Source organism: Sphingobacterium sp. MYb382 (genome assembly GCF_037572665.1).
Lineage (GTDB): Bacteria > Bacteroidota > Bacteroidia > Sphingobacteriales > Sphingobacteriaceae > Sphingobacterium.
Genome location: NZ_JBBGZT010000026.1, coordinates 115,344 through 163,172, shown reverse-complemented (window position 1 = coordinate 163,172; position 47,829 = coordinate 115,344). Strand labels below are relative to the sequence as shown.

Sequence of the window (47,829 nt, the reverse complement as noted above, 5' to 3'; positions counted from 1 at the left end):
CAGCTACATTTAATAGCAATTCACAGCCATTATATGTCATTGTAAATCCAAATGGCGACGTGTTACTACCTCCTAGTGGAGCGAACTACAATATCAGTAGCTATGCCGCCTATCTGCAAAAAGGAATTGACACATTCAAAGCTCAAAAACAAAACTAGACGCTAAACCAAAGAAATAAATGAAGACAATTAAAAATATTGCGGTATTAACTTCTGGAGGCGATGCTCCAGGAATGAATGCTGGTATACGGGCCGTTGTCCGTGCAGGAATCTACAACAACCTAAACGTTTTTGGTGTTAAAAGAGGCTACGACGGCCTTGTAAATGGCGAATTGATTCCTATGGATGCTAAATCTGTAGCAAACATCATCCAACGTGGAGGAACAATACTTAAGACGGCCAGAAGTGATGAATTCCGTACGGTAGAAGGAAGACAGAAAGCATACGACAATATTAAAAAATTAGGTATCGATGGCTTAGTAGTAATCGGTGGTGATGGAACTTTTACAGGTGCCTCAAAATTTATTGAAGAATTTGATATTCCAATTATTGGTATTCCAGGTACAATTGACAATGACTTGGCAGGAACAGACTTCACGATCGGCTACGATACAGCTATCAACACGGTAGTAGATGCTGTCGACAAAATTAGAGATACGGCAGAATCGCATGACCGTCTGTTTGTTGTTGAAGTGATGGGACGTGATTCAGGCTTAATCGCACTACGTTCAGGTATTAGTACAGGTGCTGAAGCCGTGTTAATTCCAGAAATCAATGTGGATTACGATGCTATCATGAAACGCCTAGACAAGACCCGTAAAAACAAAGCTTCTCGTATCGTTATTGTTGCCGAAGGTGACAAAGAAGGAGGACTTGTTGTTGCAGAAAAAATCCAAGAAAACTTCCCTCACTACGATGTCCGCCTTTCTATATTAGGCCATATCCAACGTGGAGGAAAGCCGACATGTATGGACCGTGTTCTTGCGAGCCGTTTAGGTGTTGCTTCCGTAGAAGCCCTAATTGAAGGTCGTAAAGGCGAGATGGCTGGTTTAATATGCGGTGAGGTTCATTTCACACCATTCAACAAAGCAATCAAGCATCTAGATGATATCAACGAAAACCTAACACGTATCGTTGAGATTTTATCGCTATAAAAAACTTTACAAATAAAAAAATCCCCTCCACACATAATATGGAGGGGATTTTTTTTCTGAAAACTTTAAGGAAAGCTTATATCCTTCAATTTTAAACCCTATTCAACGCCGAAGAAAACCAATTTATATGGATCGAGTAAAAAAGCAAGCCGTTTAGGTGTTGCTTCCGTAGAAGCCCTAATTGAAGGTCGTAAAGGCGAGATGGCTGGTTTAATATGTGGTGAGGTTCATTTCACCCCATTCAACAAAGCAATCAAGCATCTAGATGATATCAACGAAAACCTAACACGTATCGTTGAGATTTTATCGCTATAAAAGATATTGCAATAAAAAAATCCCCTCCACATATAAGATGGAGGGGATTTTTCATTAAGCTACTGAATAATTATTTCAATACTTCAGCTAGTTTTTTCTCTAATGCTTCACCACGTAGGTTAGATGCAACGATTTTACCTTCTGGGTCTAACAAGTAGTTTTGCGGAATACCTTTAATCGAGTAAAGCGCTACTACAGGAGAGCTCCAAAACTTCAAGTCAGAAACATGTTGCCATTGCTCCAATTTATCAGCATGAATAGCTTTCACCCAATCATCATGTTTACCTGGTCTGTCTAAAGAAACACCAAGAATAGTAAAGTTCTTTGATTTAAATTTATTGTAAGCAGCTACCACATGTGGGTTCTCTTGACGACAAGGGCCACACCAGCTAGCCCAAAAATCTACTAATACATATTTGCCACGTAAAGAAGAAAGACTCAATTCATTGCCTGCTGTATCTGGCAGGGTAAAATCTGGCGCCACAGCACCTTTAGCCACAACTTCTAAACCTGTAATTTTTGTCGCTAATGCTTTACCTAAAGCCGTACTTTTCAAAGCTGCTGGAAATGCATTAAACGCTGGTTTAGCAAAGTCAGTCAAATTTTCTGCTGAAACAAGCTCATTCAACACGGATAAAGCAACATAACTCGTTGAATTTTTCTTCACAAAATCCTCATTTAGTTTTTGTTGCTGCTCGTAAATTCCAGATGCTTTAGCACGTAGACCTCCTATAAACTCTTGATCTTGTTTTTTATCATCTGGTGCCGCTTGGTACTCTGCATCAATCGCTGCAAAACCATCGGTAATAGACTTCAAAGATCCTTTATATTTAGCAAAATCATTATTAATGACATTACCACTCACCACAGCTTTTGAAAAAGGTGTACCTTCTAATTTAATAACACCTTTAGATAAAAAGATATAATTCATTTCAGGGCGAGCACCACCACGCAACTCAGCCATTGACTTTCCTTCTTCAGAAAGCGTTAAAGTAGCTTGTACAGGCTCTGATACCGTACCTTGGTATTTAAATGCTCCACCAGTTATTGCTGCTGAATCCAGCACAGACTTTCCGTTATCTTGGTATTGAATAAAAACTTTTGCTTTCGGGTTTGTAACGCCCACTTTTGCGTTTAGGGTAAATGCTTCTTGTGCGAATAGCAAAGATGGCAGTACTCCTAAACCTAATAAGATTACCTTTTTCATTTGGATTAGATTTTTTCTAAATATATACGAGTATACGAATTAATTAACAAATTATTGTTGAACCTCAGCGAGATACAGGTGAAAATAAAAACAATAAAATGCATTAAACAGCTGTCAACAAACCACTTAGATAAAACATTTTCAACCTTCTATTTTGAAAATATTACACGATTTATAAACATCATTGCAGACTACCATCGACCACTAGCACCGCCGCCACCGAAACCACCGCCACCGAAACCGCCGAAGCCTCCTCCGCCACTACTTCCGCCGCCGAAGCCACCGCCAAAACCGCCACCTCCACCGTTGCCACCTCTACCCATATTATTGAGTAAGGTCCACCAGAAGATGTCGGAAGCTCCTTTTCCAGTCATGACACGACCTCCGCCATTACCATTGCCACCACCTTTATTTTTGGAAATAATAGATATAATGATAATAATTATAATGATACCGAAGATAATAGAACCAGCGCCGCCACCTTCTTCACGCTCCTTAGGATCGGCTTTATACTCTCCTTTGGTATACGAAATAATCGCATCTGTCGCTTTATCAAGACCTTTGTAGTAAGCCTTTTGACCAAAATAAGGCTTAATTTCATTTTGAATAATACGATAAGCGATAACATCAGGAAGAGCGCCTTCCATACCGTAACCGGTCTGAATTGTTACTGCACGATCATCTATGGCGGCCAGCAGAACAATACCATTATTATACTTCTTACCGCCGACGCCCCATTTTTTAGCTAAGCGTACCGCATAATCGCCCACCTCATAACCATCCGTTGTACGCACAAGGACTACAGCTATTTGGTTTGACGTACTATCTTCGAAAGCTAAAAGCTTAGCTTCTAAAGCTGAAATTTCGCCCTGACTTAAGGTGCCTGTATAATCCGAAACTAATCGATTTGGTGCCTCAGGAATAGACTGCGCACGGAGTCCAGAAAAAGCAACAAAAAAGGTCAGTAAAACAAATGTTACCTTCCAACTTTTCAATACGTTATTTTTCAATTTCTTTAAAATCATTAGTTCTCCCCAAAATAAATATCATCAGGCAACTCATTTACATCATCGGCCTTTCTTGGAAAATAATACTGCAAAGCATCTCCAATATGTTGAATACCGGAAATTAGCCCTTCCACCAAATCATCCTTTCTAAAACCTCCGAGCATTGCCTCTTTTGCTCTATCCCAAAAATCAGCCTCCACACGCTTATTAAGCTGACAATCGCCAATAATTGCTAAATGATGATCATCAACGGATATATAGATTAATACCCCATTTTGGAGAGCCGTTTTATGCATATCGAGCTTGTGAAAATACTTTACTGCAGCATCCAAAGGGCTAGGCTCCTTTAAACGGCGCTCAACAACCAGTCTAATTTCGCCAGAAGTCTTACCCTCAGCTACACTAATCGCTTGTACAATTTTATCTTGCTCTTCTGTAGAGAAAATTTCCATATGGTGAAAACAAAAAAGATGAACTCCAAGTGATTAAGCTGGAAGATTAGTCCTAATAGACTTCTCCATTTTAACCAGCCAAGACTCCATCTAAGCCAGAGATAAAGGCTACATATCCCGGCATGGCCGGGATATAAAACCTAAGAATTACTAAAATGCAACAGTCGGTGCCTTATCGGAACCTTCAGCTGCTTTGAAAGTACCTTTAGCTTTAAAGCCAAAAATACCGGCTACAATATTCTTTGGAAAACTTCTTACCGTTGTGTTATAATCCTGTACAGCTACGTTATATTCTCTACGTTCTGTCGAGATTCTATTCTCTGTACCTTCTAACTGTGCTTGCAATTCCTGAAAATTAGAATTTGCCTTCAAATCAGGGTAAGCCTCAACGCTCACCAATAAACGACCGATAGATTGTGATAATGCATCTTGCGTTTGTTGATAATTTGCAATAGACTCTTCCGTTAAGTTTGAAGGATCAACCGTTACAGAAGTTGCTTTAGCTCTTGCTTCCACTACGGCGGTTAAGGTCGACTCTTCATGCTTCGCAGCACCTTTAACCGTTGACACTAAATTCGGGATTAAATCGGCACGACGCTGATAAGCGTTTTCAACCTGAGCCCATTTACCTTTCACATTTTCATCTTTAGAAACCATGGTATTATAACCACATGAACTGAAAGATAAAGCAGTAAACAATCCGATAGCAGCAATTAATAATCTTTTCATATATTTTCTATTTATTTTTTAACGACTCTTCAATGCCCCCTATTCAACCTTTATAATACCTAACGATGGTTTAAATTGGTCTACTAGGCACTAACAATAACTTGTTATTCTATAAAAATAACAAAAATGTTTAATAATAAAAGAAGGCCGTCAAATGCTATGCCATATAGAAGGTCTTGCACACATTTGTTCAAATTATGTACCTTTGCCCTGTTTTGGGATAAAAACCCAGCCAGACGATATGCAAAAAGAAATTGAACTGGCTGTATCACCTGATTACATTCACGATACAGCATACATCAGCGCCCTTGGCGCCAAACAACTAAAAGTAGCAGAAAACCGTATTCAAGGGATACACATTCGCAAGCGGTCTATTGATGCCCGCAGTCGACAAGTCGTATACCGTATACGCGTTATTTTCTACATCGACGAGCCCTATTTCGCACCAAGCTATCAAGCTGCCATAGGCAATGTTAAAGAAGCTAAACCTGTCATCATTATTGGTGCTGGCCCTGCCGGCTTATTTGCTGCCTACCGATGCCTAGAACGTGGCCTTAAGCCTATCGTTCTCGAAAGAGGAAAGGCCGTACGTGACCGTCGTCGTGACTTGGCACGTATCAACAAAGAAGGATTTGTAAATCCAGAATCCAACTATTGCTTTGGTGAAGGTGGTGCAGGAACCTATTCCGATGGTAAGCTATATACACGCTCCGACAAAAGAGGCGATGTACAAAAAGTATTACAAATATTCGTACAACATGGCGCTACTGAAGATATTTTAGTCGATGCGCGCCCACATATCGGAACCAATAAATTGCCCCATATCATTGAAGATATGCGCAACACGATAATAGAATGTGGTGGAGAAATCCATTTTGACTGTCGTGTTGATGATATTATCGTACAATTTGATAAAGTTACCGGTGTAAAAACTGCCGATGGTCATACCCATAATGCAGACCAAGTCATTGTAGCGACAGGCCACTCTGCACGCGATATATTTTACTTATTCCGCAAGAAAGGATGGCTCACGGAAGCAAAACCTTTTGCATTGGGCGTACGTATTGAGCACCCACAAGAGATTATCGACCAAGCGCAGTATCACTGCAGCACAAGACATGAAAACCTCCCTCCAGCCTACTATAGCCTCGTTGAGCAGGTAGATGGCCGTGGCGTATTCTCTTTCTGTATGTGTCCGGGAGGTATTATTGCTCCCTGTGCAACAGACCATGACGAAATTGTCGTAAATGGCTGGTCACCTTCCAAGCGCAACAATCCGCATGCAAACTCAGGAACTGTCATTCAAATAAATCTTGAAGATGTACCACAAGCGTTGAATGACCCTTTTGCTTTATTAGACTTCCAGCAGCAGGTCGAGCAAGCGGCCTTCAGATATGGTGGTGGAAACCTCGTGGCGCCAGCACAGCGCATGGTAGACTTTGTACAAAGAAAAGTATCCAATAGCTTGCCTGAGAACTCCTACAAACCGGGAACAAGCAGCGTAAGCTTAGATGAGGTTTTACCAAACTTTGTGGCGAGTGCACTGCGTGGTGCATTGCCTGTGTTTGGAAAGAAAATGAAGGGTTACTATACGAATGAAGCCATTCTAGTAGGCGTTGAATCGAGAACTTCATCGCCAATTCGTATTCCACGCGACAAAGTAAGCTTGCAGCATCCGCAGATTGCCGGCCTTTACCCTTGTGGTGAAGGAGCTGGTTATGCTGGCGGAATTGTATCCGCAGCAATTGATGGAATGAATTGCGTAGACGCCATTCCTCAGTAGCCTATTTTTGTTGACTGAAAGCCAATGGGCTATACTTTTTTTGTGACAAAAACGATGTTGAATTTGCCAAAATGAATATTTAATATTAATTTTGTGTCAACAAAAGCGAAAGTAGCTCAGTTGGTAGAGCACAACCTTGCCAAGGTTGGGGTCGCGAGTTCGAATCTCGTCTTTCGCTCAAAAGGTCTTTGGAATTTCCAAAGACCTTTTTTTATGCACCTTAACCGTGTCCATCATCAATCACTAAATTACCAATATATACCCAACTTGTGGTATTCGACACGAATCACAACCGAGCCGTTTATAGGTTAGCTACCACAGAAAATACGAGCATAAAAAAAACGTTTGAGCATGACACCCAAACGCTTTTTACTATATTAAAATGGAAAACTATAAATTACACGGCTAAACCTTTTTCAACAAGGTCTTCTACATAGTTACGCACTACCTCGTTAGAGAAACGAGTCGTTACGTCGAAAGCAAAAGCATGCACCAATAATACGCGTGCAGACTCCTCACCAATACCACGAGCACGTAGATAGAAAAGTGCTTCGTCATCAAACTGCCCCATAGTACAACCATGTGAACATTTAACGTCATCAGCAAAGATTTCCAACTGTGGCTTCGCATAAACAGTAGACTTATCACCAATCAGCATATTGTTGTTTTGCTGGAAAGCATTTGTTTTTTGCGCATCTTCACGCACAAAAATCTTTCCGTTAAACACAGCTGTTGATTCTCCTTGTGGAATGTTTTTGTACCATTCGTAAGACTCACAGTGCGGCTTCATATGATCAACAACTGTATGATTATCCACAAACTGTTTGCCAGCTGTTAGGTTAATTCCATAAAGGTGTGACTCCACCTGCTCTGCATCTAAGCGAACGTTGATATTATTACGTACAAAAGATGCTCCTGGTAGGTTACAGTTGTAGTTATTATACAAACTGTGTTCCTCTTGGTATACTTCTGTATGCTGCGTATAGCTACTTGCTGCTTCCGCTACTTGCAAGAAGTAGTGTTGCATTTTCGCTCCTTTTTGCACAACAATCTCCGTTACTTTATTATTCCAGTTTTGGGCTGCGCCATCACTCGTAATAAAGGACTCGATAATTTCTACTTCAGCATTTGGCTCTAGAACGATTAAGTTTCTAGTTTGCACAAAAAATGGCTGATCGCCAGTAGCAACATGAATAAGGTGAATAGGCTTTGACAACACTTTATTTGGAGCCAAAGAGATATAAACCCCTGCTGTTTGCAAAGCAGTATTCAACTGCACCAAAACGTTATCCGATTTGTCTGCATGTTGTGCATAATGCGCTTTAAAATTAGCTTCTTGTGAAGCTTCTTCAATAGGCTTCACCGTCAGTCCTGCTTCATCTTCCAAAGAAGAGAAAGCCAATACATATTGTCCATTAACCAATACAATGCGGTGAGCATCTAGGCCTTGAATATCGGCTTTATTAAGCTCTACATCATCAATCGCTACATCACTGTTTAACACGTAGTCCTTGTTTAACAAGGGATGTAGGTTGGTATATTTCCATTCTTCATTTTTTACCGTTGGAAAACCTTCTTGTTGAAAACGTGCAAATGCCTGCTGACGCAAAGCGATTACATCCGAGGACCCGGAAACGTTCTCTAACTCTTGAAAAGTAGAAACCAATTGTTGGTATAATGAATCTGCAACTATTGTACTCATAATGTTTGTTATCAATCTGTTATTAAATTTATCGTTGGATAAATCCATTAAACAGTTTGCGTATCATATTCTTTTAACCAATCGTAACCTTTTTCTTCTAACTCTAATGCGAGCTCTTTCGTACCTGTTTTAACGATACGACCGTTGTACAACACGTGTACAAAATCAGGAACGATATAGTCTAATAAACGTTGGTAGTGTGTGATGACAACAAAAGCATTGTCTTTAGAACGCAATTGGTTTACACCATTCGCCACAACGCGTAAAGCATCAATATCTAAACCTGAATCTGTCTCATCCAAAATCGATAATTTCGGGTTTAACATCGCCAATTGGAAGATCTCATTGCGTTTTTTCTCACCACCAGAGAAACCTTCATTCAACGAACGGTTTGCAAGGTTAGCAGAGAACTCTACTAATTGTTGTTTTTCTTTTACAGTCTTCAAGAATTCTTTAGCTTCCATTGGTGGTAAGCCTTTGTACTCGCGGATATCATTAACCGCAGTTTTCAAGAAGTTGATATTTGATACACCTGGAATTTCTACAGGGTACTGGAAAGCTAAGAACAAACCTTCGCGGGCACGATCTTCAGGAGAAAGATCCAATAGATCAACACCGTCTAAAATCGCCTCTCCATCTGTAACTTCGTAAGATTCACGACCTGCTAAAACGTTACCTAGCGTGCTTTTACCAGCTCCATTAGGTCCCATAATTGCGTGAACTTCTCCCGCTTTAATTTCAAGATTTAATCCTTTTAATATTTGTTTGTCTTCAACAGACGCATGTAAATTCTTAATACTTAACATCTTTATCTTTATTGGGCAGTAGGAAGCATACTTAATATCCTACGCTGTTATTATTGATTATCCTACAGATCCTTCTAAGGAAATGGCTAACAATTTCTGTGCTTCTACGGCAAACTCCATCGGCAACTGGTTTAGCACTTCTTTTGCATAACCGTTAACAATTAATCCGACAGCTTTCTCCGAATCAATACCGCGTTGGTTTAAATAGAAAACTTGGTCTTCACCAATTTTTGAAGTCGTCGCCTCATGCTCCAACATCGCACTTCTATTTTTACTCTCGATATATGGGAAAGTGTGCGCTCCACAACGATCTCCGATTAAAAGAGAATCACATTGTGTGAAGTTTCTAGCACGATCAGCATTAGGGCCGATACGCACCAAACCGCGGTAACTATTGTGACTTAAGCCAGCAGAAATACCTTTAGACACAATCTTAGAACGCGTGTGCTTACCTAAGTGAACCATTTTCGTTCCTGTATCTGCAATTTGCTTATTTCTTGTCAACGCAACGGAGTAGAACTCACCTACAGAATAGTCTCCTTTTAAGATAACACCTGGATATTTCCATGTGATAGCAGAACCAGTCTCTACTTGTGTCCAAGAAATCTTAGCACGATCGCCTTTACAGATACCACGTTTAGTAACGAAGTTGTAAATACCACCTATACCATCTTTATCTCCAGGATACCAGTTTTGTACCGTAGAATATTTGATTTCAGCATCTGTCTCTGCGATTAGTTCTACAACTGCAGCATGCAATTGGTTTTCATCACGCATCGGTGCTGTACATCCCTCTAGGTAGGAAACATAAGAACCTTCATCGGCAACAATAAGCGTACGCTCAAACTGCCCTGTATTCTGTGCATTGATACGGAAATACGTTGACAACTCCATTGGACATCTTACGCCTTTTGGAATGTAGACGAATGATCCATCGGAGAACACAGCAGAGTTTAATGCTGCATAGATGTTATCCGTTTGCGGAACAACCGTTCCTAAATATTTCTTTATTAAATCTGGATATTCTTGAACCGCTTCACCAAATGAACAGAAGATAACACCTTGCTCTTTTAATTTCTCACGGAAAGTGGTTTTCACAGAAACGGAGTCAAATACAGCATCAACAGCAACAACTCCAGCTAAAATTTTCTGCTCATCCAATGGAATTCCCAGCTTAGCGAAAGTCGCTAATAATTCTGGATCCACTTCGTCCATGCTTTCCAACTGCTTCTTAGCCTTCGGTGCAGCATAGTAAGATATCCCTTGAAAATCTACTTCTGGTGTTTTAAAATTTTGCCAAGCGGGCATTTTCATACTTAGAAAATGACGAAACGCTTTTAAACGCCATTCTAACAACCATTCTGGTTCGTTCTTTTTTGCGGAAATTAAACGAACAGTATCCTCGTTAAGGCCGATAGGGGCCACATCCATCTCAATATCAGTCGTAAAACCGTATTTATATTCTTCGAGCTCTAGCTCTTTTAGTAATTCGTCGTCTTTGGTACTCATTTCTCTTCCCCTTTAATTTTTCGGCGATTCCTACTCTATTTCGGACAACAAAGGTACGACATAATAGGCAATAAAACCCCATGTTTCACTACATTTCGCTCTGCTTTTGCGAAAAAATATGACAGTAGTCACTTATTTGGCGTTAAAAGCATTTGCCGTTTTTTTTATGACAATGTTATGATTCCTATATAAACAATTTATAAGTTTCTGCGTTTTATATAAAAAAAAGCTATAACCTCAGCTGTTGAGTGATGCGTTCCCTATGTTGGCCAAATAAAATTTTGTAGATTTACCATTTGTGAAATAAAAAACTTATTATCGATGCCATATCAACCTGACAAAACGGATTTAAAAATTTTAAAAATCTTACAAGAGAACGGTCGGGTGACTAATTTACAATTAGCATCCAGTATTGGGCTATCTCCTGCACCAACATTAGAACGCGTCCGCAAGCTAGAGAACTCTGGTTTCATCAAAAGCTACCATGCTTTTGTAGACGAAGAAAAATTGGGCTTGGGTATTAAGTCGTTTATCCAGATATCGTTGGATTTTCACACGCACAATGCTATTCCTGCATTTGTGGAGGCGGTGAAGGCCATTCCTGAAGTTACCGAGTGTCATCACGTTACGGGCAACTGTGATTTCATGCTTAAAGTATATGTTAAAGACATCAAAGCTTATGAGGGTGTAATCATGGAAAAAATTGCTAAAATCCCTTTTGTGAAGACATTCCAGACGATGATGATCATGTCTACGAGTAAAAAAGAGCCTATTGTACCACTAGAATATTAAGCATAATGAAGTAGCATGAGAGAAAATCAAGGACTGTATGAAGACTTTGCTATCATCCTTACCTGGCCTGACGCCACCATACGCGGCGATGAGAAGTGGATGATGTTTTTCAAAAAAATAGGACTCGTTAAAAATCTGAACTTTAAAGTCGGACATACGGGGGTTGTGATCGTGAAAAGAAAAACAGGCGAAATGCTGTTCTACGATTTTGGCCGCTATATCACGCCAAGAGGCTACGGAAGGGCTCGTTCTAAATTTTCGGACCCTCGCCTGAATATCAGCATGAAGGCAAAGATTGAGCATGATGAAATAGCTAATCTTTCTGATATTATTCATCACTTTGAGCAACTCAAAGACGCCATGTATGGCGATGGCATCCTCTATTTCTCCATTGCTACATCTATAAATTTTGAACAAGCCAAGCTTTACGGTGATGATTGTGTAGCACAAGGCACCTATCCTTATGGTGCTTTTGCCCGCAATAATAACAATTGCTCGCGCTTCATTACGCGGATGCTAATTCGTGCTTCGGAAAAATATACACGGCTTCACCGTATAAACTTTCCAGAGACGATCAAGGCAAGCCCCATCAGCAATGTGGTCAACGTAAACGAAGATCGCATGATATTTTCCTTTTGCCCTAAAATAGGACTTCAACGCTTTCGGATGAACCGCTGGCAATCATTTTTCTTTTTATTAAAAAAGCTAGGTGACAATATGTGGTCTTCAAAAGCAAGCTTGCTTCCGGAAGACGAGAGTATCGGTTGTATGGAATATGCCTCCAAGCCGATAAGCGTGCCCAAAGGAGCGCACTACCTTGGTGGTGTCGGTGATGGCGCTTGGTTTTATGTATCTGCTGGAATGGACGAGCTTCTTGTTATTAAACGATTCACCTCTAAAGGCGATTTAGAATACACAACCTTAGGCTCTCCAATAGAACCTATAGACTTAACGTCGCCATTCAAAGTGGACTACGATAGCCACCTCCTATTTACGCACATCCGACAAAACGGTCGTAAAATACGAGTCAACCATGTTCGTCAATTACCGAATCAGGAAAAACAGTATCCTAACTTAGAAGAGCGATACGCTTAAATTTTCCAATCTATTGTTTTTTTGCCTGCCGATTTCAAATAAATATTGGCTTGCGAGAAATGCTTACATCCATAAAATCCACGGTAAACGGATAAGGGGGATGGGTGCACAGATTTTAGCACAAGATGCTTGCTCTCATCAATGAGAGCGGTTTTCTTATGCGCATAACTCCCCCAAAGGATAAAAACCACCTGATCTAGCTTTTGAGAAACGGAACTTATAACCTCGTCGGTAAAGTTTTCCCATCCTTTTTTTTGATGGGAACCGGCCTCATGTGCGCGCACAGTTAACGTAGCATTTAATAGTAAAACACCTTGCATAGCCCAATTCGTCAAATCGCCCGATGAGGGATAAACAAAACCAGGAATATCAGTTAACAGCTCTGTATATATATTTTTTAACGAAGGCGGCAAGGCAATTCCCTCGGGCACAGAGAATGACAAACCATGTGCTTGTCCTACATTATGATAAGGATCTTGTCCAAGTATAACGACTTTCACATCATCAAAAGGCGTTAACCTAAACGCATTAAACACCAATTCTTCGGGTGGAAATACGGTATACTGCTCTCTTTCAGCACGCACAAATGTAGACAAGCGCTCCATATATTCTTTTGAAAATAAAGGCTGAAGTATAGGTTCCCAACTCGAATGATATTGATTTGTCATGTTACAAAATTACTATTTAATAAGTCATCTTTTCAAACCAACCTTTGTTGACTAACCGTAGGTAGTACTCGTTTAAGCTCTAATTGAGGGCTAAAATGAAACAACAAAGGTGCTTAACAAGCCATAGACTCTACCATCAAGTATTGCCAATGCAGCTAAATTTCGCTAACTTTGCGGAATAAATTGCTAGCATTAGAAAAAATTATGTCAAATATTGTTCGTATTATCCTGAGTAGCGTATTATTAGTAGGAACTGTTCTACTTTTTTGGTTTGGCCTTTGGGGCTGGGGTATTTTAGGTATCTTCATCAGTATTTTAGCTTGGGTTACTGTATTTTTTAATGAGAACATGCTTCTAGCACAATGGTTCTTACGTAAAGAGAATATGACTAAAGCAGCATATTGGTTAAACAACATTAAAAACTATGAAACGCAACTTATCAGTGCGCAACATGGTTATTACCACATGCTATTAGGGATTATAGAATCTCAAAAGGCGCCACTACAAGCAGAGAAATTCTTTAAGAAAGCATTGAGCTTGGGTTTACACATGGATCATAACGTAGCAATGGCTAAATTGAGCTTAGCAGGTGTAGCTATGGCGAAGCGTAATAAACGTGAGGCAGAAAAACTTCTTGCTGAAGCGAAAAAAGCAGATAAAAATAAATTACTTGCTGACCAGATTAAAATGATGAAAGATCAGATGGCCATGATGGACAAGCAACAATTTAGATATTCTAGATAATAAATAAAAAGAGGTTAATTTATAAATTAACCTCTTTTTGTATAAAATGACCTTCCTCTTCACTATCCTCAAAAACGAGTAAAAGCTTTGTCGCTTTTCGTTTCCCCCAGTTAGCAACCTTAAACGTTAAGGATACCGGTACTTCTTCTTCCAGCAAATAGTGTAAATAGTTCTGTCTTTCCTCTAATCGGATTTGTACCCTTCCCATTTTAATAAGAGCATAAAAGCTGCCTTTCCCTGCTGCATCAAACACCTGACTTGCGTAAGTGTTAAGCTTAAACTCGCGTGGCTTACGGCTATAAGAAATAAGAAACAAATCTACCGTCAAGCTATCGGTTTTCGGGTCGTGACGCACCGACTTTAGATCTACTTGGATATTATCGGTGAGTTGTTCGGTCGGCAAATCCTGCGCCTTAAGGCTACCCGTGCTGCCCAACAATAAGAACAGCACGCATACATACATCAGTTTATTCATTGTTCTAGCGTAGTCTATCGGCAGATTTAATTAGCTTCTCATCACTTTTAATGCCATTAAGCGCCATCACCAACAAGATAATTGCTACAGGTAAAAGGAAGAAACCAACACCAATGTTACTAGGCTTCAAGCTTAAAGAAATAGCCGATAAGCTGCTATTTGCCGAAGCATACAACCAAACAGCAAGTAACACCACAGAAACGATAGATGCCAATACACAAAGCTGCTGTAGCTTTCTATTTTTAAACAAAAAGATAATAAATAGCGGAAAAATAGCGACAAAAGCAGAGCCAATAGTTAACAGAACATTACTACTTTCCTGTACAGACTCGTTATTTACAGAAGAAAAAACTCCCGTTACAAAAATGCGTTTTCCCAGTCCCACTAAATCTATATAGTTCACAAATGGAAAAATAAAAAGACCAAGCAACACGAGCGCTGCGGCCAATAACCAAATCGATTGAATCCGTTGAATCATAAGCGTATTTTATAAAGATTATATGAACACAAATATACTATAAACAATATTAATCTCAATTTGATTGCAAGAAATCAACCATTTTATGTAAGCCTGCAAATACTTACCTTTGCTTGGTGGAAGACAAACTACAACGTTATTTTTTAGCATTAAGTTATGATGGGACAGCCTATCACGGGTGGCAGGTACAGCAAAATGCAGTATCCGTTCAGGAAAAGCTTAATATAGCCCTACAGAAGATTTTACGCACAGATATCGAGACTATTGGCGCAGGCAGAACCGATACAGGTGTACATGCAAAGTTGCTTTACGCACATTTTGATTGTGCCGTAGATGCAATACCTTCGTCAGATCGTTTTATGCATTCCTTGAATTCGCTACTACCCACAGATATCAGCGCATTAGCTTTATTTCCAGTAGCACCAGAGGCACATGCCCGATTTGATGCGACGGAACGGTCATACGAATACCATATTCACTTTCAGAAGGATCCTTTTTTGCAAAATAAATCGTGGCAAATCCGAGATTTGCCAGATGTGGAGCGCATGAACAAAGCGAGTCAATATTTGTTAGGCAAACAGGACTTTGGTTGTTTCTCCAAGTCACACACTCAAGTATTTACCAATATTTGCACTATCAAAAGAGCCGAATGGGTTCTGAATGAGGGTAAACTGGTATTTCACATCACCGCGGATCGTTTTTTACGAAACATGGTACGCGCCATTGTGGGTACTTTACTTGAAATAGGGCTCAAAGAAAAAGCTCCAGAAACAATCTTGGCTGTTATCCAAAGTCAAGACCGCGCACAGGCAGGCACCTCGGTTCCTGCACATGGATTATATTTAACAAAAGTTCTATATCCTTATATTTAAAGACGTTGAAAGATCAAAAAATAGCAGGCAAAACCTACGACAGCACCTTACTAAAACGCATGGCTCTTTATATGCAGCCTTATCGTTTGGTATTTTGGGCAGCCGTTGTATTAACGATTCTTTTAGCTGCTGTAGCTCCGGCATTGCCCCTATTAATTGAATATACCCTCGACAAGTATATCCTTAAATCAGACCCTACCGGATTGACGTGGATGCTTGTCGCAATGATAGCACTCCTATTTGGGCAAACGATTATCCGCTATTACCATACCTTGACGACCAACGTGCTCGGTCAAAATGTAATACGTGATATCCGTATACAGGTGTTCAACCACATCATCAATTTACGCCTTAAGTATTTCGACAATACCGCACTTGGAAAACTAATAACACGTACGATATCGGATTTAGAAACCATATCTAATATTTTTTCGCAAGGTTTAATTCAGATTATTGGCGATTTACTGCAACTGGTGGTAATCCTTGGCGTCATGTTCTATACCGACTGGAAGTTGACGCTCATTGTGTTGGTTCCGATGCCTTTAATGCTATGGGCTACTTTTATCTTTAAGGAAGCTATGAAATCGGCCTTTGTAGAAGTGCGTACTTGGGTATCCAATCTGAACACCTTCTTGCAGGAACATATCAGTGGGATGGCGATTATTCAATATTTTTCGCGCGAAGCGCAAGAAATGAAAAAATTTGACCATATCAATGCGAAGCATCGTGATGCCAACATCCGTGCGAACTGGTATTTTTCTATTTTCTTTCCTGTTTTGGAAGTCATTATGGCTATCTCCACGGGTTTACTCGTATGGTATGGGTCCAAACAAATACTTGCGAATTCCATCTCGCCAGGGGTTGTTGTAGCATTCTTACTCTACATCAATATGATCTTTCGCCCTATCCGAGAGCTTATCGATAAGTTCAACACCTTACAGATGGGAATGGTATCGGCTGAACGGATATTCGAGGTATTAGATACCGATGCTTTTACACCTAATTTGGGCGAGCATAAGCCGAAGACTGTAGCAGGAAAAATAGACTTTCAAGATGTATGGTTTGCTTATAATGACGAGAAATGGGTACTGAAGGATGTTAACTTCAGTGTGAAACCAGGAGAAACATTAGCACTCGTTGGTGCTACAGGGGCAGGAAAGTCATCAACCATCAACATCCTAAGTCGTTTTTATGAAATACAAAAGGGAAAAATTCTCCTAGATGGTATTGATATTCGTGATTATGAACTAAGCGCTCTACGCAACCATATCGGCGTCGTGCTGCAAGATGTATTCCTTTTCGCAGATAGCATAACAAACAATATCACACTACACGATCCTTCTATTAGTAAAGAACAAGTGGTAGAAGCAGCAAAAAAAGTGGGTGCTTACGACTTTATTATGCAGCTTCCTGGTGATTTCGACTTCCACGTACAAGAACGCGGAGCAACTTTATCTTCCGGACAAGCACAGCTTATTTCGTTTATTCGCGCTTTAGTACATAACCCAAGTATCTTAATCTTGGATGAGGCGACTTCTTCTATCGATACAGAGACAGAGTTGTTGATTCAACATGCTATTGATAATATCATGAGCGACCGCACGTCTATTGTTATTGCTCACCGTTTGTCAACCATTCAAAAGGCTGATAAGATTATTGTATTTGACAAAGGAGAGATTAAAGAGATGGGCACCCATTCTGAACTTCTAGCAACGGATGGTTACTACAAAAAACTTTACGACCTACAGTTCAACTCTTCGGGTATATAAAGAAGAAGACCATCCTGCAGCTGCGAGACGGTCTTCACGTGTAAAAAGGGAATTTGTGCCTAGCGAAACCATTATTCGTGCTCTCGAAAATATTCGCTAGGACTTAAGCTCTATCCTGACAGCTACCCCAGTAGCTGGTATACTTCATGCATATATGCTGCTTCATGCAGCGAGTTATAAAAGTTCTCCCACTCTTCTTGGGTGAATGTAAAAATCAATTCTTCTAAGGGCGTCTGCATCAGCGTACGCCACTCGCCATCGGGGAAAACAAAATATTCCTCGCGACCAATACGTTCTTCAACACGCGACATGAAACGCTGGTACTGTGCATCATTGAACGTCAATAAGTAGGAATTTTGCCATATATAATGCGTGCGACACTGCTTACAATAAGTAATCGTGGTAGCACCTTTAGCACTTAAAACTGTCGCTTTGCACATCTTATTTTTATTTAGAACAAATCTAAATAATAGAATTGGATATAAAAAATAAAAGGCAAACTTTTCAGCTTGCCTTTTATTATATTCTTTAGGAATGTTAGTTCAATCCTCTTTTTTTCATCAAATAAATCGGATCAGGATCTTTACCGCGGAATGTTCTGTACAATTCTGCTGGATTACCTGTACGTCCTTTTTCTAAGATATTCTTACGGAAAGAAGCCGCTGTACCTTCATCATACAATGACTTTTCTTTAAAGGCAGCAAAAGCATCTGAATCCAATACCTCTGCCCAGATGTAGCTGTAATAACCAGCTGAATATCCCCCAGAGAAGATATGTTGGAAATAGGTTGTTCTGTAACGCGGAATAATAGCATCAATCAAACCAATTTTCTTCATCTCATCAGCCTCAACAGCTTCAACGCCGTTAGCAATAGGGCTTGTGCGTGCATGGTAGGCCATATCTAAGAAGGAAGCTGCAACATACTCTACCGTTGCAAAGCCTTGACCGAAAGTTCCTGCTTTTTGCATTTTAGCAATTAATGAATCAGGGATAGCTTCTTTCGTTTGGTAATGTTTAGCATAGCTTTTCAATACTTCAGGATCAGCAGCCCAATTTTCCATTACTTGTGAAGGTAACTCAACAAAATCACGAGATACAGCTGTTCCCGCTAAGCTTCTGTAACGAACGTTAGACAACAAACCATGTAAAGCATGACCAAACTCATGGAAAAGCGTACTCGCCTCATCAAAAGTTAATAAAGCAGGTTGGTCGCCAATAGGTTTAGTGAAGTTACATACAATTGAAATAACAGGAGCTACACGTTTGCCATCTTTCATGCCTTGCGCACGGAATGAAGTCATCCACGCACCACTTCTTTTGGAATCACGTGGGAAGAAATCAGCATACAATAATCCTAAATGCGAACCATCTTTATCTTTCACTTCGTATACTTCAACTTCTGGATGGTAAGTAGGCACGTTGTTCAACGCGATAAACGTCAAACCGTATAATTTATTCGCGGTAGCGAAAGCGCCTTCACGAACAGCAGATAAGCTAAAATAAGGCTTAATCTCATCCTCATTCAACGCAAATTTTGCTTTACGGATTTTCTCTTGATAGTATCTCCAGTCGTAAGGAGCTAATTTAAAATCTCCTTTATCTGCTGCGATTTCTTTATCAATCTCTGCTGCTTCAACTTTCGCTTTCGCTAAAGCTGGCGTCCATATTTTATTTAATAAAGCATAAACATTGTTAGGATTTTCTGCCATAGACTCTTCTAAAACATAAGCAGCATGCGATGGATAGCCCAACAGTTTAGCTTTTTCTAAGCGTAAATTAACAATCTTCTTAACAACCTCTTTGTTGTCGAAGTCATTACCGTTATTACCACGCATTTGGTAAGCATTCCAAATTTTTTCGCGCAACTCACGGTTGCTAGCGTACTGTAAGAAAGGCATTACAGAAGGGTTTTTCAAGGTGAATACCCATTTTCCTTCTTGTCCTTTTTGCTTAGCTTCGTCAGCAGCAGCTTGCTTAACACCTTCTGGTAAACCCGCTAAATCAGCTTCTTTATCAACAACCAATGAATAAGCATTAGTTTCTGCCAAGTTATTTTGACCAAATTGCTTACCCAATACAGACAACTCTGCATTTATTTTTTTCAACTTCTCTTTGTTCGTATCCGAAAGATTAGCACCGGCGCGAACGAAACCTTTATAGCTTTCATTCAACAATATAGCGTCTTGCGCATCAAGGCTTAAAGAAGTACGTTTTTCATATACACTTTTTACGCGTGCAAAAAGCTTATCATTCAAGAATATATCATCGTTATGTGCTGATAACATCGGTGCCAACTCTTTATCTAGCGCCTGCATAGAGTCCGTTGTATTTGCACCATTAACAGCACTAAAAACACTACCTATTTGAGACAATAAACCTCCGGCATTCTCTAAAGCAACAATCGTATTCGCAAAAGTTGGTTCTTCTGGATTGTTGATGATAGAATCGATTTCGCTATTATGCTGTTTTAAAGCTTCTTCAAAAGCTGGACGATAATGACTTACTTTGATTTTATCAAATGGAGGAACCTGAAAAGGTGTCTCATAAGCCAAAAGTAGCGGATTGTCTGTTGTTTGTGTTTTGTTTTGGCTCTGGCAACCGACCACGACTGCTGCAATTACCAAACAAAATGGTAAGAATTTCTTTTTATTCATTACTGCTTCAAGATATGTTTTCACTACAAATATAGGGATTACTGCCCGAAAAGTAGGATTGACCATTGGAAATCCCCCACAGGAGCTTTAAGTGTAGATTCTCAGCCTATAAATTATTGTAAAGCGATAAAAAAACAGATTAATGTCGACAATACCGACAAACCATAATCAACATATGCTCGAAATGTATTCCATTTTTACTTTTCAGCTTTTTCCAAACAAAAGAAGTAATCATCCCACTAAAATAACGTCCTGCATAAAAGCCGTTCAGGATATACCCAAAAAGCTTAATCCCCTTTAGACGAACCGAAGGGATTGATTAATTGTTGGCTTTATTTTTGAATGATATATAGAGCTCCTGTGCCTACGCTTGGCCCCATGGAGCGTTAAACTAAACTATGAAATCATGATTGGAATTATTGGTGGTGTCGGTCCACTAGCAGGCCTAGACATCATGGCTAAAATAATAGAAGAAACAAAAGCATCTAGAGATCAAGAGCATCTTCCCCTTTTACTTTCTTCACAGCCACATCTTATTGCAGATAGAACAGACTACCTATTAGGTCAGGTTGCTGAAAACCCTGCATATGCTATAATTGACCTTATCTTAGCCTTAGAAAAAGCGGGAGCAACAGTTGTTGCCATCCCTAGCAACACGGTACATGCCCCACGCATATTCGATGTGATTAAGAAAGGACTTGCTGATGCTAAAAGCCAAGTAAAACTATTACATATGATTGAAGAAACGGCAGCCTGCGTCAAAGAAACATACGGAAGCAACATACCTGTAGCCGTGTTGAGTAGCACCGTGACTAAAAATACGGGCATCTATCGTCATGCCTTAGCACAAAACGAAATTGAAAGCCTAGAACCTGATGAGCAACTACAAGCGAAAGTTCAAGATTGTATTTACGATGAGACCTACGGTATCAAAGTTACCTCTTACCCCGTAAGCAACCGTGCCCGACAAGAATTGATTCAGGCCATCACAGAGCTTAAGAAAGAAGGTGCTAAGGCTGTAGTTTTAGGATGTAGAGCACTTCACTTGGCCATTCCTGAGAAAGAGAATGACGGCTTACCTATTATTGATCCCAGCCGTATACTTGCAAAGGCCCTAATAAGAGCTATTGACCCAAGTAAACTGCGCTAGGTTAAACCATCGGCCCAGAAAGCACTCTATACTATATAGCCTTACGGCGAAGTATAAGAATTTATCAAATTAGTATTTATGAAAAAGAACATTTTTAAGTTTATCGGACTATTTATTGCATTGCTAGGTTTTAACTCCTTACTTATGGCGCAAAACACTATTTTAAAACAAGATGTTTCTATCTTTCCAAAACCAAAAGAGGGATATAAACAGATGGTTATTGAAGTTCCGCATTCCAATCAGGATGTAAACAAGAAAATTGAGCTTTCCATCGGTAAGATGATGGAGGTAGATAAATGCAACCTGCATATATTGGGAGGCCAGCTAGAGAAAAAGCCATTGCAAGGTTGGGGATATGACTATTATGAGTTTAGCTCCAAAGGGCAAGCGGCAAGTACGTTAATGGGCTGCCCAGACAATGAGAAAGTTTGGAAATTCGTTTCTGCGGCTCCTAAGTTGGTTGATTACAATGGTCGTTTACCAATTGTTGTTTACGTACCTGAGGGCTATGATGTTCAATTCAGAATATTCAAAGCGGAGGATGATGTTTATCGTGCGAGCGAAGTCAAACAAAAGAAATAACAAAAAGAACATAAAAAAAATAGGCTTCACAAAATGTGAAGCCTATTTTTTTATCTATAAATCAATGCTTATTGGAATTTTTTCGCATTTACTTTACGCTCATTCTCTGTTAAGTAGATTTTACGTAAACGCATTGATTGTGGAGTTACCTCGATATACTCGTCAGCTTGGATATACTCCATACATTCCTCTAAAGAGAATTTGATAGCTGGCGCAATACGTGTGTTATCATCTGAACCAGATGCACGCATGTTTGTTAATTGTTTACCTTTCGTAACGTTGATTGTTAAATCGTTATCACGGATGTGCTCACCAAGGATTTGTCCTTCATAAACATCAACACCTGGATCAACGAAGAAACGACCACGGTCTTGTAACTTATCGATAGAGTAAGCTGTTGTAGAACCTGTATCTAAAGAGATCAATACACCTGCTAAACGACCAGGGATTGTACCTTTCCAAGGCTCGTAACCTTTCAAACGGTGTGCCATTACAGCTTCACCAGCTGTTGCTGTCAACACGTTGTTACGTAAACCAATGATACCACGAGAAGGGATAGAGAACTCTAAGTGTTGCATGTCGCCTTTAGCTTCCATGATCAACAACTCACCTTTACGTTGCGTTACTAACTCGATTACTTTACCAGAAACTTCACCCGGTACATCAACTACTAACTCTTCGATAGGCTCACATTTAACACCGTCAATTTCTTTAACGATTACTTGTGGCTGACCTACTTGAAGCTCGTAACCTTCACGACGCATTGTTTCAATTAAAACAGATAAGTGAAGAATACCACGACCATATACTAACCAAGCATCAGGAGATTCTGTAGGAACAACACGTAATGCTAAGTTTTTCTCTAATTCTTTCTGTAAACGGTCATAGATGTTACGTGAAGTAACCAATTTACCTTCTTTACCGAAGAATGGAGAGTTGTTGATGGTGAACAACATGTTCATTGTAGGCTCATCAATGCTGATAACCTCTAATTGCTCAGGGTTTTCGAAATCAGCAATTGTATCACCAATATCAAAACCTTCAATACCAACTACAGCACAGATATCACCTGCATGAACTTCAGGAACTTTCACACGACCTAAGCCTTCGAAAATCTGTAATTCTTTAACACGAGATTTAACAACTTTACCATCACGTTTCATTAAAGAAACAGGTTGGTTTTCTTTGATAGTTCCACGTGCGATACGACCGATAGCGATACGACCTACGAAAGTAGAATAATCTAAAGATGTTACTTGTAACTGTAGAGTACCTTCAGATACTGCTGGAGCAGGAATGTGCTCAATAATTGCGTCTAACAAATCAGTGAAGTCTGTTGTTGGATTTTTCCAATCTGTAGACATCCATCCTTGTTTAGAAGAACCGTAAAGAACTGGGAAGTCCAATTGCTCTTCAGTAGCGCCTAAGTTGAAGAATAAGTCGAATACACTCTCGTACACCTCATCAGGACGACAGTTTTCTTTATCTACTTTATTAACAACAACAATTGGTTTAATACCTAAGGCTAAAGCTTTACCTGTTACGAAGCGCGTTTGCGGCATCGGTCCTTCGAAGGCATCTACCAATAATACAACACCATCAGCCATTTTCAATACACGCTCTACCTCACCACCGAAATCGGCGTGACCAGGCGTATCAATGATATTGATTTTAACGTCTTTATACTTAACGGAAACGTTCTTTGATACAATAGTGATACCACGCTCTCTTTCAAGATCATTATTATCCAAAATTAGCTCACCCGCACTTTCGTTTTCTCTAAACTGATTCGTGAAGTATAAGATTTTGTCAACTAGGGTTGTTTTACCGTGGTCAACGTGTGCGATAATCGCGATGTTTCTAATATTTTGCATTGAGCGCTAATGTATTATAAAAAATAAGAGGTGCAAAGATAATAATTTCGCCCCTCTTATTTTTAATTTTATATTATTATTTTATTACGTTTAATTCTTTACCTACTTTCGTAAAGGCCTGAATAGCTTTATCAAGGTGTGCTATATCATGCCCTGCGGATATTTGAACACGGATTCTGGCTTTCCCCTGAGGCACAACTGGATAGTAAAATCCAATCACATAAATTCCTTCTTCCAACATTTTTGATGCAAATTCTTGTGCTAATTTAGCATCATATAGCATAACTGGAACGATTGGATGGAACCCTGGCTTGATATCAAAGCCTGCTTCCGTCATCTTTTCACGGAAATAAAGCGTGTTATTTTCGAGTTTATCACGTAGTTCCGTGGTCTCACTCAACATATCCAATACCGCAACTGAAGCACCAGCAATACTAGGCGCTAAGGTGTTAGAAAATAAATAAGGACGCGAGCGCTGACGCAACATATCGATGATTTCTTTACGTCCAGCCGTAAAGCCTCCTGATGCACCACCAAGAGCTTTTCCTAAGGTACCTGTAATGATATCTACACGATCTATCACATTGAACAACTCATGCGTTCCACGACCTGTCTTACCAATAAATCCAGAACAGTGCGACTCATCAATCATCACCAAAGCCTCATACTTATCCGCGAGGTCACAAATTTTATCTAAAGGAGCAACCGAACCATCCATCGAAAAAGCACCGTCTGTAACAATAATTTTATGACGAGCACCGGATGCAGCTTGCAATTGCGCCTCCAAATCAGCCATATCACAATTCTTATAACGGAAACGCTGCGCTTTACACAAACGAACACCATCGATGATAGAAGCATGATTTAGCTCATCAGAGATAATAGCATCTTCAGCACCAAACAAAGGCTCAAACACACCGCCGTTAGCATCAAAAGCTGCTGCATAAAGAATAGTATCTTCTGTTCCTAGGAAAGTAGACAACTTACGCTCTAATGTTTTATGAATATCTTGTGTACCACAGATGAAGCGTACCGAAGACATCCCATAGCCATGCGTATCTATTGCATTTTTTGCAGCTTCAATAACTTTAGGGTTTGATGATAGTCCGAGGTAGTTGTTTGCACAGAAGTTAATCACTTCTTGGCCTGTGCTTACTTTGATATCTGCACCTTGTGGGGTCACAATAATGCGTTCTTGTTTGTATAAACCAGCTTCTTTAATAGCTGCTAGTTCTTTTTCTAATGCAGGTTTTAATGTCTTATACATAGCTTAAAAAAATCGCTTTTTAATATAAAAGCGCAAAATATTAAATTGTAAAATCGTAATCTCAGACAATCTTCGCCACAAAGATACAACTTACGAACCTCATTCCCCATTAGCACCTTCAAGAAAGTACGTTGACTTCTCTATTCGTAGCGTAACGATTCTACAGGATCTAACTTAGAGGCTTTAGAGGCAGGATAATACCCAGAGAGCATGCCCACACCTATACATACAGAGATACCTAAAAACATCCATCGCCATGGTATGATAAAGTCGGCTCCTAGCGCTAAGGCTAGCAGATTGCCTATGGTGATACCTAATAGTACACCCGCAATTCCACCTAAGAGACAGATAACAATTGCCTCAATCAGAAACTGCTTACGAATAACACTAGGCGTGGCTCCTATTGCTTTGCGTATACCGATTTCTCGCGTACGCTCTGTAACAGACACCAACATAATGTTCATTAAACCTATAGAAGCGCCAACAAGGGTGATAAAAGCGATAACAATAGCGCCCAGCGTCACATAGGTTAAATTTTGCATTAACATCTGAGCGACGGCATCGGATTTCAAAATCTCGAAATCATTGCTTTGCTTCGCATTTAAGCTTCTTACTTTACGCAAGGTAGCTATAGCCTCCCCTTCAGCAGCATCCATTTTATAAGGATCATTCGTCATCACAGTGATTACGAATGATGGATTTGCACCGCCCATCAACATACGACCGCGGGAAATAGGAATTATACACGTTTTATCAGACCCAAAACCGGCGCTAGAACCTTTACTTTCTAAAACACCAACAATGGTAAATCGCACGCCACCAATTGTGATATATTCACCTACCGGTTTTTTATTATTCTTAAAAAGCTTTGTCTTAACCTCCTGGCCAATAATAACTACTGGGTTAGCATTATCAATATCCTGACTGGTAAAATTACGACCATCACTCAACTTATAGCCAGTCGTTTGCAGATAATTCTCGTCAGCCCCTAATACACCAATATTTGGATTGGTTTTGTTCTCCATGTATTTCACGGTAGCTCCCCATGTCACATTAACGTTTAAGGACACCGTGGCACCGAAGTCATAATTTTCTTTGAAAGCTTGTGCGTTTGCATAGGTAATAGCAGGAAAAGCTTTAGGTCGATTTCCGGATCCACCAATCTGCACATTAATACCTCGATTTCGAATCGTAAAAGAATTGGAGCCCATAGACGAGAAGGAGTTCGTCAATGAACTTTGTATCGCATCAATAGAGGTTAACACGCCGATTAAAGCCATTATACCTATTGCAATAATTAAAGCAGTCAAGAAAGTGCGTAATTTATTGCTCACAATAGATTGCAGAGCAAGACGCACATTCTCGCTGTAGGACATGTTTACAGACATCGATAAATTCTTGTCACCAAATTAATCGAAAAATAACGAAAAACAAAATAGCTACGTTACTTTACTGCTGTCCACGTTTGGGTACGACCGATCAGTGAAAATCCAACATAGCCCCTTACACTCAGTTTATCACCGGAACGTGTCACGGAACATTTATACGTTTTACCACTCTTAGGGTCTGTAATGACACCTCCAGAAAATTCGTTATCATTTTTTGTTAGTCCACGAATAATCTCTAAACCAATTAACGGTTTATCTTTAAGGTCATCTTTACATTTAACACATTTATCATTTTCAGGCTTTTGAAGAAGTTCTAAAATCTTACCGTAATACTTACCATCAGACTTTTTATATACTTCAACAATAGATTTGGCTTGACCAGTTTCATCGTCTACAGTCTTCCATTTACCTACAATAACATCATTACCTTGCGCAAACACACCAAGCATCGCGAATAGGCCGACAACAGTTAACAAGATCTTTTTCATAACTTTAGCGTTTATATCTACTTAAAGATAGCAATATTTTTCTATGCCTGCATACTATTTATGCAATTCCTCTTAAAGATATAACCCATTGATAGCTACCAATTTTATTTATCCACAGAAAACTAATCGCATAAACTTTGGCATTTTTTTTGAATCCATAAAAGGGAGGATGAACGATTTACACTGGTACGGTAAACATCCTCAGGATACAATTGGACTTATTTATTTTATCGTTACACAAAAATAATCTGCTATGAGATTTATCATCAACTTATTTGTAACCGGAATTGTTATTGCATTAGCAACATACATTGTGCCTGGGGCACATGTTGCAGGTTTCGGATGGGCCATTATTACTGGCTTAGTAATTGGCTTCGTCAATGGTGTTTTTGGGAGTATTCTACGTCTATTCACCTTCCCATTAAACTGGTTAACATTTGGCTTAATCTCCTTTATCATTACCGTATTAATGATTCTATTAAGCGATAAAATTATGGGTAATAAGTTTGAAGTAGATGGTTTCTGGACAGCTTCACTATTTGCGATTGTGGTCGCTATCATTGACATGATTATCAATGAAATAATGACTTCTAAAAAATAAAAAAAAAGCATTCGAGCAATTACACTTGCTCGAATGCTTCAATAAAATCAACTAACTCTTTATAGCGAGGGTCTCCGAGCTTCTTACGTAACCGCTGTTTAGTCTTCTTCACCGCATCAGCACTAACACCAAGCAACTGGCCTATTTCACGTGAATTAAGTTTTAACTTCCACAATAGCACAACACGCATATTCCCCTCTGATAGTTCCGGAAAATCACGCTGAAGCGCTATATAAAAAGCTGAATATTCTAGCACAAAACGATGCTTAAAACGATCCCAGCTTTCTTCTGTAGACAAGTATGCGATAGGTTGTCTCCCGTCCCCCTTATGCTCGTCACGCATCATCGTTCCCGATAGAATCTTGCTTAGATAGACCCTAATGCCTACTTCGGTTTCTTTAGGCTCTTTCTCGACATCTTTAACAGCGGGTATATCTACCGTGCTAGCAATTGTTACTGAGGAAATATTCTTTTGATCATCGTCAGAATTGAACGCTGAAAGCCGTGCTGCTTCTTTGCGGTTACGAAAGGAGCGCCATACGAAAGCCAAGCTAACCAACACCAAAAAACTTATCACGAGAAGACCATAAAGCACTTGATTACGCACGTTGCTGTAACTAACTGTAGCCTTTCTTAAATCTTCATTTATAATTTCTTTTTCCGCACGCCATCGCGTTTGCTCATTTACGAGATCACCATCAAAAAGATTCACGGTATCCTTCATCGCAGCCAATAACCGACGTAACCTGACTTCCGATTTCTCATCGCCAGTTTTCATCGCTATTTTTAGTAGATGCTCATTCAACTCATTTCTATGTCCGACCAAACTTGCATGCCTATCAGCGAAAGGCTTAACAGCCATTAAATATCGACGAGCTTCCTCAAGCTGACCTTGATGAATGAGTAAATCAGCAAGTAGATTACTCGCAAAAAGCGTATTCAATTCCGCATTATTTTTCCGCGAAATCTCTACATCTTCTTTTAATAGCTCAATTGATCGTGCATAATCGCCTCTTTGCTTTTCCAATAAAGCAAAACTCCCTAGAATCTTAGCCTTACGCACCTGGTCATTGGCCTTCAACACATATTCCCAGGCTTTATCAAGATAGCCTTGGGACTCTTGATTATTACCCACGTTTAGGGCATACATACCTAAATTATCATAAATAGTAGCGAGCTCGAGGTCATCAACAGTGTAAGTTAGCGATTTAAGCAAAAACTTAATACCATTTTTATACTCATCAATACCTCCAAAAAAATAACCCAACTGTTTGTACACCTCCTCAGGAAAAACAGGAACCAATTTAGGGTTTCGATCTAAGATCAGCATCGCCTCCATCAAGTCGGGCATCGCTTCTGCGACCTTACGCATCCGGTAGTAATAATAGCCTCGTTGTGCTAGCGCAAAAACAATAATCTCCTCATCACCAAATGCTTTAGCCTCAACAATTGCTCGGCTAAACAAGTTGTCACTGGTTAGATTAACAGCATCTTGGATTTGGGCATAGTGCTTGGCTTCATTAATTTTGTGCGCAATAGAAGCTAAAGGACCTCCTGCGCTAATCTGAGCAGCCGATAGTTTTCCAACATGATCTTTTTTAAATGAATCAGCACTCTTCCGAAATTGTTCGGCAAAGACATCACGTGTAGATTGCGCATATAATTTTCCACGACCAATAGCCAATACATTCAGGATGGCATAGAAAACCATACACAAAATATAACGTCTTAATGATCGCTTTTGGTAAAACATGTAATTAGGATAATTTGATTCGCTTGTGACTTCGGGACAAAGGTAAAAAAAACGCCGCAAAAAAAGATGAAGTTTTATACCTCTATAAATATTGATGTTTAAACTAATAAATCACATCTATTTGATTTATAGATTGCTCTACACGACACAAATCGCTACTATCAAACAACTCGGTCTCTTGATAGCGACCAGCGATTGATAATTTTAACTGGCAACAGGCATCAACAAATGTTTGCATAACGATTTCTTCGGTATTATTTTGACCGGAGAGGTGGCCTAGAATAATATGCTTTAGTCTTTCTGTTTTATTCTCCTCAAGCAAACTTAGCGCCGCCGTATTGGAAAGATGCCCCCAACCGTCACTAATTCTATTTTTAAGGTAATAAGAATAGCGCCCCGTACGTAGCATCTCTATATCGTAATTACTTTCCAGAAGTAAAACATCAGCATGCTGAATGGCCTGTTTCACGTGATCGCATTCACGTCCAATATCCGTCAAGATGGCAATATTCAACATTCGGTCCGTTACGACGAAGCTACAAGGCTCTTTGGCGTCATGAAATTTAGGTACAGCATACACATCCAATTCTCCTACCGTTATCTTAGCATCGGCAGCAATAATATGTACGAGATGGTCGGGAAGATGTAAACGAGAACCTTTGTATGAGCCTGCAGTTAGGTAAACTGGTATTTGAAAACGCTTGCAAAAGACAGACAAACCACGAATATGGTCGGTATGTTCATGTGTAATGAAAATAGCATTAATGTTTTCTGGATTCAAGCCAAGTTTCTCCATACGCAGGAGCATATGCTTGGTATTGATGCCAACATCAATTAAAACAGCATCATCTCCCGATGACACATAGTAGCTATTCCCGTTACTTCCTGATGCAATGGCGCAATATTTCATTTTTATAAACTATTTTTATAGCTTAACATTCCGGCAAACTTAAAGGAACTTTAATAGCTAAACCGCCATCTGCCGTTTCTTTATACTTCACATTCATATCTTGAGCAGTCTCCCACATGGTGCTTACTACGGCATCAAGACTAACCTTAGCTTTATCTGGATTTGACGTCAATGCCAACTGTGCTGCCGTAATCGCTTTAATAGCTCCCATGGTATTACGCTCGATGCATGGAATTTGTACCAATCCACCGATCGGGTCACAAGTAAGCCCCAAATGATGCTCCATAGCAATCTCTGCGGCCATTAACACTTGCCTTTGCGAGCCGCCTAAGCACTCCGTCAAGGCTCCTGCCGCCATTGCTGAAGAGACACCGATTTCTGCTTGACATCCCCCCATAGCGGCTGATATGGTAGCTCCTTTTTTGAAAATAGAGCCAATTTCAGAAGCTGTCGCTATAAACTGAATAATCTTATCCGCTTTGTAAGCGTCATGAAAAGTTATATAATACTGTAAAACTGCCGGGATAACACCCGACGCTCCATTTGTGGGCGCTGTAACGACCCGACCAAAGGAAGCATTTTCCTCATTAACGGATAGCGCAAAACAACTCACCCAGTCCAGAATATAGCCAAAATCTTTCCCTCCTTCACGAATAGCCTGTACCCAGCTATCGTAATCGGTATATGAACGATCCTTCAAGAGGCGTTTATTCATTTTGGCGGCACGACGTTCTACATTCAACCCTCCGGGTAAAATACCAGGCGTATGACAACCTTTATAAATACAATCTTTTAGGGTATGAAAAATTTGCATCACCCCTTCTCTCGTTTGCTCTTCAGGTCGCCATGCGAGTTCATTTTCCATCACCAACTCAGAGATTTTCAATCCTGTACGCATACACCAAACCATAAGTTCCTGTGCTGTATCTACAGGGAAAGACAAATCGACCTCACTGAGGTGGCTTTCATTTTCATTTTCCTGCACGACAAAACCACCACCAATAGAGTAGTAGGTTTCGCTGACCGCTGTTCCGTCATTTAAAAAAGCTTGAAAGGTAACAGCATTAGGGTGAAATGGTAGGCTCTCGGTAAAAAGAAACAATAAATCATCGCTATAGCTGAAAGGGATTTTTTTGTCACCACCGAGAACGATTTCCTTGGTTGCTTTAATTGCATTGACCTTTGGCATCACTTGGTAGACATCAAAAGTAACAGGATCGTCACCACTTAAGCCCAACAAAACAGCGATATCTGTTCCGTGGCCCACACCTGTCTTTGCTAAAGATCCGTACAGCAAAATCTTAACCTCTTGAACATGGTCAAGCAAAGCCTTTTTTTGCAGCGACTCAACGAAACGTTGAGCGGCACGCCAAGGGCCTAAGGTATGCGAACTGGAAGGGCCGATACCGATCTTAAACATATCAAAAATAGAGATTTGTTCTTTTGCCATGAGGTGTAGTTTGAGTCCAACAAAAGTATTGTTTAAAGTCCAATTTGCTTCATTTTTACTCTTAATTTTTATGCACTAAACTTAGCAATTTCTTAAGAGTGACCATCTTTACTTAGCAATTTTATATTTCCGGCATTTTATACGGAAAACAGCAGGTTCCTAAGCACAAAAAAGGCCCCTAAAAAAGAGGCCTTTTAAATCGTGTGGTTTCTTTTACAAACCAGCGCCAGTTTTAAATTTTTTATTTATCGTTACCGACAATTTACCCGCCGCTTTTACCTGACCTAATAAAACTTTCAATGCAGCTTTCTGCATAAAAGCATCATTCTGGTAGGCAATAACTAATGACCCACTATCATTCACAGGCAAACTTGCTACCGCGTAAGGGTTGGTAAACATGAACGTAATCGTATGCTTATTTACCAATTTATCAATAAATTCTTTCGTAAGATCAGTCAAATCGGATTCACTACGTGGACGTGCTCTGTTATCATGAATAGCAAGTACAATCTGACGGTTTTTACGAATTTCTTTAACTAACTCTTTTAACTCATCTTCTGTTTCTTGTCCTGTGATGAAATAATCCGTCTTGTTTTGCAACTGAACGGCTAATCCTTTTTCAAAATCTTGCGGCGCAGTGATGCCGATTGATACAACAGCGGTAGGCTCCTGTTTATTGAATGTTTTAATCGCTTTATCAGATTTCAACACCGTTACCGAAGCATCAGCTAAACGCTGTACCAAAGATTGCGCAGAAGGACTATTTAAGTCTTGCACCAAGTTATTCAGATTAACAGGTCTGTAATAGTTTAATCCCAGCCAGTACTTAGCGGCCAACACACGCTTAACACGCTGATCCAATTCGGCTTGTTTAATACGTCCCGACTTGATAGCTTTCTCGACCAAATCAATGGCACGTGCACTATTTTCAGAGATTTCCAACAAATCGTGTCCCGCTTCGATCGCCATTACATCAGCCTCACCATTAGGAAAATGTTTCTTAACACCTTTCATATCCATAGCATCCGTCACGGTAAGTCCACGAAAGCCCAATTCGTTGCGTAAAAGATCAGTAACGACTTTACGCGAAATAGAAGATGGGATATTAGGTGTAGGATCTAAAGAAGGGATATTCATATGCGCAACCATTATCGCAGGAGCTCCAGCCTTGATAAGCTCACGGAAAGGAAAAATCTCTAAATCATCTAAACGTTTTTTCGAAAAATTTAATTGCGGTAAATCATGGTGCGAATCTACATCGGTGTCGCCATGTCCTGGAAAATGTTTCAAGGAAGCAATGATGCCACCGTCAACCATTCCATCCATATATGCTTTAGCTTTTGTTGCTACATTAAATTTGTCATCACCAAAAGATCGGTAATTAATAACCGGGTTTTTAGGGTTGTTATTGATATCAACAACAGGAGCAAAGTTAAAGTGCATACCGATACGTTCGAAGTCTTTAGCAACTTGACGCCCCATATCATAGATTAACTCATTATTCTGAATAGCTCCTAAAGTCATTTGATACGGAAACGAAGTCGTTGAATCAGGCAAACGCATACCTAATCCCCATTCACCATCAAAAGTAATCAATAGAGGAACTTTTGATACCTGCTGATATTTATTGAACATATCTGCATGACGTACTGGACCACCCTGAAAAACAACTAATCCGCCGAGTTGCTCCTTCTGAATTACCTGACCTACCGAATCAATATAAGCCTGACCCAGGTTGGTATGTGCACGCACCAAAAAAAGCTGAGCAATGCGTTCCTTAGGCGTTAAAGCATTAAACACAGAATCAACCCAAGTATTTTTACTATTTATAAAGTTAACGAAATCAGGCTTTTTCTGCGCATGAGCGCTAGCAAGTGTAGCAGAAAGTGCAAGAAGGGAGAACAGTTTTTTTATCATTTTAGTGTATTATAAGTCTTCTAAATAAGGGAAAAATAATTTACAATCCAAATTTTAGCGTTTTTTAAAATAAAACACGCATAAAATCGCATTACACTAAATTATACTTTTGCTCCAGCATCATGGCTAAATCGACTCCATTATTAATATCTCCGCTAGCCTCTCTTTTCCACAACATGTCGATAATCAGCAAAAGATACTCTGTTTCTAGTTCAGGGTTTTTATACCCTAATTCCGTAAAAGCTTTCAACAGAATAGGCTGCACGGGCTTCATAAACTGCTCATGCTGTTGCTTTGAAAAACTATTATGCCATAATCGTTCTTGAAGTTTCCAAAACAAAGGCTCTTCGGCTACAAGCTGGCTAGGCAAAAAAATCATGTTGCGCAACAAGCCTTTTGCATCCTTATAGGTCATCATACCACGGTGATGCATCAATACTCTGCGGTATCCAGCTTTAATAATATGCGCTAATAGGGCGTCCTTATTTCCGAAATGTTTAAAAATTAAAGCCTCCGAAACGCCTGCAGCTACCGATATCTCTTTCGTCGACGTATCTACGTAGCCGTTTTCAGCAAATAAAGAAAGTGCTACGCGCATTATCTTTTCTTTTCGACTTATCGTTCCTTCTCTCATTCGGTATTCATTTTCACAAAGATATTTATTTTTTCCGAAGCCTTAATTTCTAGCTGTTCTTTTACCATTTGGTAATAAATTCGTTATAAAACACTTTTATTTAAACAATTAAGTAACAACTCCTGTATATTAGGCCAGCCTAACCACCTAAAATGCAAAAAAACCAATTCCTCACAGTCTTTGCTGTGTTCATTCATTTTTGTTGTTTTTCTACATTCGCCCAAAGTCGGGTTGAAGGGAAGATATTAGATAAATTTTCTAACAACCCTATCGCCGGTGTGACGGTAAAATTTACGACTGAAAAAGATAGTCTACTACAGACAACAGCAACGGACACCTTGGGTCTTTTTTCATTTCAAGCTCCGCTAGGCAAATATCTGTTAAAATTAACAAATCTTGGTCATCAACCTGTAAGCAGACCGCTACATATCAACACGAAACAAACCCGTGTTTTGCAGTTTATGGAATCAAGTGACTTAGTACTGGAAGAAATTGAAATAAAGGCTTCTCCTGCCGTAGCCATAAAAGGAGATACCACTGAATTTGATGCTAAGCGATTTTCAACACGAGAGTACGCTGCCGCAGATGAGCTTGTCGCTCAAATTCCAGGCGTAGAGATTGACGAAGAAGGCAATGTGAAAGCCCACGGAGAGAATGTCACTCGAATTATCATTGACGGCAAGCCTTTCTTCAGCACGGACCCACGCATAGCCTTAAAAACACTGCCTGCAGAAATGATAGACAAAATACAGCTCATTGATGAGAAATCGGAACAAGCGAACTTCTCAGGCTTTGACGATGGACAGCGCCGTAAAGTGATTAACATTGTCACCAAACCAGACCGCAAAAGGGGACTGTTTGGTAAAGCATCCGCAGGCTACGGGGATGACAATAAGTTTCAGCTCAACAGCTCCATGAACCGCTTTGACCAGGATGCTAAAATTGCAATAAACCTCATGGCCAACAATGTCAATGAAACAAACTTCGCCGAACAGGGACGTGGAGGCTACCGCCGAGGGAATAGCAACACCGAAAGAGGCCTCTCTGACACCTATGCTGGCGCAATAAATTACAACAACCTATTTCTTAATAAAAAGCTCGATGTGAGTGGCGATTACAATTTTCGATCTACAAATACGGCCGTAAATACCTTCTCGGAGATGGAATACCTCTTAGGAAACCGCGCAAACCAACAGCAAATCAGTGACCAAAACAGCCTCAATAAAGAGGTAGAGCATAAAGCAAATAGCCGTATACGCTGGAATATAGACTCGATTCAACGTGTTGATTTCAGCCCTAGCTTCACCTACAACTACTCCAACAGGGCGGGATTCAATACTAGCGAAACATCAAAAAATGAAAACGAATTGATAAACAAGTCATCCCGGGAGAATGAAAATAGGAATCAAAACTTACGCGTCGCTGCTGACTTTGGTTACTTCTACCGTTTTAAAAAAGTAGGCCGAACAGCTTCTATAAGTTTCTCGGGGAGCAAGAACTCCGATGATGCTACAGGTAAAAATCTAGCGTTGATAAATTATTATAAAGATGGGCTGTTAAGCCGTATCGACACCAATAATAATAAAAGTTTAACAAACGGATATGGATCGGGCTACAATACGCGCCTTTCCTTAACGGAGAACTTGACCGCCAATAGCCGCATACAATTCAATTACAGCTTCCGGAATACGATGAATTATTCGGACAGACAAACCTTTGAATTTCTAGCGGAAACAGGCCAACTGGGAGAACTTAATGAACGCTTGTCAAATGAATTTCGCAACGATTTCAAATTCCACCGTGGAGGGCTTTCGTTCACCTACAGCAAAAAAGATTCTTTACGTATTCAATTAGGGCTAAACTATCAGCATGGTTTACGCACCAACGACCGCACCTTTCCGATAAACCTATTAACCAAAGCTAACTTTGGCAGTCTGCATCCTGAGCTTACAATTGTCTATACTGTTGATCCCGAAAAACGCTGGGAGCTCAACTATAATGCAACAACGAATACGCCAAATATTTATCAGCTTCAAGATTATATAAACAACCAGAATGAGCTACGCATCAGTAATGGGAACCCAAATCTTAACCAAGAATACAGCCATAACGTCAAAATCCAATATAAGGATATCAAACGCTCAAATGGTCAAAATTTAAACGTCAATCTAGACTTTAGCTACACCAATGACAAAATTGTAAACTCTGTATTAACGACAGATACCGCCATGGTGCTCTTCGACGACGTGGTGCTGGGCGCAGGAGGTCAATATACAGTCCCAGTAAATGTTAATGGGGCATACAACGCTAGAATGTCTACCAGTTTTGGACTACCGATAAAACCATGGAAATTAAACTTGAATTTTAACAACAGCTTATATTACAACAGTAATTTCGCTATCCTTAATGAAGAATTTTTAAATGGGTATAGTTATGGGGTACAACAACGTGTAGGCATCAACACCAATATCAGTAAATTTTTGGTATCTGGCATCAACTATCGTATCAACTTAACCTTCACAAATAATCCCATTGCAAATAGTGAAACTTATAAGGTATACACGCATACGATAAATCACACCTTAAACTATGAGTTTTTAAATGGATTCGTCTTCAATTCTAGTTTATTATACAATTACAACAGTGGAATCCTAAATGCTTCCAGCATAAAAACAGTGCTGTGGAATGCTTCTTTTGGAAAAAGAATATTAAAGCGCAAAAATGCCGAATTAGCCATCAAAGCTTTTGACATATTCAATCAAGCACAGAATATAAACCGCCGAGTGACAGAGATCGCTATTACAAACACGATCTCTAACACCCTAGCACGTTACTTCATGCTATCTTTCAATTATGACTTACGCAATTTTGCGGACGCAAACAACAAGAGAAACCGCAACCAAAACCCTTAGCTTTCTTCGGACTCTTCCGCAACGGCATTTCTATAAAACAATGTGTACGGATCGGATGGATAAACGGTCGTATCTGGATTATGCTTGAACGGAATGGCTCGGTTAAATATTTCTTCGAGTGTTTCACGTAGAAAATTAACGAAAACTGTTTTTGTTGCTGCAAGGTACTCTCCTGCGAGATCTTGCCCTTTACTGTTGAATAAAGTCCCTTCTTCACGCATCTTGCGGGCTACATATAAATGAGGCTCCAAACCTTTGCGCTTTGTTATTTCCTCAAAAACATAAGCATAAAATAAGGTCTGTACCATCGCTTTATTCTCTGTATTGGCAGCAAAAACCTTATCAAGGTCTCTAAAGACAACAGAATCTCCCCCGGTTTTGTAATCTACAATTCGAGTTAAAACCTCTCCTTCCTCGGTCAATACTTCATCAACGCGGTCAATAATCCCATACAATTTTACTTGCTCTACTTTTCCGTCAACCTCAATAGGAAAATCCAAGACATAATCTTCATCGTTCTCCAATTCGATAATCCGAAAAGCTTTATATTTATGCATATCATACTCCAAATACATACGCACATACTCGCTAGCAATCTTCAGCATGATACGCTGCATACTATTTAAAGATGCTAAAGCAGCAGGCTCTATACGCTCCTCCTTTGCAATTTCCTGCAATACCAAGTCGTCGACTACCTTCACCTTATCCGCAAGCTTCTTTGTAGCGGTCCATTCTGTAACTCCTTTATAAGGCTTGAATACCGTTTCCATCACATTGTGAATGACCGTCCCGAGCTTATTCATCTCAAACTCCTGCGATATCGTCGGTGGTTCTTTAATCTCGGCTACATGTTTTAAGAAAAACTGCAATGGCGATTGTAAATAAGTCGTCAATGCTGTCGCTGATATTTTTTTGCGCTGCTGAATAAAAGTATTCCAGAGCTTATCCCATACGGCACCTTCTTTGGGAATTATTAATTCATCCGCCGGAGGCGAAAACCGAATCGCTTGCTGCTGCCGATGTACATGAAACTTGAGGTTACTCTCAAACATCAACTGCTTGACAAATCGACTTTCTTCACCGCTACTACTCTCGTCTACCAAGCTGTTATAGAAAACATGGACATCACCGCTATACTGCATATGTCTATAAAAAAGATAAGCCGAAAGAGCATCTTGATTTTCTAGCACCGGCAAATCATAGGCCTTACGAATGTTGCTCGGTAAGAACGTTGGTGAGTTGGAGGTCTTCGGCAATACGCCTTCATTGGCGCCTAAAATATAAACTTGATCAAAATTCAAACAGCGACTTTCCAACAAACCCATGATTTGTACCCCTCGTAATGGATCTCCTTCAATTGCGGAGTTTATCGGTGCTATAGCTTTTCGAATTAGACCTATCTGGAAGGTTATTGATGTTTCATTAATGCTGGTTAGCCCGAGATGCAGCTGATTCAACACCTTTTTTGTTTCCACCAACAGATTGTTTTCAATCTGCCCCATACGGTCTTGCGTAGCCATAGCCAGCAGCAAGGTATCCAGCACATGGATTAACGTAGGCACAAGCGACTCTTTGCTCACTAGCGGATTAAAAAAGTGCGGCAAAGCGGAGTTTTTAAACTGAATATCCAATAGCGGAATTTCAAACTGTTGCTTTTCTGCCATCGCTTTAAAAAACTTCGTCCGATCCTCAGCACTTACCGCTGTCGCGGGATGATTAACAAACGTTTCCACATATTGGAAAGGCAATTTTGCACGCTTCAAGTGGGAGATATCTTCCTGCACATTAAGCCATAAATCGATTAATCCGAAAAGTGGAGACTGCGTCAAAGGATAGCCTGTTGTAATATTGGCTGTAACTTCGGGAAGGCTTTGCAATAGTGAAACGAGTAGCCCTTCATCCGCCAATAAGATAGCGGCAGTTTTCTCGCTGTCTACCTGCGCGGCAAGCACATCGTGCAGCAATTTTGTTTGGCTTATCTTTCCGGAAGCAGCATACAAATCGATTGTTAAATCTCGACTTCCTATAAGGTTTGGTGCTTCGCCTAGCGCATTTTCTAGGCCTGTAACAAATAAATTGCGCCGAATAAAAAGCCCCGCTTCTTGTTGCTTATCGTCGAGGTAATAGGCGTCTGCATCAAAATAGAATAAGGCTCTTTCTTCCTCTTGCCAACGTTTGAACAACGTTGCCTCAGCCTTATTCAATGCATTAAAACCGACAAACAATATTTTTTTATACGGCGCTAAAAACGTTGGATTATCCACGGCTCCTTCCACCAAATTACGATAAAGCGTTGGGTAGTTCGTTTGCTTTTCGGCTTTCAATTTTTCTTTGAAAGCACGATACAGCGTAGGCATACGTCGCCATAGTTTTAAAAACCGCTGCTGTACACCTGTATGGCCATGAATACTGAAGGACTGCCAAAACTGCTTAATAAAATGTTGCTGCTCTTCCGTCAAATGTTGAAAAGCAATATCAATTTGTGTTGTATCATACAGTTCTGTAAACACCTCATCAATATTTACAAGCTCGTAATCCAACTGTCCAAAGTCACTCAAGATAACTTCAGCAATAGGATAAAACTCCTCGAGCGTTTCGGGTTCTGCCCCTTCAGCCCTCAGGAGTTCATTGTGTAGCTCAAAAAGGTAGAAAAACTGTCGCAAGGCAGTAGCCTCACCTGCTTGTGACGATTGCCCCACAAAAGATTGAATCGTAAAAAACTGGGGCGACCATATCGCTTTCCCGTAGACGGACGACAACTCCTTCTTTAGGTACGTAATTGGCCTTTTATTATTGAAAACAACAGCTACATCGGCCAAATCGTCTCCAAATCTATTTTTTATATCTTCCGCTACCAGGCGTAAAAAAGTCTTTTTCATTGCATTCATTCGTGTTAAACTACCGCTATTAGTTCATTAATCTTGGCATAGTAGAGGTAGCCTTTTACATTGGCATACCCCAGGTTCTGCAAGGCTTTTCGATAATTATCAACCTGCCATTTATGCTCTACATCATCCCCTTTGGTAAATTTAAAATCCAAGACAATGGTTTCGTCGGCACGTGTAAAAACCTTATCAGGACGTATCGTATCACCATTTTCGAGGATGATAGCCGCTTCATTCCATATTTTATAATCGCCCGTTAGCCAACCATTTATTTGTGGATGTTGCCAGATTTGCTGTATTTCTTTCAAAATGAAAGGTCGGTCTTCAGTATCTAAAACCCCTTCTTCAATATATTGATCTACAAGGGTATTTATCTCTTCTTCGGTGCTAAGCTGCGACATAATCTCGTGGGCTAACACGCCATACTGAGCGGCCTTCTCCAGCAGCAAAATACTGTTTACAGTTCTTTTTGCAGATTTATCAAAAGCATCCTGCAACTGCGTGGAAACAGGGTAATTGGTCAGCGTAATGGTGCTCTGCTGCACACGCTGTTGGTTAGCATGCCCATTATCTTCAGCTTGGGTAGTTAGTGTAGCAGCCAAAGGCTGGTCTATTAGAACAAGACCATTCTCCATCGGAAAAGGATTCTGTTCCTCTGCTAACACCTGATAAAGAAGATCGCTGATGTAGTCATTCTTCACCTCATAGCCTTTCACTTCGCCTGTTTTTTTATCGACTTCCTGCTTGAAAGAAGGTGCCGTAATATACAGGTGCTCCACCGCACGTGTTGTCGCTACATAAAAGGTGTTGAGCGCATCCATATAGTTAAAGAGCATTTCTTCAAAATACTGCTTATAGAAAATAGATTTACCCATGCTACTGTTGTACTTAACAGGTATTTTTCCCAATTGGGCAAATGGAGTACCAGCGACATCAATCCAGAAGTCACCATTCAACTTCCCATCAACATCCCAAGCGCAAAAAGGAATCATAACGACATCGTAGGCTAGCCCTTTCGACTTGTGAATGGTCGTTACTTCAATAGCATTCACCTTTCCGTTGGCCGGTAAAGATGCTTGAATACCGTCTTCTTCCCAAAAATTTAAAAACTGTGTAATGCCACGTTCTCCACCTTGCGAGAAGTTGTTGACCATATCTTTAAATGCCAAAATATAAGGGAGGTGTATATTTTCCTCGCTCGTCAAACCGTAGAGCTCTATCAGCTTCTCAACAACATGCACCAATGGTAATTTTTGTAACATTGACCAGCTTTCCAGAAGCTCCTGCGGCAGAATATCCTGCAGATCAGGCAGATTATTATTTTTAAACTGAAGCCAGAAGTCTGGATTAAACGTCTCTCCTGTCTGCAACAACTGGTATAGATAGGCCATTCGCGCACGATGAATCGTATGCTTATCCGATTGATAAACGAGGGCATGTAGCGTTTCTACCAACACTAAAATCGCATCATTAGACACTAAAGAGAGGGCATCACCCGAGATAACCTCGAAAGACATTCCTGTCTCATTTTTATAGGTCATCAACGCTTGGATAACAGCTTTCGCTTGTGCATTGCTACGCACTAATATTCCAATCTGGCGTGCCTCATAGCGCTCCTCTTGTAGCCACTCACCTATCTTTTTGGCCATAAGGTCTAAAGACTCTTCGACCACCTGATTACGGCGAAAGGAACCTGTAGCTACTGGAATATATTGAATTTCGATAGAGCCGGCACGCTCCGGATTGGCTTTTTTCTTCTCGGGTACCTGCTGCGCACTATTTTCATAGGCCTTAATTAGCATTCCATCATTGCCAGCTTCCTGCCACCAAGCCCAATCTTCGTCGCTTAAATTCTCCCGTACTTTAGCATTCAAAACGGCCTGCAACCGTTCGGGCATCTTATTAAACAGGTAATTGTTAAGCTCAATAATACGAGGTAAGCTACGGAAATTTGTTTCCAACGTTCCGTTTTCAATAAACTGACTTTGCTGTGCTGGACTTAAATGAAAGGCCTCCGTGACCTGCTGCTCCACTTGTTGCAATAAAATCCGCCAATCGCCATTTCGCCAGCGATAAATACTTTGCTTAACATCCCCAACAATCAAGTGCTCATTTAATTCTTGGCGCGCATTTCCCAAAGCATTGATGAGGAGCGGACTATAATTTTTCCACTGAATACGAGAGGTATCTTGAAACTCGTCAAACAGGAAGTAGTTATACCGGTTTCCTATTTTCTCCCAAATAAATGTAGGATCATTATGCTCGTCAAGGCCTAGTTTGTTCAACATTAACTGGGAGTCGGAGATTAATTGCGCCCCGTTTTCTTTACGCCAACGGCTTAACAAATCGCTCATCTCCTTCAGTAGTCGTAGATAATACAAATTATTTTGCACCGCTTGATATGCGATAAAAGTTGGGTAAAAAGCATACAGGTCGGCAATCTGTTTTAACACAGGCGCCAAGGCCTGTCTCAAATCTTCACGCACCGTTTTATCGGTCATGGTATAGGCATCATCGTCATCCATCAAAATGAGGAAGCGATCAAAATATTTCTGTAAGTCGGACGCCGAAAGCTTGCCCACGCGTGGATCGACCTTACTAGCACTTATTAATTTGTTGCGTGATTTCCCTTTAAGATCATCAGCACCAAGCTGAAAGCGCTTAAATGTCTCTATAAAAAGTTCAATTGTTGCTTGAAAGGTATCAAAAAATACCTGTGTCTTTTCCTGCACCTCACTATTCAGCAGGTTAAATACCTCCTGGGCATCAGCCATGCTCACCTCTGCATTAAACTCTTGAAAATTCTCCGTAAAGATCAATCCAGCGAGGCTCATCAGCTGCTGACGATAATTCCAATTCTCATTATTGGCGATTTTCTTTTCTGCAAATGCGATAATCCAATCCAACAAATCAGGTCGTTCATCGAGTGCCTGGTTTAGCATCACGGTCAATTCCTGCTTGACCTTATTGCTATTCATCTCAATTTTATAGGCCGCATCTAGGTTGAGCTCATAAGTAAAGCTACGGATTACCTTTTGCGAGAACCCATCGATGGTGCTGATAGTAAAGCGGCTATAATCGTGCAGAATACGGCGAAACACAGCGTATGCTTTTGTCTGCAATGTTTGGGCACCCCATTGTGGATGTTGCGCAAGCAACAAGGTTCTAAAATCTTCAATTTTACGATCTTGACTTCCGATGGCCAATCCTTCCAAAACGGAGAGAATACGTTCTTTCATCTCGGCAGTAGCCTTATTGGTAAAGGTCACAGCAAGGATTTCACGATAGCTATTCTCATTGGCTAACAGCAAAGTAATATAATGCAGGGTCAGGCTAAACGTTTTTCCGGAGCCTGCCGATGCTTTTAATATTTTTAAGGGAGCTTTTGGATGCATGACATAAATGTAAAAAATAAAATATGATTGGGGATGTACAAGTCTATAAAGGCCTGCATATCACGAAGAAGTATTCTACCGTCTATTTTAATTTTCATATTTAATTTATATCTTTGCGTCCCCTCTTGCACGAAGCACGGGGGATATGTTGAATACATAAAAAAAAGAAAACATGGCAACTAAAATCAGATTGCAAAGACACGGTAAAAAAGGAAAACCTTTTTACCACGTAGTAGTAGCGGACGCACGTGCACCACGTGATGGTAAATTCATCGAGCGTATCGGTTCTTACAATCCTAACACAAACCCTGCAACAGTTATTTTGGATTTTGACAAAGCTTTATCATGGGTGAACAATGGTGCTCAACCAACTGATACTGCACGTACTATCCTTTCTGACCAAGGTGTTCTTTACAAAAAACACTTACAAGGTGGTGTGAAAAAAGGTGCATTTGATGAGGCTAAAGCGGAAGAATTATTCGCAGCTTGGTCTGAAGGTAATGCAACTAGAGTAGCTAACAAAAAAGCTGGTTTAACTTCTACTAAAGAAGAAACTAAGAAAGTAGCATTAGCTGCTGAAGCGAAGAAAAAAGCAGATAGAGCAGCGGCAATCGCAGCGAAAAATGCTCCTGTTGCTGAAGTAGTAGAAGCTACAGAAAACACTGAAGCTGCTGAAAGCACTGAAGAAACTGAAGGATAATTAACTATTCATACAGATTCAAGAAAGCCGATTCCTGTTGGAATCGGCTTTCTCATTCCTACAGAAATACGTTGCTATTTAGATTTCATAGCATCCTAATTATCATTGCATAATGACCATAGAAGAAAGTTTTTATATTGGCTATATCACCAAAACAAGAGGACTAAAAGGAGAAATGCAGCTCTTCTTTGAGTTTGAAGACTACCTTGACTTAGACTTTGATGTCTTATTTGTTGAGATGAATAAGAAGCTCGTTCCTTATTTTGTAGATGGCCTTAAAATTCAGAAAAATAGTACAGCCTACTTAAACTTGGAGGATGTAGACCATATCGATAAAGCACAGCCTTTAATCAAGAAGAAGGTATACCTATCCTTAGATAAGATGCCTGAACGCGATCCTGATGATTTCCGTTACACCGATTTAGTGGGTTACTTAGTAATCGATGAGCAAGAAGGCGAAATTGGTGAGTTAATACATGTTCAGGAGATGCCGCAGCAATTTATGGCAACGGTAGCGTTTGAAGAAAAAGAACTTCTATTTCCGTTGAACGATGACTTAATCGTTGGTATTGACCCTGAAGAGCAAGTATTGGTGGTCAACCTACCGGAAGGACTGGTGGACTTGTACCGCGAGGTATAAAGGTCCTTAAGCCGACACACATCAGCCCCTTAGCTCCTCGTAGCCAAAGGTTTTGCTATACACGATTAAAAAGCGACTCAAAAGGTCGCTTTTATTTTGTTTTTATACTTCTATTAACGATATTAGCGGTCGCTTATAGAGAAAGGCAGAGGGACTAGACCCGCTGAAGCCTTAGCAACCTGACACTGGTCAAGGTGCTGCATTCTACTCCGAACATAAAAAATGGAGAAAGATAAGCTGAAGAAACACAATATCCTGTGCGTTTTCTCTAAGCCTAAAACCCAATATTTTATGAAGATCGTTGATCATATCAAGAACGCAAAAGGTAAGACATTATTTTCTTTTGAATTGCTACCTCCTGCAAAAGGGCAAGGAATACAAAGCATCTTTAAAACAATGGATGAACTTATGGAGTTTAAACCGCCATTTATCGATGTAACTTACCACCGCGAGGATTACCTATACAAACAGCATGACAGTGGATTGTTAGAGCGTGTAGCCTATAGAAAGCGCCCAGGAACGGTAGCTATTTGCGCGGCTATTATGAGTAAGTATAAAGTCGATGCTGTTCCGCATTTAATTTGTGGTGGTTTCACCAAAGAGGAAACAGAAAATGCTTTAATCGACCTCAACTTCTTGGGTATTGATAACGTATTGGTGCTACGTGGTGATGCGCGTAAAGGCGATGCCGACTTTATCCCGACGCCTGGAGGTCATGCTTTTGCGACCGACCTGCTACAACAGGTGGTCGATATGAATCAAGGTAAATACCTACACGAAGATATTGAGAGCTCCGAGAAGACTGATTTCTGTATCGGTGTTGCTGGCTATCCAGAGAAACACTTTGAGGCTCCCAACTTCAATACGGATTTCAAATGGTTAAAGAAGAAAGTAGAGATGGGCGCTGAGTTTATTGTTACACAGATGTTCTATAATGTCGAGAAATATAAGGAGTTCGTCAACAAATGTCGAGAGAACGATATTCATGTTCCTATTATTCCAGGACTTAAACCGCTAACCACCAAAAAACAACTTATCGCCCTTCCTAAAATCTTCCATTTGGACATTCCAGAAGAACTGAGTGAGGCTGTTGATGCGTGCAAGACCAATGCTGATGTACGCAAAGTAGGTGAAGACTGGTTAGTACAGCAGTGTAAGGAACTGATAGAATTTGGAGCTCCTGTTTTACACTTCTATACGATGAGTAACCCTGGTCCTACTAAAAAGATTGTTGAACGCTTAGCTTAAAAAATAAAAAAGTCCGAGCTTGCTCGGACTTTTACATTAAATAAACCTTCTAGGATCGCCGCTTGTTGTTCCCCCATAAACAACAAAAGGAGCCTGCTTAAGATGAGAAAAACAGACTCCTGGATAAGAAAGGTTTCTACTATAGTTTTTCTAACGTTTGGTATACTTTTAACAGGGCACGTGGAACGTGGAAACAACCTTTCCATTTTCCACCTTTTAAGTTTAATAATGGTTCTCCTTGACGATTTAAATAGCCGTACCATTCGCCATACTGCGGATCTGAATACCGGTTAAAGGTGTAATCATCGAGCTTTAAAAACCAGGCCTTACAGCGTTCATCTCCCGTATAGGCATAAGCTTTAGCCATACAAACTAAGGCTTCAACATGCACCCACCACAACTTTTGATCCCACTCCAACTGCTGTACAGGTCTATTTAAAATATCCATAAAATAGAAAATCCCGCCATGCTCTTTATCCCACCCATAGTCTAAAGCACGCAGCGCAATTTCCACACAGCGATTCATCAGTACCTTATCCTTACGCCGTTCGGCCAAATCCATCATAAACCACATTGCTTCAATGGTATGCCCTGGATTCACTAAGCGTCCTTCAAAAGTGTCGGAAAAAGAACCATCAAGGTTTACACTTTCCATGATGAGGCCCGTTTCTTCTTGATAGAAAACCGTCATCACTTCATGGATAACATCATCAATTAACGTGTCGACCGTTGTTGAACCAACAATATGTTCTAATTCTAAAGAGAGGTTACTCAGAATCATCGGCAACGAGAAGCCTTTAAGATTGCGTGTGCCAGGATATGCTTTGGTATATTTTCCCTTCGGGTTATGCTGGCGTTCTAAAATACGTTCGAAAGTTTTAAGCGCTACTGCGCCATACTCTTCTTTTCCTGTAATTTTATATAATGCACCAAGGCCCATACTTGCAAAACAGTCTGAAAAAATATTATAGGCCTGCACGAGCGGTTTTCCCGCTCTATCCAAAGCAAAATACCAGTCGCCATTTTCATCCCTTCCATTTTTCAGCATAAAATCAGCACCATGAATAGCCATATCTTTCCAAGATGCGCGAGCTTCCACTTGATCATATAAGGTAGACATCGTCCATATTTGTCTTCCTTGCAACCACATAAATTTATCGGTATCGTATACCGATCCATCGCGGTCTAGGCAGGTAAGAAATCCCCCCAACTCTTTATCTATAGAATGTTTTTCCCAAAAAGGAACGACATTATCCAGCAACTCCCTTTTATATCGTTCTGCAACTTCCTTCATCTCTACCATACTATTTCAATGTTTCTAAATATTCTTTATATCGGTTATACAAATGGCCTGCCTGCAGATAAGCAGATTGCGGACTCATAAAATGTGAAAATTCAAAGGTTATGGCTTTATCGTATCCCACCTTACGGGCCGCTTCCAGCTTGAGGCGTAATTTTTCAAATTTGATAGGCAAAAACTTAATCGGCATATCGCGGTCGAAAGACTCCGCATTGGTCCAGCACTGCATCCCATAGCGGTCGGCTAACGTTTTGTTGACCGAGAAGAAGTCTTCTAATTCGTTATAATCGATATGTCCATCCTGGAAGGCTACCGCATCTACGGCATGGTGAATCTCATGGAAAATTTCATTCCATTCTGTCTCATGCTCTTTAATAGAAACAGCATTGGCCTTCGTCAAATCGGAAGAAGCCGCCATAACAGCCTTCTTACCATCTATCCAAGGGGATATAAAGGTGGGTAGGTTATTGCTCACGGCTTTGCATTGCTCTCCTAGAATACGGAATGCGCTAGCGGCACCTTTC

General features: G+C 40.2%; 39 protein-coding genes, 1 tRNA gene and 1 riboswitch (1 of these 41 cut by a window edge). Of the genes, 15 read left to right on the top strand and 25 right to left on the bottom strand.

What is annotated here, in order from left to right; translation table 11 throughout:
• Positions 1-178: 178 nt before the first annotated feature.
• Positions 179-1,153, top strand: a complete 975-nt coding sequence (gene pfkA, locus WH223_RS14400) for a 6-phosphofructokinase (RefSeq protein WP_340048445.1) — start codon at positions 179-181, stop codon at positions 1,151-1,153.
• 385 nt (positions 1,154-1,538) lie between these two features.
• On the opposite strand, the gene WH223_RS14395 is transcribed toward pfkA, so the two are convergent.
• The 4 genes from WH223_RS14395 to WH223_RS14380 form a co-directional block, all read right to left on the bottom strand.
• Positions 1,539-2,675, bottom strand: a complete 1,137-nt coding sequence (locus tag WH223_RS14395; protein WP_340048444.1) for a TlpA disulfide reductase family protein — start codon at positions 2,673-2,675, stop codon at positions 1,539-1,541.
• 191 nt (positions 2,676-2,866) lie between these two features.
• Positions 2,867-3,700 (bottom strand): TPM domain-containing protein, encoded by an 834-nt coding sequence (locus tag WH223_RS14390; RefSeq protein WP_340048443.1) that lies wholly within the window; start codon positions 3,698-3,700, stop codon positions 2,867-2,869.
• The gene (locus WH223_RS14385) at positions 3,700-4,134 is read right to left on the bottom strand and encodes a TPM domain-containing protein (protein WP_340048442.1); all 435 of its coding nucleotides are present in this window, start codon (positions 4,132-4,134) and stop codon (positions 3,700-3,702) included. The genes WH223_RS14390 and WH223_RS14385 overlap by 1 nt, the downstream gene beginning before the upstream one ends.
• Before the next feature lie 150 nt (positions 4,135-4,284).
• Positions 4,285-4,863 carry a LemA family protein gene (locus WH223_RS14380; protein ID WP_340048441.1) on the bottom strand — a complete coding sequence of 193 codons (579 nt, stop codon included), beginning with the start codon at positions 4,861-4,863 and terminating at the stop codon, positions 4,285-4,287.
• A 241-nt stretch (positions 4,864-5,104) separates the two neighbouring features.
• On the opposite strand from WH223_RS14380, the gene WH223_RS14375 reads away from it, so the two are divergent.
• Together WH223_RS14375 and WH223_RS14370 are read left to right on the top strand one after the other, a co-directional pair.
• Positions 5,105-6,646, top strand: coding sequence for an NAD(P)/FAD-dependent oxidoreductase (locus WH223_RS14375; RefSeq protein ID WP_340048440.1), 1,542 nt, complete (start codon positions 5,105-5,107; stop codon positions 6,644-6,646).
• 105 nt (positions 6,647-6,751) lie between these two features.
• Positions 6,752-6,824, top strand: a tRNA-Gly gene (locus tag WH223_RS14370).
• A 219-nt stretch (positions 6,825-7,043) separates the two neighbouring features.
• On the opposite strand, the gene sufD is transcribed toward WH223_RS14370, so the two are convergent.
• Genes sufD through sufB form a run of 3 tightly spaced genes read right to left on the bottom strand, consistent with a single transcriptional unit; the run spans position 7,044 to position 10,663 of the window.
• Entirely contained in the window at positions 7,044-8,348 is a 1,305-nt protein-coding gene (gene sufD, locus WH223_RS14365) for a Fe-S cluster assembly protein SufD (RefSeq protein ID WP_340048439.1), read from the bottom strand.
• A gap of 47 nt (positions 8,349-8,395) precedes the next feature.
• Complete coding sequence (gene sufC / locus WH223_RS14360; protein ID WP_340048438.1) at positions 8,396-9,154, bottom strand: Fe-S cluster assembly ATPase SufC; 759 nt, start codon at positions 9,152-9,154, stop codon at positions 8,396-8,398.
• Positions 9,155-9,211: 57 nt separating this feature from the next.
• Positions 9,212-10,663, bottom strand: coding sequence for a Fe-S cluster assembly protein SufB (sufB, locus tag WH223_RS14355; RefSeq protein ID WP_340048437.1), 1,452 nt, complete (start codon positions 10,661-10,663; stop codon positions 9,212-9,214).
• Positions 10,664-10,984: 321 nt separating this feature from the next.
• On the opposite strand from sufB, the gene WH223_RS14350 reads away from it, so the two are divergent.
• Positions 10,985-11,455 carry an Lrp/AsnC family transcriptional regulator gene (locus tag WH223_RS14350; RefSeq protein ID WP_340048436.1) on the top strand — a complete coding sequence of 157 codons (471 nt, stop codon included), beginning with the start codon at positions 10,985-10,987 and terminating at the stop codon, positions 11,453-11,455.
• Between the two features lie 15 nt (positions 11,456-11,470).
• Positions 11,471-12,550 carry a DUF6695 family protein gene (locus tag WH223_RS14345; RefSeq protein ID WP_340048435.1) on the top strand — a complete coding sequence of 360 codons (1,080 nt, stop codon included), beginning with the start codon at positions 11,471-11,473 and terminating at the stop codon, positions 12,548-12,550.
• Here the strand turns inward: WH223_RS14345 and ung are convergent.
• Positions 12,547-13,218: a uracil-DNA glycosylase gene (gene ung, locus WH223_RS14340; protein WP_340048434.1), complete on the bottom strand. Its 672-nt coding sequence runs from the start codon at positions 13,216-13,218 to the stop codon at positions 12,547-12,549. The genes WH223_RS14345 and ung overlap by 4 nt on opposite strands.
• Positions 13,219-13,422: 204 nt before the next feature.
• Here ung and WH223_RS14335 point away from each other — a divergent pair, with 204 nt between their 5' ends.
• On the top strand, positions 13,423-13,962 hold the full coding sequence (locus WH223_RS14335; RefSeq protein WP_340048433.1) for a DUF2892 domain-containing protein: 540 nt from the start codon (positions 13,423-13,425) through the stop codon (positions 13,960-13,962).
• A gap of 19 nt (positions 13,963-13,981) precedes the next feature.
• On the opposite strand, the gene WH223_RS14330 is transcribed toward WH223_RS14335, so the two are convergent.
• Entirely contained in the window at positions 13,982-14,437 is a 456-nt protein-coding gene (locus tag WH223_RS14330; RefSeq protein ID WP_340048432.1) for a hypothetical protein, read from the bottom strand.
• A gap of 4 nt (positions 14,438-14,441) precedes the next feature.
• On the bottom strand, positions 14,442-14,915 hold the full coding sequence (locus tag WH223_RS14325) for a DUF4293 domain-containing protein (RefSeq protein ID WP_340048431.1): 474 nt from the start codon (positions 14,913-14,915) through the stop codon (positions 14,442-14,444).
• Between the two features lie 116 nt (positions 14,916-15,031).
• Between WH223_RS14325 and truA the strand changes: the two genes are divergently transcribed.
• Both truA and WH223_RS14315 read left to right on the top strand, forming a co-directional pair.
• Positions 15,032-15,787, top strand: coding sequence for a tRNA pseudouridine(38-40) synthase TruA (gene truA / locus WH223_RS14320; protein ID WP_340048430.1), 756 nt, complete (start codon positions 15,032-15,034; stop codon positions 15,785-15,787).
• Positions 15,788-15,792: 5 nt separating this feature from the next.
• Entirely contained in the window at positions 15,793-17,556 is a 1,764-nt protein-coding gene (locus tag WH223_RS14315) for an ABC transporter ATP-binding protein (RefSeq protein ID WP_340048428.1), read from the top strand.
• A gap of 122 nt (positions 17,557-17,678) precedes the next feature.
• On the opposite strand, the gene WH223_RS14310 is transcribed toward WH223_RS14315, so the two are convergent.
• Positions 17,679-17,996, bottom strand: a complete 318-nt coding sequence (locus WH223_RS14310; RefSeq protein ID WP_340048427.1) for a hypothetical protein — start codon at positions 17,994-17,996, stop codon at positions 17,679-17,681.
• A 97-nt stretch (positions 17,997-18,093) separates the two neighbouring features.
• Positions 18,094-20,211 (bottom strand): M3 family metallopeptidase, encoded by a 2,118-nt coding sequence (locus WH223_RS14305; RefSeq protein ID WP_340048426.1) that lies wholly within the window; start codon positions 20,209-20,211, stop codon positions 18,094-18,096.
• A gap of 406 nt (positions 20,212-20,617) precedes the next feature.
• Between WH223_RS14305 and WH223_RS14300 the strand changes: the two genes are divergently transcribed.
• Positions 20,618-21,361: an aspartate/glutamate racemase family protein gene (locus WH223_RS14300; RefSeq protein ID WP_340048425.1), complete on the top strand. Its 744-nt coding sequence runs from the start codon at positions 20,618-20,620 to the stop codon at positions 21,359-21,361.
• 78 nt (positions 21,362-21,439) lie between these two features.
• Entirely contained in the window at positions 21,440-21,943 is a 504-nt protein-coding gene (locus WH223_RS14295) for an ecotin (protein ID WP_340048424.1), read from the top strand.
• 68 nt (positions 21,944-22,011) lie between these two features.
• Here WH223_RS14295 and typA read toward each other — a convergent pair whose 3' ends face one another.
• The 4 genes from typA to WH223_RS14275 all read right to left on the bottom strand — a co-directional run bounded on the left by typA (position 22,012) and on the right by WH223_RS14275 (position 26,960).
• Positions 22,012-23,817: a translational GTPase TypA gene (typA, locus tag WH223_RS14290; RefSeq protein WP_340048423.1), complete on the bottom strand. Its 1,806-nt coding sequence runs from the start codon at positions 23,815-23,817 to the stop codon at positions 22,012-22,014.
• A 76-nt stretch (positions 23,818-23,893) separates the two neighbouring features.
• A complete protein-coding gene (gene kbl, locus WH223_RS14285; protein WP_340048422.1) occupies positions 23,894-25,084 on the bottom strand; it encodes a glycine C-acetyltransferase in 1,191 nt (396 codons plus the stop codon).
• A gap of 140 nt (positions 25,085-25,224) precedes the next feature.
• Positions 25,225-26,472, bottom strand: a complete 1,248-nt coding sequence (locus WH223_RS14280; RefSeq protein WP_340048421.1) for an ABC transporter permease — start codon at positions 26,470-26,472, stop codon at positions 25,225-25,227.
• A gap of 56 nt (positions 26,473-26,528) precedes the next feature.
• Positions 26,529-26,960 carry a DUF2147 domain-containing protein gene (locus tag WH223_RS14275; RefSeq protein ID WP_340048420.1) on the bottom strand — a complete coding sequence of 144 codons (432 nt, stop codon included), beginning with the start codon at positions 26,958-26,960 and terminating at the stop codon, positions 26,529-26,531.
• Between the two features lie 253 nt (positions 26,961-27,213).
• On the opposite strand from WH223_RS14275, the gene WH223_RS14270 reads away from it, so the two are divergent.
• Positions 27,214-27,561 carry a phage holin family protein gene (locus tag WH223_RS14270; RefSeq protein WP_340048419.1) on the top strand — a complete coding sequence of 116 codons (348 nt, stop codon included), beginning with the start codon at positions 27,214-27,216 and terminating at the stop codon, positions 27,559-27,561.
• Positions 27,562-27,580: 19 nt separating this feature from the next.
• Here WH223_RS14270 and WH223_RS14265 read toward each other — a convergent pair whose 3' ends face one another.
• From WH223_RS14265 to WH223_RS14245, 5 genes are all read right to left on the bottom strand, one after another.
• Positions 27,581-29,272: a tetratricopeptide repeat protein gene (locus tag WH223_RS14265; protein ID WP_340048418.1), complete on the bottom strand. Its 1,692-nt coding sequence runs from the start codon at positions 29,270-29,272 to the stop codon at positions 27,581-27,583.
• Positions 29,273-29,417: 145 nt separating this feature from the next.
• Positions 29,418-30,224 (bottom strand): MBL fold metallo-hydrolase, encoded by an 807-nt coding sequence (locus tag WH223_RS14260; RefSeq protein WP_340048416.1) that lies wholly within the window; start codon positions 30,222-30,224, stop codon positions 29,418-29,420.
• Between the two features lie 22 nt (positions 30,225-30,246).
• Positions 30,247-31,674 carry an L-serine ammonia-lyase gene (locus WH223_RS14255; protein ID WP_340048415.1) on the bottom strand — a complete coding sequence of 476 codons (1,428 nt, stop codon included), beginning with the start codon at positions 31,672-31,674 and terminating at the stop codon, positions 30,247-30,249.
• A gap of 213 nt (positions 31,675-31,887) precedes the next feature.
• Positions 31,888-33,591 (bottom strand): glycoside hydrolase family 3 protein, encoded by a 1,704-nt coding sequence (locus WH223_RS14250; protein ID WP_340048414.1) that lies wholly within the window; start codon positions 33,589-33,591, stop codon positions 31,888-31,890.
• Positions 33,592-33,682: 91 nt separating this feature from the next.
• The gene (locus WH223_RS14245; protein WP_340048413.1) at positions 33,683-34,225 is read right to left on the bottom strand and encodes a TetR/AcrR family transcriptional regulator; all 543 of its coding nucleotides are present in this window, start codon (positions 34,223-34,225) and stop codon (positions 33,683-33,685) included.
• 152 nt (positions 34,226-34,377) lie between these two features.
• On the opposite strand from WH223_RS14245, the gene WH223_RS14240 reads away from it, so the two are divergent.
• On the top strand, positions 34,378-37,137 hold the full coding sequence (locus WH223_RS14240; protein WP_340048412.1) for an outer membrane beta-barrel protein: 2,760 nt from the start codon (positions 34,378-34,380) through the stop codon (positions 37,135-37,137).
• On the opposite strand, the gene WH223_RS14235 is transcribed toward WH223_RS14240, so the two are convergent.
• Together WH223_RS14235 and WH223_RS14230 are read right to left on the bottom strand one after the other, a co-directional pair.
• Positions 37,134-40,016: a PD-(D/E)XK nuclease family protein gene (locus WH223_RS14235; protein ID WP_340048411.1), complete on the bottom strand. Its 2,883-nt coding sequence runs from the start codon at positions 40,014-40,016 to the stop codon at positions 37,134-37,136. The genes WH223_RS14240 and WH223_RS14235 overlap by 4 nt on opposite strands.
• 14 nt (positions 40,017-40,030) lie before the next feature.
• Positions 40,031-43,417 carry a UvrD-helicase domain-containing protein gene (locus tag WH223_RS14230; RefSeq protein WP_340048410.1) on the bottom strand — a complete coding sequence of 1,129 codons (3,387 nt, stop codon included), beginning with the start codon at positions 43,415-43,417 and terminating at the stop codon, positions 40,031-40,033.
• Positions 43,418-43,589: 172 nt separating this feature from the next.
• Here WH223_RS14230 and WH223_RS14225 point away from each other — a divergent pair, with 172 nt between their 5' ends.
• From WH223_RS14225 to metF, 3 genes are all read left to right on the top strand, one after another.
• Entirely contained in the window at positions 43,590-44,117 is a 528-nt protein-coding gene (locus WH223_RS14225) for a 30S ribosomal protein S16 (protein ID WP_340048409.1), read from the top strand.
• A gap of 112 nt (positions 44,118-44,229) precedes the next feature.
• Complete coding sequence (gene rimM / locus WH223_RS14220; RefSeq protein ID WP_340048408.1) at positions 44,230-44,757, top strand: ribosome maturation factor RimM; 528 nt, start codon at positions 44,230-44,232, stop codon at positions 44,755-44,757.
• A gap of 130 nt (positions 44,758-44,887) precedes the next feature.
• Positions 44,888-44,996, top strand: a riboswitch (SAM riboswitch).
• 52 nt (positions 44,997-45,048) lie between these two features.
• Entirely contained in the window at positions 45,049-46,005 is a 957-nt protein-coding gene (gene metF / locus WH223_RS14215) for a methylenetetrahydrofolate reductase [NAD(P)H] (RefSeq protein WP_340048407.1), read from the top strand.
• A gap of 139 nt (positions 46,006-46,144) precedes the next feature.
• Here metF and WH223_RS14210 read toward each other — a convergent pair whose 3' ends face one another.
• Both WH223_RS14210 and WH223_RS14205 read right to left on the bottom strand, forming a co-directional pair.
• Positions 46,145-47,308 (bottom strand): AGE family epimerase/isomerase, encoded by a 1,164-nt coding sequence (locus tag WH223_RS14210; RefSeq protein ID WP_340048406.1) that lies wholly within the window; start codon positions 47,306-47,308, stop codon positions 46,145-46,147.
• Position 47,309: 1 nt separating this feature from the next.
• On the bottom strand, positions 47,310-47,829 hold the 3' portion of the coding sequence (locus WH223_RS14205) for a DUF4434 domain-containing protein (protein WP_340048405.1). The gene runs 416 nt beyond the window's last position; the window shows 520 of its 936 coding nt (coding positions 417-936); its start codon lies off the right edge, out of view — the gene reads right to left on this strand; the stop codon is at positions 47,310-47,312.

Bases quoted from the DNA above. Each gene is read 5' to 3' on its own strand.
- metF (WP_340048407.1), top strand. From the start codon at position 45,049: ATGAAGATCGTTGATCATATCAAGAACGCAAAAGGTAAGACATTATTT.
- pfkA (WP_340048445.1), top strand. From the start codon at position 179: ATGAAGACAATTAAAAATATTGCGGTATTAACTTCTGGAGGCGATGCT.
- WH223_RS14385 (WP_340048442.1), bottom strand. From the start codon at position 4,134: ATGGAAATTTTCTCTACAGAAGAGCAAGATAAAATTGTACAAGCGATT.
- WH223_RS14240 (WP_340048412.1), top strand. From the start codon at position 34,378: ATGCAAAAAAACCAATTCCTCACAGTCTTTGCTGTGTTCATTCATTTT.
- WH223_RS14330 (WP_340048432.1), bottom strand. From the start codon at position 14,437: ATGAATAAACTGATGTATGTATGCGTGCTGTTCTTATTGTTGGGCAGC.
- sufC (WP_340048438.1), bottom strand. From the start codon at position 9,154: ATGTTAAGTATTAAGAATTTACATGCGTCTGTTGAAGACAAACAAATA.
- WH223_RS14350 (WP_340048436.1), top strand. From the start codon at position 10,985: ATGCCATATCAACCTGACAAAACGGATTTAAAAATTTTAAAAATCTTA.
- WH223_RS14295 (WP_340048424.1), top strand. From the start codon at position 21,440: ATGAAAAAGAACATTTTTAAGTTTATCGGACTATTTATTGCATTGCTA.
- WH223_RS14275 (WP_340048420.1), bottom strand. From the start codon at position 26,960: ATGAAAAAGATCTTGTTAACTGTTGTCGGCCTATTCGCGATGCTTGGT.
- kbl (WP_340048422.1), bottom strand. From the start codon at position 25,084: ATGTATAAGACATTAAAACCTGCATTAGAAAAAGAACTAGCAGCTATT.
- rimM (WP_340048408.1), top strand. From the start codon at position 44,230: ATGACCATAGAAGAAAGTTTTTATATTGGCTATATCACCAAAACAAGA.
- WH223_RS14380 (WP_340048441.1), bottom strand. From the start codon at position 4,863: ATGAAAAGATTATTAATTGCTGCTATCGGATTGTTTACTGCTTTATCT.
- WH223_RS14325 (WP_340048431.1), bottom strand. From the start codon at position 14,915: ATGATTCAACGGATTCAATCGATTTGGTTATTGGCCGCAGCGCTCGTG.
- WH223_RS14345 (WP_340048435.1), top strand. From the start codon at position 11,471: ATGAGAGAAAATCAAGGACTGTATGAAGACTTTGCTATCATCCTTACC.
- WH223_RS14300 (WP_340048425.1), top strand. From the start codon at position 20,618: ATGATTGGAATTATTGGTGGTGTCGGTCCACTAGCAGGCCTAGACATC.
- WH223_RS14250 (WP_340048414.1), bottom strand. From the start codon at position 33,591: ATGATAAAAAAACTGTTCTCCCTTCTTGCACTTTCTGCTACACTTGCT.
- WH223_RS14375 (WP_340048440.1), top strand. From the start codon at position 5,105: ATGCAAAAAGAAATTGAACTGGCTGTATCACCTGATTACATTCACGAT.
- WH223_RS14255 (WP_340048415.1), bottom strand. From the start codon at position 31,674: ATGGCAAAAGAACAAATCTCTATTTTTGATATGTTTAAGATCGGTATC.
- WH223_RS14270 (WP_340048419.1), top strand. From the start codon at position 27,214: ATGAGATTTATCATCAACTTATTTGTAACCGGAATTGTTATTGCATTA.
- typA (WP_340048423.1), bottom strand. From the start codon at position 23,817: ATGCAAAATATTAGAAACATCGCGATTATCGCACACGTTGACCACGGT.
- sufB (WP_340048437.1), bottom strand. From the start codon at position 10,663: ATGAGTACCAAAGACGACGAATTACTAAAAGAGCTAGAGCTCGAAGAA.
- WH223_RS14210 (WP_340048406.1), bottom strand. From the start codon at position 47,308: ATGGTAGAGATGAAGGAAGTTGCAGAACGATATAAAAGGGAGTTGCTG.
- WH223_RS14225 (WP_340048409.1), top strand. From the start codon at position 43,590: ATGGCAACTAAAATCAGATTGCAAAGACACGGTAAAAAAGGAAAACCT.
- WH223_RS14235 (WP_340048411.1), bottom strand. From the start codon at position 40,016: ATGAAAAAGACTTTTTTACGCCTGGTAGCGGAAGATATAAAAAATAGA.
- WH223_RS14395 (WP_340048444.1), bottom strand. From the start codon at position 2,675: ATGAAAAAGGTAATCTTATTAGGTTTAGGAGTACTGCCATCTTTGCTA.
- WH223_RS14390 (WP_340048443.1), bottom strand. From the start codon at position 3,700: ATGATTTTAAAGAAATTGAAAAATAACGTATTGAAAAGTTGGAAGGTA.
- ung (WP_340048434.1), bottom strand. From the start codon at position 13,218: ATGACAAATCAATATCATTCGAGTTGGGAACCTATACTTCAGCCTTTA.
- WH223_RS14335 (WP_340048433.1), top strand. From the start codon at position 13,423: ATGTCAAATATTGTTCGTATTATCCTGAGTAGCGTATTATTAGTAGGA.
- sufD (WP_340048439.1), bottom strand. From the start codon at position 8,348: ATGAGTACAATAGTTGCAGATTCATTATACCAACAATTGGTTTCTACT.
- WH223_RS14265 (WP_340048418.1), bottom strand. From the start codon at position 29,272: ATGGTTTTCTATGCCATCCTGAATGTATTGGCTATTGGTCGTGGAAAA.
- WH223_RS14280 (WP_340048421.1), bottom strand. From the start codon at position 26,472: ATGTCTGTAAACATGTCCTACAGCGAGAATGTGCGTCTTGCTCTGCAA.
- WH223_RS14305 (WP_340048426.1), bottom strand. From the start codon at position 20,211: ATGAATAAAAAGAAATTCTTACCATTTTGTTTGGTAATTGCAGCAGTC.
- WH223_RS14310 (WP_340048427.1), bottom strand. From the start codon at position 17,996: ATGTGCAAAGCGACAGTTTTAAGTGCTAAAGGTGCTACCACGATTACT.
- WH223_RS14260 (WP_340048416.1), bottom strand. From the start codon at position 30,224: ATGAAATATTGCGCCATTGCATCAGGAAGTAACGGGAATAGCTACTAT.
- WH223_RS14230 (WP_340048410.1), bottom strand. From the start codon at position 43,417: ATGCATCCAAAAGCTCCCTTAAAAATATTAAAAGCATCGGCAGGCTCC.
- WH223_RS14245 (WP_340048413.1), bottom strand. From the start codon at position 34,225: ATGAGAGAAGGAACGATAAGTCGAAAAGAAAAGATAATGCGCGTAGCA.